The 57,671-nt window shown below is 73.0% G+C and carries 19 protein-coding genes (1 of these 19 running past the window's edge); 15 read left to right on the top strand and 4 right to left on the bottom strand.

What is annotated here, in order from left to right; translation table 11 throughout:
• Positions 1–10,895: the 5' portion of a type I polyketide synthase gene (locus Ahu01nite_RS45990; protein WP_203843073.1), read on the bottom strand. Its footprint begins 3,718 nt before the window's first position; only the first 10,895 of its 14,613 coding nucleotides appear in the window; its start codon is at positions 10,893–10,895; its stop codon lies beyond the left edge, outside the window.
• 230 nt (positions 10,896–11,125) lie between these two features.
• On the opposite strand from Ahu01nite_RS45990, the gene Ahu01nite_RS45985 reads away from it, so the two are divergent.
• From Ahu01nite_RS45985 to Ahu01nite_RS45945, 9 genes are all read left to right on the top strand, one after another.
• Entirely contained in the window at positions 11,126–12,322 is a 1,197-nt protein-coding gene (locus Ahu01nite_RS45985; RefSeq protein ID WP_203843072.1) for a cytochrome P450, read from the top strand.
• 11 nt (positions 12,323–12,333) lie between these two features.
• Positions 12,334–14,010: an AMP-binding protein gene (locus Ahu01nite_RS45980; RefSeq protein WP_203843071.1), complete on the top strand. Its 1,677-nt coding sequence runs from the start codon at positions 12,334–12,336 to the stop codon at positions 14,008–14,010.
• Positions 14,007–14,846 (top strand): ferritin-like domain-containing protein, encoded by an 840-nt coding sequence (locus tag Ahu01nite_RS45975; protein ID WP_203843070.1) that lies wholly within the window; start codon positions 14,007–14,009, stop codon positions 14,844–14,846. Before Ahu01nite_RS45980 ends, Ahu01nite_RS45975 begins: the two co-directional genes overlap by 4 nt.
• A complete protein-coding gene (locus Ahu01nite_RS45970) occupies positions 14,843–15,445 on the top strand; it encodes a PaaI family thioesterase (protein WP_203843069.1) in 603 nt (200 codons plus the stop codon). The genes Ahu01nite_RS45975 and Ahu01nite_RS45970 overlap by 4 nt, the downstream gene beginning before the upstream one ends.
• Positions 15,442–15,726 carry an acyl carrier protein gene (locus tag Ahu01nite_RS45965; protein ID WP_203843068.1) on the top strand — a complete coding sequence of 95 codons (285 nt, stop codon included), beginning with the start codon at positions 15,442–15,444 and terminating at the stop codon, positions 15,724–15,726. The genes Ahu01nite_RS45970 and Ahu01nite_RS45965 overlap by 4 nt, the downstream gene beginning before the upstream one ends.
• A gap of 4 nt (positions 15,727–15,730) precedes the next feature.
• A complete protein-coding gene (locus tag Ahu01nite_RS45960) occupies positions 15,731–16,609 on the top strand; it encodes an SAM-dependent methyltransferase (protein ID WP_239159675.1) in 879 nt (292 codons plus the stop codon).
• Positions 16,606–17,472, top strand: a complete 867-nt coding sequence (locus Ahu01nite_RS45955; protein ID WP_203843067.1) for an acyl-ACP desaturase — start codon at positions 16,606–16,608, stop codon at positions 17,470–17,472. Before Ahu01nite_RS45960 ends, Ahu01nite_RS45955 begins: the two co-directional genes overlap by 4 nt.
• A gap of 325 nt (positions 17,473–17,797) precedes the next feature.
• Positions 17,798–19,837, top strand: coding sequence for an AfsR/SARP family transcriptional regulator (locus Ahu01nite_RS45950; protein ID WP_203843066.1), 2,040 nt, complete (start codon positions 17,798–17,800; stop codon positions 19,835–19,837).
• Positions 19,834–22,314, top strand: coding sequence for an AAA family ATPase (locus Ahu01nite_RS45945; protein ID WP_203843065.1), 2,481 nt, complete (start codon positions 19,834–19,836; stop codon positions 22,312–22,314). The genes Ahu01nite_RS45950 and Ahu01nite_RS45945 overlap by 4 nt, the downstream gene beginning before the upstream one ends.
• On the opposite strand, the gene Ahu01nite_RS45940 is transcribed toward Ahu01nite_RS45945, so the two are convergent.
• Genes Ahu01nite_RS45940 through Ahu01nite_RS45930 form a run of 3 tightly spaced genes read right to left on the bottom strand, consistent with a single transcriptional unit; the run spans position 22,298 to position 26,663 of the window.
• Complete coding sequence (locus Ahu01nite_RS45940; protein WP_203843064.1) at positions 22,298–23,050, bottom strand: thioesterase II family protein; 753 nt, start codon at positions 23,048–23,050, stop codon at positions 22,298–22,300. The genes Ahu01nite_RS45945 and Ahu01nite_RS45940 overlap by 17 nt on opposite strands.
• 23 nt (positions 23,051–23,073) lie before the next feature.
• On the bottom strand, positions 23,074–24,915 hold the full coding sequence (locus Ahu01nite_RS45935; protein ID WP_203843063.1) for an ABC transporter ATP-binding protein: 1,842 nt from the start codon (positions 24,913–24,915) through the stop codon (positions 23,074–23,076).
• Positions 24,912–26,663, bottom strand: coding sequence for an ABC transporter ATP-binding protein (locus Ahu01nite_RS45930; RefSeq protein WP_203843085.1), 1,752 nt, complete (start codon positions 26,661–26,663; stop codon positions 24,912–24,914). Before Ahu01nite_RS45930 ends, Ahu01nite_RS45935 begins: the two co-directional genes overlap by 4 nt.
• A 228-nt stretch (positions 26,664–26,891) precedes the next feature.
• On the opposite strand from Ahu01nite_RS45930, the gene ccrA reads away from it, so the two are divergent.
• The 6 genes from ccrA to Ahu01nite_RS45900 form a co-directional block, all read left to right on the top strand.
• Positions 26,892–28,238, top strand: coding sequence for a crotonyl-CoA carboxylase/reductase (gene ccrA / locus Ahu01nite_RS45925; protein WP_203843062.1), 1,347 nt, complete (start codon positions 26,892–26,894; stop codon positions 28,236–28,238).
• A 1-nt stretch (position 28,239) separates the two neighbouring features.
• Positions 28,240–29,229, top strand: a complete 990-nt coding sequence (locus Ahu01nite_RS45920) for a 3-oxoacyl-ACP synthase III family protein (RefSeq protein WP_203843061.1) — start codon at positions 28,240–28,242, stop codon at positions 29,227–29,229.
• A complete protein-coding gene (locus Ahu01nite_RS45915; protein WP_203843060.1) occupies positions 29,226–30,083 on the top strand; it encodes a 3-hydroxybutyryl-CoA dehydrogenase in 858 nt (285 codons plus the stop codon). The genes Ahu01nite_RS45920 and Ahu01nite_RS45915 overlap by 4 nt, the downstream gene beginning before the upstream one ends.
• A 102-nt stretch (positions 30,084–30,185) precedes the next feature.
• A complete protein-coding gene (locus Ahu01nite_RS45910; protein ID WP_307794767.1) occupies positions 30,186–32,858 on the top strand; it encodes a helix-turn-helix transcriptional regulator in 2,673 nt (890 codons plus the stop codon).
• Between the two features lie 153 nt (positions 32,859–33,011).
• Positions 33,012–51,590, top strand: coding sequence for a type I polyketide synthase (locus tag Ahu01nite_RS45905; protein WP_203843058.1), 18,579 nt, complete (start codon positions 33,012–33,014; stop codon positions 51,588–51,590).
• 50 nt (positions 51,591–51,640) lie between these two features.
• Positions 51,641–57,671, top strand: a 6,031-nt coding sequence (locus Ahu01nite_RS45900; RefSeq protein ID WP_203843057.1) for a type I polyketide synthase, incomplete at its 3' end; no start/stop codon positions are given.

Here is a 57,671-nt window from a genome sequence, read left to right as displayed (position 1 = left end):
GCGTGGACGTTGCGTCCGTCACGGATCGCGTCGCTGAGCCGTTGCACGAGGATCAGCCCGGCGCCCTCGGCCCAGCCGACCCCGTCGGCGTCGGCGCTGAAGGCCTTGCTGCGCCCGTCGGTCGCCAGCCCGCCCTGCGCGGCGAACTGTTCGAACACCATCAGGGACGGCATCACGGTCACACCGCCCGCGACGGCCAGGTCGCACTCGCCGCGGCGGATGGCCTCACAGGCGAGGTGCAGCGCGACGAGCGAGGAGGAGCAGGCGGTGTCGACGCTGAGGGCGGGGCCTTCGAGGCCGAAGACGTACGCGAGCCGGCCGGACATGACGCTGCCCGCGGCGCCGGTGAGCATGTGGCCGTCACTGCCGGGTTCGACGCTGCCCCGGTAGCCGTACCCGGTCCAGTTGCCGCCGATGAAGACACCGGTGCTGGTGCCGCGCAGGTCGGCGGCGTTGATGGCGGAGCGTTCGAACAATTCCCAGCACACCTCGAGCAGATGGCGTTGCTGGGGATCCATGGCGAGGGCCTCGCGCGGGGAGATGCCGAACAGTCCGGCGTCGAAATCGGCGACGTTCTCGAGGAAACCCCCGACCCTCGCGTACGCGGCGGTCGGCGACCAGCCCCGGTCGGTGGGGAACGGCGAGACCACGTCGGTTCCGCTGAGCACGACGTCCCACAGCTCGCCGGGGTTGTCGATGCCGCCCGGCAGCCGGCAGCTCATCCCGACGATGGCGATGGGATCGTCGTCGACAGCCGTGGTCGCCGCCCGCACCGTGGCGGTGGCCGCGACCGGGCCGCCGCCGAGCGCGGTCAGCACGTGCCGTGCCAGGGCGGCGACGGTGGGATGGTCGAAGGCGACCGACACCGGCAGGGCGACCCCGGCGGTAGCGGCGAGCCGGTTGCGGAATTCCACCGCGATCAGCGAATCGAAGCCCAGGTCCCGGAACGGCCGGTTGACGTCGAGGGTGCCCGGGTCGGCGTGCCCGAGGCAGGCGGCGGCCAGGTCGCGGACGACGATCTCCAGTGCCCGCAACCGTTCCCGGGGCGATCCGGCCGGGACCGTCGCGGCCACCGCCGGGCGCACGGACGGGACTGCCATGGGGGTCGTGCCGGGCGGCAGAAGGTCATGCAGCAGCGACGGTACGGGCTCCGCGGCGGCGATCGCGGCGAGCCGTCCGGCGTCGACGTGCATCGGGACCAGGTGGGCGTACGGCGTCGCCAGCGCCGCGTCGAGCAGGGCGAGCGCGTCCCCGGTGGCCAGCGGTGTGCCGAGCCGGCCGGCCCGGGCCCGGTCGACGTCGCCGAGGTGGCCCGTCATGCCGCTGGCGTCGTCCCACAGCCCCCACGCGAGGCTGGTCGCGGGCAGCCCGTGGGCGCTGCGATGCGCGGCCAGCGCGTCCAGGTAGGAGTTGGCGGCGGCGTAGGCGGCCTGCCCCGCGGCACCGAGCGTGCCGGCGGCACCGGAGAACGTCACGAACGCGGCCAGGTCCCGGCCCGCGGTGAGCTCGTGCAGGTGCCCCGCGGAGCCGGCCTTCGCCCGCAGCACCCGGTCGAGCTGCCCGGGGGTGATGGAGTCGAGGATGCCGTCGTCCAGGACCCCGGCCAGGTGCACGACCGCGGTCAGTTCGGGGAGGGTGGACAGCAGCGCGGCCAGTGCTTCCCGGTCGGCGGCGTCGCAGGTGACCACGTCGGCACGGGCGCCGGCGCGGGTCAGTTCGGCGGTGAGGGTGCCGATGCCGGGGGTGCCGGAGCCCCGCCGGCCGGCCAGCACGACATGGCGTACGCCGTGCGCGGTGACCAGGTGCCGGGCGACATGACCGCCGAGGGTGCCGGTGCCGCCGGTGAGCAGGACGGTGCCGGTGCCGGCCCACGGCGTCCGCGCCGCTCCGGCCGGAACCGGGACGGCGGCGAGGCGGGGAACCAGGACCTGCCCGTCCCGGACGGCGGCCTGTCCCGCGGCCGCGGCCAGGGTGAGCAGAGCGGGGTCGTCGGTATCGGTGTCGATGACGGCGAACCGGCCCGGGTTCTCGGTCTGCGCCGAGCGTAGTAGGCCCCAGGCCGCTGCGGCGCCGAGGTCGATGACGTCCTCGCGGGGACGGGTGGCCACCGCGCCGGTCGTGACCACGACGAGCAGGGTGCCGATCGTCGCCGGGTCGGCCAGCCAGTGCCGGACGCGATCGAGCGTGGCGGCGACGGTGGTCCCGGCCGTTCCGCCGCCGGGCACCCGCCAGAACTCGAGCGGCTGATCATCGAGTGTGGACTCCGGGGCGGGCACCCAGTCGATACGGAACAGCGAATCAACGGGCACGGATACGGGTACGGGCTGGGCGTCCGGTGCCGGGCCGTCCCCGCCGAGCCAGTAGCGCTCGTGCTGGAACGCGTACGTGGGCAGGGGAACCGGGTGGTCCGGGGACTCGCCGAGCAGGGGGCGCCAGTTCACGCGTACGCCCGCGTTGTGCGCTTCCGCCAGTGCCGTGAGCATCCGGCGGGGTCCGCCGTCGTCGCGGCGCAGGGTGTGCAGGACGGAACCGGTGGCGCCGGTGGCGGAGATGGTCTCGTGCAGGCCCGCGGTGAGCACGGCGTGCGGGCTCACCTCGAGGAACGTGACCGGCCCGGCGGCGAGCAGATCCCGGACGACGGGGGCGAAACGTACGGTGCCGCGCAGGTTGTCGTACCAGTAGCGGGCGTCGAGGTCGAGCGGGTCCACGCGGTGCCCGGTGACCGTGGAGTGGAACGGGACCGTGGCGCCGGCCGGGCGTACCTCGGCGAGGTCGACGAGGAGCCGGTCCCGCAGCAGTTCGATCTGGGCGGAGTGGGCCGCGTAGTCGACCGGGAGGCGGTTGCTGCGGATGCCCGCCGAGGCACAACCGGCCGCGAGCTCGTCGAGGGCCGCCGGGTGACCCGCGAGGACGGTGGAGGTGTCGCCGTTGAGTGCGGCGACGGAGATCCGGTCGCCCCAGCCGCGGGCCAGCGCGGCGGCCTCGGACTCGTTCAGCGCGACGGCGAGCATGCCACCGTGCCCGGACAGCGAGGTGAGGGCCTGCGAGCGCAGCGCCACGACGCGGGCGCCGTCGTCGAGGGAGAGCGCCCCGGCGACGCAGGCCGCGGCGATCTCGCCCTGCGAGTGGCCGATGACGGCGGCGGGCGTCACGCCGTACGCCTGCCAGAGCCGGGCCAGCGACACCATCATGGCCCAGAGCGCGGGCTGCACCACGTCGACCCGGTTCAGATCGGCGGCACCGGGCGCGTCCCGCAGCAGATCGATGAGCGACCAGTCGACGTACGGCGCGAGCGCGGCGGCGCACTCGTCGAGGGCCTGGCGGAAGACGGGCTCGCTGTCGAGGAGTTCTGCGGCCATGCCCGCCCACTGGGTGCCCTGTCCGGGGAAGACGAACACGACGGTGCCGGCCTGAGCGGTGTCGCCCTGGACCACCGTGGGGCTCGGCCGGCCGCTGGCGAGGGCGTCGAGACCGGCTAGGAGCTCGTCGCGGCCGGCGCCGATGACGGCGGCCCGGTGCGGCAGCACGGTCCGGGTGGTCGCCAGGGCATGGGCGACGTCGTAGGGGTGCTGATCGGTGAGGTGGTCGCGCAGCCGGGCGGCCTGGTCGCGGAGCGCGCCCGGGGTCTGGCCGGACAGCAGCCAGGGCAGGGGGTTCCCGGGGAGTGGCGCCGCGGCGTGGTCCGGGGTGTGGTCCGGGGCCGCGGGCGCTTCGAGGATCAGGTGCGCGTTGGTGCCGCTCATCCCGAAGGCCGACACCGCGGCACGCCGGGGCCGGTCGGTCCCGGGCCAGGGGCGGGCCTCGGTGAGCAGGGTGAGGGCACCGCTCCAGTCGATGTGCGGGCTGGGCCGCCCTGCGTGCAGGGTCGCGGGCAGGACGCCGTGGTTCATGGCCTGGACCATCTTGATGAGCCCGGCGACACCGGCGGCGGCCTGGGTGTGACCGATGTTCGACTTCACCGATCCGAGCCACAGTGGATGGTCGCGGTCCCGGTCGTAGACGGCGCTGAGTGCGGCTGCCTCGATCGGGTCGCCGAGGCTGGTGCCGGTGCCGTGGGCTTCGACGGCGTCGATGTCCGTGGTGCTGAGCCCGGCGTTGGCGAGGGCCTGACGGATGACGCGTTCCTGGGACGGCCCGTTGGGTGCGGTTAGCCCGTTGGAGGCGCCGTCCTGGTTGACGGCGGAGCCTCGGATGATCGCGTGGACGGTACGGCCGTCACGGATCGCGTCGCTGAGCCGCTGGACCAGGACCAGGCCCACTCCTTCGGCCCAGCCGACGCCGTCCGCGTCCGCGGCGAAGGCCTTGCTGCGCCCGTCGGAGGCCAGCCCGCCCTGCACGGCGAACTGGTCGAACACCAGCGGGGACGGCATCACGGTGATACCGCCCGCGACGGCCAGGTCGCATTCGCCACGGCGGACCGCCTCGGCGGCGAGGTGCAGGGCGACGAGCGAGGAGGAGCACGCGGTGTCGACGGTGAGGGCGGGGCCCTCCAGGCCGAAGACGTAGGACAACCGGCCGGACAGGATGCTGCTCGCGGCGCCGGTGAGCAGGTGCCCGTCGGTGGCGGGTCCGGCGCCGGTGCCGTACCCGGTCCAGGAGCCGCCCACGAAGACGCCGACGGCGGTGCCGCGCAGGTCGGCCGCGTCGATGGCGGAGCGTTCGAACAGTTCCCAGCACACCTCGAGCAGGTGGCGTTGCTGGGGATCCATGGCGAGGGCTTCGCGCGGGGAGATGCCGAAGAGCCCCGCGTCGAAGCCGGCGACCGCGTCGAGGAAGCCGCCGGCCTGCGCGTACGGCGTCTGCCGGGGCCAGCCGCGGTCGGCGGGGAAACCGGAGATCACGTCGGCGCCGTCGAGGACGGTCCGCCACAGGTCCTCGGGACCGGCGATCCCGCCCGGCAGGCGGCAGCTCATCCCGACGATGGCGATCGGGTCGCCGGCTGTGGCTGTTGCCGCGGTGGGCGTACGGTCCGGGGTGGCCCCGCCCAACATCTCGCCCACCACGAAGCGGGCCAGGGCGTCCACGGTCGGGTGGTCGAAGACGACCGACACCGGCAGCGCGACCCCCGTGGCGGCGACGGCGCGGGTCCGGAAGTCGACGGCGATCAGCGAGTCGAAGCCCAGGTCCCGGAACGGCCGGTCCGTTCCCACCGCGCCCGGGCCGTCGAGGCCGAGACACGCGGCGACCTCGGCCCGAAGCAATGATGTCACGGTCCCCAGCCGGGCGTCCTCGCCCAGCTCGCGCAGCTGCCGCACCCGCTCGCCCCCGGCTTCCGGCACGGCGGTGACGGGCCGGGCCGCCTGCGGGATCTCGTCGAACAGCCGGCTGGCCCGCTCGGCGGTGAAGCTGCGGGAGAACCGCTCCCAGGCGACGTCGGCGACGGTCAGGGCGGCCTCGCCACCGGTGACCGCGCGGGCGAGCAGCTCGACGGCGAACCCCGGGTCGAGGGCGCTGAGACCACGCCGCCGCAGGTATTCGGCAGCACCGTCCTGGACGGCGAGCCCGGCCTCTGCCCACGGTCCCCAGGCGACCGCGGTGGCGGCCCGGCCCTGCCCGCGCCGGCGCAGGGCGAGCCCGTCGAGGTACGCGTTGGCGGCGGAGTACGCGGCCTGGCCCCCGCTGCCCCAGATCCCGGCGATGGAGGAGAACAGGACGAAGCTGGCGAGCGGCCGGTCGCCGAGCAGCGCGTCGAGGTTGGCGGCCCCGGCGATCTTCGGGCCGGTGACCGCGGCGAAGTCGGCCGGACCGGCGGTGCCGAGCCGGATCTGCTGCTCGATCCCGGCGGTGTGCACGACGTCGGTGACGGGATGCGCGTCCGGTACGGCGTCGAGAACCGCTGCCAGGGCGGCCCGGTCGGCGGCGTCGCAGGCCACGATCGTGACGTCGGCGCCCAGCGCGGTCAGCTCGGCGTGCAGCTCGGCGGCGCCGGGTGCGGCGGTGCCATGCCTGCTCAGCAGCAGCAGCCGGCGGGCTCCGGCGCCCGCCAGGTGCCGGGCGACCGCGCTGCCGAGCGCACCGGTCCCGCCGGTGATCAGCACGGTGCCGGCCGGCACCCAGCCGGCCCGGTCGTCCGGCTGGTCCGGGCAGCGCAGCAGGCGGCGGCCGAGGCGGCCGGTGGCCCGGATCGCGACCTGGTCCTCGCGCTCCTCGCCGGTGGCCGCCAGGGTCGTGGCGAGCAGCGTGGCCGCCCGGGTGTCGAGCGTGCCGGGAAGGTCGACGAGGCCACCCCAGCGGTTCGGATACTCCAGCGCGGCGACCCGGCCGAGCCCCCAGACGGCGGCCTGGGCGGCGGAGATCGCCGGATCGTCCGAGGCCCGGGTGCTGACGGCGCCGCGGGTCAGGCACCACAGGGGCGCGGCCGTCCCGTCGAGGGCGTCGAGCAGTGCCAGGGTGGCGGTCAGGCCGGTCGACATGCCCGGATGCGCCGCGTCGTCGCCGTCGGCCAGGGCCAGCAGCGAGACGACGCCGGCGACGGGGCCGGGCACCGCGGCGATCTCGGCCCGCAGGTCCGTTTCCGGCCCGGCGAGCACCGGCCGGACCTCGGCACCGTGCCGGGCAAGAGCCTCGGCGACCTCATCGCCCGTTTCCGGTGGCATGACCACCAGCCAGGTTCCCGACAGGCCCGCCGGTGTGGCGGGGGCGACCGGCCGCCAGTCGATCCGGTATCGCAGAGAGTCGGCCAGCGCGTCCCGGTCCCGGCCGCGGCGCCATCGGGACAGGGCCGGCAGTACCGTGCTCAGCGCGGTGGCGTCGGTGCCGAGGGTGGCCGCGAGTGTGCCGGCGTCCTGCCGCTCGACGGCTCCCCAGAACCGGGCCTCGGCGGGGGACCGGCGCTGGGCCGCGGGGGTCTGCTCGACGGGGGCGACCCGGGGCTGCGGCGGCATCCAGAAACGGCGGCGCTGGAAGGCGTACGTGGGTAGCGGCACGACCCGGGCGCCGGGGCCGAAGACCGCCGCCCAGTCGAGCGTGCCACCGCCGGTGAACAGTTCGGCGACGGCGGTCATGACCGCGACGGGTTCCGGCCGGTCACCGCGCAGCGACGGCACCACCAGGACGTCGTCGCCGAGGCATTCGCGGGTGAGGGCGGTCAGCGAGCCACCGGGGCCGATCTCGACGAACGTGTCGGCGCCGTCGTCGCGGGCGGCGGCGACGGCATCCCGGAACAGGACCGGTTGCCGGACCTGCCGGATCCAGTAGTCCGGTGTGGACAGCATGGCCGCCCGGTCGGGCTCACCTGTCACCGTGGAGACGACACGGATCCGGGCCGGCCGGTAGGTGAGTCCCCGCGCGACGGCGCCGAAGGCCTCCAGCATCGGGGTCATCCGCTCGGAGTGGAACGCGTGGCTGACCTTCAGGGCGGTGACCCGGCGCCCGCGGTCGCGCCACGAGGCGGCTACCCGGTCGACGGCGTCCGCGTCACCGGTCAGCACGGTGTTGCCCGGCGCATTGTGCGCCGCGACCTCCACCCCGGGCGGCAGCTCGCCGAGCTCGTCCGGCGCGGCCTCGACGGCGGCCATCGCCCCGCCCGGCGGCAGGGCCTGCATGAGCCGGCCCCGCGCGGCGACCAGGGTGCATGCGTCGGCGAGGTCGAGGATGCCCGCGAGGTGTGCCGCGGCGATCTCGCCCACGGAGTGGCCGATGAGCAGGTCGGGGCGGACCCCGAGGGAGATGGTCAGGCGGGCCAGGGCCACCTGGACGGCGAACAGGGCCGGCTGCTGATCGCCCGTCAGGTCGAGCGGGCCGGTGCCCAGCGCGAGTTCGCGGACCGGCCGGTCGAGCAGCGGGTCCAGGGCGGCGGCGACCTCGTCGAAGGCGGCGGCGAAGACCGGGAAACCCTCGTACAGTTCGCGGCCGGCGCCGGGCCGTTGGCTGCCCTGGCCGGAGAAGAGCAGGACCGTACGCCCACGGCGTACGCCCCGCCCGCGGATCAGCCCGGCGGCCGGCTCGTCGGCGGCGAGGGCCGTGAGCGCCGTGAGCAGGGCGCCGGAGTCCTCGGCAACCACGGCTGCGCGATACTCCATCGCCGCGCGGCTGGTGGCGAGCGAGTATCCCAGGTCAGCACGTGCCGGACCCTCCACAGCGGACAACAACCGCGCCGCCTGGGCGCGGAGGGCGGCAGGACTCTGACCCGACAGTACGAACGGCATCGCCCCCACCGACACCTCGCCGGTCCTCGGTGCGACGGGTTGCGGTGCTTCCTCCAGGATCGCGTGGCCGTTGGTGCCGCTGATCCCGAACGCCGACAGGCCCGCCCGGCGCGGCTCGCCGGTCTCCGGCCACGGCGTCGGCTCGGTCACCACCCGGACCTCGCCGGTCCAGTCGACGTGCGGTGACGGGGCGTCGACGTGCAGGGTGGCCGGGACGATGCCGTGCCGCATCGCCATGACCAGCTTGATGATCCCGGCGACGCCCGCGACGATCTGGGTGTGCCCGATGTTCGACTTGATCGACCCGAGCAGCAGTGGCCGGTCCACGGGACGTTCGCCGCGGTGGACGGCGAGCAACGCCTCCGCCTCGATCGGGTCGCCCAGGGAGGTGCCGGTGCCGTGCGCCTCCACCACGTCGATCTGCCCCGCGGTGAGCCCGGCGTCGGCCAGCGCGCGCCGGATGACCCGCTGCTGGGCGAGGCCGCTGGGGGCGGTGAGGCCGTTGCTGGCCCCGTCCTGGTTGAGGGCGGTGCCCCGGACCACGGCGAGCACCGGGTGCCCGAGCCGCCGGGCGTCGCTGAGCCGCTCCACCAGCACCATGCCGGCGCCCTCCGACCAGGCCGTCCCGTCGGCGCCGGCGGCGAACGGCTTGCACCGGCCGTCGGGGGCCAGCGCCCGCTGCCGGCTGAACTCCACGAACGGCAGCGGCGTGGCCATCACGCTCACCCCGCCGACCAGTGCCAGGGTGCAGTCGCCACGGCGCAGGCCCTGGACCGCGAGATGCAGCGCGACCAGCGACGACGAGCAGGCGGTGTCGAGGGTGACGGCGGGTCCCTCGAACCCGAACCGGTAGGCGATCCGCCCGGAGGCGATGCTGACGGTGCCGCCGAGCGCGAGGTGATCGGTCACCCCCTCGACGGGCGGGGTGCCGGGCTCGAACACGGTCGGGACAGGGCCGGCGCTGTCGGAGCTGAAACCGGCGTAGCCCGCGAACATGATGCCGAGGTAGACGCCGGTCGGCGTACCGGTCAGCGAGCTGGGGTCGAGCCCCGCCCGTTCCAGCGTCTCCCAGGTCATCTCCAGCATCAGCCGGTGCTGGGGGTCCATCGCTAGGGCTTCCCGCGGGCTGATGCCGAAAAGCGCGGGGTCGAAGTCGGCGGCGTCGGCCAGGAATCCGCCTCGTTTGACGTACGTGGTGCCGGAGCGGCCCGGCTCGGGGTCGTAGACGCGGTCGAGGTCCCAGCCGCGGTCGGCCGGGAAGTCGCCGATCGCGTCGCGGCCCTCGGCGACGAGCTGCCACAGGTCCTCGGGGCCGGTGACCCCACCGGGGAGGCGGCAGCTCATCGCGACGATGGCGATCGGGTCGTCGTCACCGCCGGCCGGAGGCGTCCAGGTCTCGGCGGTGGGCGCGGTGGCGGAGAGCCGGCCCGCCAGCATCGTGGCGAGCGGGCCGGGTGCGGGGTGGTCGAAGATGGCGGCCGGTGAGAGCCGGAGCCCGGTTCGCGCGCTGAGCCGCCGGGCGAGTTCGACGGCGCCCAGCGAGTCGAGACCCGACTCGAAGAAGGCAAGGTCCGGGTCGGTCCCGCCGGGTATCAGGTCCGCGGCCTCCTGTTTGACGACCCGTTCCAGGATCTCCCGGTGATCGGCCGGGTCGGCGGCGGTCAGTTCGTCCATGATGGAGGGACGGGCCGTCGCGGCCACGGGCACGGGAAGGTCCGGGTTGTCGGCGGCCACGGCGGCCCAGTCGAGCGGGACCCCTCGGGTGCGGAGCTGGTCGAGCATCGTCAGCAGGCTCTCGGCATCGGAGCGGCCGTTGCCCCGGACGGCGGGCAGGACCAGCGCCGCCACGTCGAGGCAGTCCTCGGTGAGGGCGGAGAGCATGCCGTTGGCGCCGAAGTCGATGAACGTGTCGACGCCGTCCGCGGTCAGCCAGCGGATCGCCTCGAACCACCTGGTCGTTCCGCGTACCTGCGCGGCCCAGTGGCCGCCGCCCTGCAGTTCCCCGGCCGAGGCGAGCCGGCCGAGAAGGGTCGAGACCAGCGGGATGCGCGGCGGGTGGGTCCGGCCCTCGACGACGCCGGCGAACTCGGGCATCAGGGTGTCCATGTGCCAGGAGTGGAAGCCACGGCTGACCGGCAGCATCTTGGCCTTGCGGCCCCGGCCGGTCCAGTCGGCGACCAGAGCGCTCACCCCGGCGGGATCGCCGGAGACGACACAGGACGCCGGCCCGTTGTCCGCCGCTATGTCGACGCCGGGAAACTGGGACAGCGAATCGGCGACCTCCGCGGCCGACACCCGCAGGGCCGCCATGGCCCCGTCGATCGGCATCGTCTCCCTGGTCAGCCGGATGCGCTCGGCCATGATGACCGCGATGTCGGGCAGCTCGAAGATTCCCGCGGCGGTGCCGGCGGCGAACTCGCCCACCGAGTGCCCGAGGACGTAGCCGGGGCGTAGTCCCCAGTGGGTGAGCAGGGTGAACAGCGCGTACTGGAACGCGAAGAGCCCGTCCTGGGTCTGCAGTTCCCGGTCGACCGGCGAGGCGGTGGCGCCGTCGTCGGTCTCCAGCAGGAATTCCCGTACGGTCCACGGCCCGTGCTCCGCGAGCCGGGCGCAGGACTCGTCGAGGGCCGCGGCGAACACGGGATAGCGGTCGTAGAGCTCGCGGGCCATCCCGGGGCGCTGGCCGCCTTCGCCGGGGAACAGCAGCGCCACCCGGGGCTCGCGTCCAGAATTCGAAAGAATATCCATGACCACCCGCCGGAACTGTTGATTATCAATAGCCGCACTCCGGCGAAGCCTCTCCTATGATTTCCGCGGATGTCAATGCGTTGCACGCGATTATCGCCGCGGTCGGTCAGGGGATGAATTAATAGGGGTTGACCTAGGGGTAGGGGGGTGCGGCACAGTGCTGGGTGAACCGGTTCTGGCGCGCCCCGTGCCGTGAATCCGCAGGTGAACCCCTTGTAAAAGTGGTGCCCATGGAAACTCTCTTTGACCCCCGTGACCCGACGATGCGCGCGGACCCCTATCCGCACTATCACCGGCTACGCGCTGCGGAGCCCATTCATCGGACACCTTTCGGTTATTGGGTCCTGTCCCGGCACGAGGAGGTGGAACAACTCGTCCGCTCCCCGCATGTGAGCAGCGCCTTTCACCAGGATCCGTCCTGGGTGAAGCACCGTGGCGGAGCCGGCGGCCCGGCCGTCGGCAGCACCCGGCACTGGATGCTGATGCTCGACGGCGCCGCGCACCGGCGGATCCGCGGCCAGGTCAACGCCGCGTTCACCGCCGGAGCGGTGGAACGGCTGCGTCCCCGGATCGTCGAGCTCGTCAAGGAGTTGCTCGATGAGCTGGGCGACGGCGAGGTCGACCTGATCGAGGGGCTCGCCCTGCCGCTGCCGGTCACCGTCATCTGCGAGCTGGTCGGCCTGCCCGCCGAGGACCGGGCGCGCTGCCGGGAGTGGACCGACTCGATCGGCCGCATCGTCGACCCGGCCATCACCCCGGAGGCATCGGCGGCGATGAACCGCTCCGCTGCGGAGTTCACCGAGTACATCCGGGAACAACTGCGGCTGCGCCGCGCCGACCCGCGCGAGGACGTGCTGTCGCTGCTGGCCGCGGCCGACGGCAACGGCGACCGGCTCACGGACGAAGAGATCATCGCCAACGTGCTGCTGCTGTTCAACGCGGGCCACGAGACCACCGTGAACCTGATCGGCAACGGCGTGCTCGCCCTGCTGCGCCACCCCGATCAGCTCCAGCTGCTGCGGGACAGGCCGGAGCTGATGGAGAGCGCCGTCGACGAACTGGCCCGCTACGACTGCCCGGTCCAGGTCGCCGCGCGGGTCACCACCGCCGAGGTCCGCCTCGGCGAGGCCACCCTGCCGGCCGGCGCGAAGGTGATGGTGCTGTTCGGCGCGGCCAGCCGGGACCCGGTCCGCTACCCCGACCCGGACCGGCTGGACATCACCCGCAGCGGCACCCGGACCCTCGCCTTCGGCGGCGGCCCCCACTACTGCATCGGTGCGCTGCTCGGGAAGTTCGAGACCGGCCTCGTGCTCACCGAACTGCTGCGCCGCTACCAGAAGATCGAGCTGGCCACCGACGAGCTCGTCTGGCGGCCGAACTTCAACTTCCGCGGCCTCGATTCCCTGCCGGTAAAACTCGTCATCTGAGGGAGAATCCGTTGCGACCAGGACTGCTCGACGGCGACACGCTCGGAGCGTGCCTGACCCGTCTCGTGGCGCACTCACCCGGCAGCGCCGCCACCTTCCCCGGTTCCGGGGAACGGCTCCCGCCCGCCGACCTGGACGCGTCCGCGACCGCCGCGGCCCACGGGTTACGGGACGCCGGCGTCGTGCCGGGCGAGGTCGTCGGGTTGCTGGTGCCGACCACGAACAGGCTCTTCACCACGATGTTCGGGCTGTGGCGCGCCGGCGCGGCCATCAGTGTGCTGCCCGTGCAGGCCGGGTTCGGTGACGCGGGCACCACCGCCAAGCGCCTGGCCCGGATCGCGGACACCGCGGGGATGCGGCATCTCGTCCTCGATCCGGAGTACGCCGCCATCGGCGACGAGCTGCGCGAGCTGATGCCGGAACTGGTCGTGCTCGAACCCTTCCGGGACGGCGCCGCGGACCCCGGGCCCGGTGCCGGGCCGCTGCCGGTCGTCGACCCCGAGGATCTGGCGGTCGTCCAGTTCACCTCCGGCAGCACCAGCTCGCCCAAGGGCGTCATGCTGCCGCACCGCGCCGTGGTCGCCGGCCTGAAGGCCTGCGTGGTCTCCGGTGCGTTCAGCCCCGACGACGTCTTCGTCCAATGGGTGCCGGTGTTCCACGACATGGGCCTGATCGGCTTGCTGTCGCACTGGCTCAACGGCGCCGACGTGCACATCTTCACCCCGACCGCGTTCCTGCGGCAGCCGGCGAAGTTCCTGGCCTACATCGCCGCCGTCGGCGGGTCGGTGGTCACCGGGCCGAACTTCTCCTACGACTACCTGCTCGACGCGGTCGGCCCCGAGCAGCTCGCCGAGCTGGACCTGTCGCGCTGGCGGCTCGCGTTCAACGGCTCCGAACCGGTCCAGATCGCCACGGTCGACCGCTTCACCACGACCCTCGCTCCGTACGGCCTCGACCCGTCGGTGATGTACCCCGTCTACGGCATGGCCGAGGCGACCCTCTCCGTCAGCTACCCCGTCCCGGGCACGGTGCCCCGGTCGCTGAGCATCGACCGGGACGCACTCGCCACCACCGGCCTGGTCCACGAGGTCGCCGCCGATCATCCGGCTGCCAAGCACGTGGTCTCGGTCGGGCAGGCCGTGCACGGCATCACCCTGCGCATCGTCGCGCCCGACGGCTCCGTGGCAGGCGACGGGCGGCTGGGCGAGATCCAGATCTCCGGGCCGCCGGTCACGACCGGCTACTACCGGGACCCGGCGGCCACCGAACGGCTGTTCGACGGCGGCTGGCTGCGCACCGGCGACCTCGGCTTCCTGCTGGGCGACGACCTCTACGTCGCCGGCCGGCTCAGGGAGATGGTCGTGGTACGCGGCCAGAACTACTTCCCGGACGACGTCGAGGCGGTCGCCCGCGAGGTGCCCGGCGTCTACCGCCGCCGCTGCGTGGCGTTCTCCGACGTGGACGAGGACGGCGCCGAGCACATCGGGGTCATCGTCGAGGCGAAGCCCGAGCTGGCGGATGCGCTGCGCCAGGAGGTCGCCGGCCGGGTCAGCAACGAACTCGACCTGGGCGCCGTCCGGGTCTATGTGGTCAAGCCGCGCTGGCTGCCCCGGACCACCAGCGGCAAGTGGCAGCGCGGTCTCGCCTCCCGGCTGCTGGCCGACGAGTTGAAGGGTGCGTCCCGGTGATTCCGACGATCGATGACGACCAACTGCACAGTGCGGGTGTCTTCACCCGTTATCAGCAGGCCACCTGGGAGCTGAAGGACATCCCCTGGGACGACTTCCGGCCCGACCTGGTCGAACCGGACTACATCACGTTCGCCAAGGGCGCGATCATGGGCGAGTCCAACTCGGTCGCCGCGACCCACGGCCTGCTGAACGAGTTCGCCGACGACTACGACTTCTCCCAGTTCGTCTGCATCTGGGGCTATCAGGAGGTCCAGCACCACCTGGCGTTCCAGACCTGGCTGCAGATGGCCGGTCACAAGGTGAGCTACGACAAGGTCAACGCGATGCGCGAGCCGTACCCGCCGGGCGTCACCAAGGCCGCGAGCATCGCGACCAACGTCATCTGCGAGGTGCTCACCAACCATATGTACAAGTCGGTGAGCCGGGCGGTCCGGGAGCCGGTGATCAGCAGGATCATGGGCCGGGCGAGCGGCGACGAGGCCCGGCACGCCCGCGAGTTCGCCCACTACACGGCGCGCCGGCTGGCGACCCACCCGCAGGAGTGCGCGTCGGTGGTGGAGACCCTGTACGTCTACATGGGCACCACCCGTGACCTTTACCGGCACCCCGTCAGCCGGTTCAAGGGGCACCTGCCCGAACTGCAGGGCCACGAGACGATCGACGAGGTGTTCAGCTACTTCGCCGAGGTGGACCGGGACGGCGTCGAGTGGGAACGCTGCTGCACGCAGCTCTTCGCGTACTTCTCCGAACTGACCGGGCACCGGCTGACCAAGATGGCCGACGTCCGGCGGGCCATCGCCGCGGAGTCGACAAAGGTCTCGATCGCACTATGAGCCAGCTCTCCACCGGCCCGGTGTCCATCGGCCCGGTGTCCATCGGCCCGGTGTCCATCGGCCCGGTGCCCGCCGGGCCGGTGTCCGCCGCCGAGGAGCCGATCGCGCTCCCGTGGCGCGACGAACCGAAATTCCAGTGTTTCGGGTGTTCGCCGCGCAACCCGGTGGGGCTCGCACTCACCCTGACCCGCCGGGCGGACGGGACCATCGCCGCCCGCACCACGCTGGGGGCGGACTACGCGTCGTACCCCGGCACGGTGCACGGCGGCATCCTCAACGTCCTGGTCGACGAGGTGATGGGTGATCTCATCGCGATCGACCTCGGCGTGCTCGCCTTCTGCATGACCCTGCGCACCAAGATGCTCGCGCCGGTGCGCACCGGGCGGGTCACCACGACCGTGGCCCGGCTCGTCGACCACGGCGGGGAGCTGATCAGGGCCGAGGCCGACGTCCTCGACGAGCACGGGGACGTCGCGGTCATGGCCAGCGGCACCTACCAGACCATCCGGGCCGGCACCGCGCGTGAGCTGATGGGCCTCGACGGCGCCGAGTTCGACCGGCTCCAGCACTACTTCGACCATGGATTGGGATCGTCATGACAGCTGCCACGCCTGCCGGCGCCACGCCCGGAACCGTCGACGCCGTCGCCGACGTCGTCCGCGGCTACCTGGCCCAGGAGATGAAGGTCGAACCGGCGACGATCGCCGACGACGAGGTCCTCAAGAACATCCCGGGCGTCGACTCGGTCCACCTGCTGCGGGTGGTGTCCCGGCTGGAACGGCACTGGGACGTCGAGTTCGACGACGAGCAGATCTTCGCCTCGGTCACCCTCACGGACCTGGTCACGCTCGTGACGTCGTACGTGCGGGCGAAGGACTGATCGGATGTCCACCGCGGACGTCGTCGACCCGGACCTGGCCGTCGCGGCCACCAACCAGCACTACGAGCTCCCGGCGCAGGTGTTCGCCGCGTACCTCGACCCGCGGCTCAAGTACAGCTCCGGGATCTATGCCGGTCCGGACACCACGCTGGCCGAGGCGCAGACGGCCAAGCTGCACCTGATCGCCCGCCGCCTCGGCCTCACCGGCGGGGAACGGCTGCTCGACGCGGGGTGCGGGTGGGGCAGCCTGATCCTGTTCATGGCCACCGAGTACGGCTGCCACGCCACCGGGGTCACCCCGTCGCGCACGCAGGCCGCGTACATCGACGATCTGGCCCGGACCATGGGTGTCCGGGACCGGATCGACATCCGGCTCGGCCGGTTCGCGGAGGTGAGCACGGACGGTGACTACGCGGCGGCCACGATGGTCGGCTCGATCATCCACATGCCCGACCGGGAGCAGGTCCTGACCCGGTTGCGCGCGATGCTGGCCCGCGGCGGGCGGCTGTACCTGTCGGAGAGCTGTTTCCGTAACGCCGCCGTCTACCGCGAGTTCAACGACCGGCCCGGCACCCGGCACGTCATGGAGAACATCTTCGGGTTCGCCGACATGGTCCCGCTGTCCGTGCTGGTGGCCGCGGTCGAGACGGCCGGCTTCAGCCTGACCGGGCTCGACGACCTGACCGCGCACTACAAGCGGACCATCGCCGACTGGGAGCGCAACGCCGAGACCAACCGCGACGCCATCGAGCAGGCGCTGCCAGGTGGCTTCGAACCGCTGATCCGCTACCTCCGCACGGCCAACGCGGGCTGGGGTTACACCGCCAAGCACTATGCCCTGACCGCCGCCAACCTGCGGCTCGGCCCGGAGGGTACGCCGTGACGACCCCCCTGCCGAGCAGAGCCGGACTTCTCGACCCCGACCTGATGCGTACGCTCGTCGGCGACGCCACCGACCGCGCCGCGCGCAGCCAGTGGTCGATCGACGAGCTCGACTGGTCGGCGTTGCGGCCCGAGCTGCTCACCGCCGACGACCGGTCCGTGGTCCGCTTCATCACGTTCATCGAGGACCACATCCCCGGCTATCTCAGCTACTTCCTCGACGTCTTCCCGGTGTCCGGGCGTCAGTTGAGCATCGAGGAGTTCTGTTTCAACCGGGAGTACTTCCGGTTCCTGATCGCCTGGGCCAACGACGAGGAGCGGCACGCCTCGGTGCTGACCCGTTACCAGGTCGACGCGGGGATGACCGACTCGAGCAGCCTGATGGTCGAGCTGGCCACGGAGGGGGTCAAGCAGTTCGCCCTGCCGTACGAGCATCCGATCCAGGCGTTCGCCTACACCCTCGTGCAGGAGAAGGCGACCCAGCTGTTCTATCAGCGCTTCAAGAACGTCGTCACCGAGCCGGTGCTGCGTGACCTGCTCAACCGGCTCGCCCGGGACGAGGCGCGGCATTTCGCGTTCTACAGCTCGCTGGTCGGCGAGTATGTCCAGCGCAACGGCGCCGGAGCGACGGTACCCGACCTCAAGGACGTCCTCGGTACCTTCCGGATGCCGCTGGCCGACACGCTCAACGGTTACTGGCGGTGGTCGCTGAAGGTCGCCGATTCGGTCTCCTACGACCACACCGAGGCGTACGAGGCGCTGGTCCGGCTCGTCACCCGGTTCAGCACCAGCCGGGGCGAGGCCACGGTCGACGATCTCGCGACATTCGTCAGCAAGATCCGCGGTATCGATTTCTCCCGCTGATCATCGGAATCGGGGCGGCAGCCATCCGGCTGCCGTCCCGATTCGTTTGCTGTCCGGATTCGGGCATTTTTCAGATGCCGGAATTCACTCTCCGAAACAGGTGCAGGTCACCGCAAATAATTGACGCGCGTCACTGTCGTGCGGGGTGTTCAACTGAATAGTGCTGTTCACCGAACGCTTGGTTGCCTCCGGCAGACTGCGTAACGCGGTCGACGAAGCCGATATCGAAACCGTCCGGGGTAATTCGATATAGGCAAATTCAGCATCAGTACGTTGCCGGCCCGAAGCCACAACCGCCCCGTCGCGGAAACAAGGAGGTTCGGGCTTGCAGTTCCGTGTCCTCGGCCCGCTCGAAATACTGGCGGACGACACCCCGGTCCGGCCCGGCGGCACCCGCCAGCGGATCGTGCTCGGCTGTCTGCTGCTGGAGGCGAACCGGCCGGTGCCCGTCGCGCGCCTCATCGACGCGGTCTACGGCACCGAGGTGCCGCCGACCGCCCGGGTGCAGACCCAGATCTGCATCTCCGCCCTGCGCCGGCTGTTCGCCTCGCACGGCCGGCCGGACGCGATCCGGACCTGCCCGCAGGGTTACGCGTTCGACCTCGGCCCTGCGGAGCTGGACCTGCACCGGCACGACGAGCTGGTCCGGCGGGCCCGCGCCGCGGGCGAGGCGAACCGGCCCGGCGACGCCGCCCGGGATTACCGGGCCGCCCTCGCGCTCTGGCGTGGTCCCGCGTTGCAGGGACTGCCGAGCACGGCGCTGCGGGCCGCGGCCGGCTCCGTCGACGAGCGCCGGATCACCGTCACCGAGGACTGTATCGAGGCCGAACTCGGCCTCGGCCTGCACCGGGACCTGGTCGGCGAGCTCACCGAGCTGGTCGCCGCCCATCCGCTGCGGGAACGGCTGCGCGGTCAGCTCGCGCTGGCGCTCCGCCGCTGCGGACGCCGCGTCGAGGCCCCGGCGCGGAGCTTGCCCGGACCGTCGACGTCGCCCGGGCCGTTGCCGTTGCCGTTGCCCGGACCGTCGACGTTGCCCGCCGATACCGCCGACTTCGTCGGGCGGGCCGAGCAGCTTGCCGCTGTCCGGCGGATCCTCACTGCCACCACAGTGGACGATCCGCACCGGCATCCGGCCCCGGTGGTGGTGGTCGGCCGGCCCGGTGCCGGCAAGACCGCGCTCGTGGTGCACGCCGCGCACCGGCTCGCCGAGTCGTTCCCGGGTGGCCGGTTCTTCGGCAGCCTGCACGGCCTGGCGGCCGTACCCGTCGATCCTGCGGGGTTCGGCATTCCCCGGATCCCCGCCGGGCGAACTCTGCTCGTGCTCGATGACCCCGCCGACGAGGAGCAGGTCCGGGCGCTGCTACCCGGTGTCCCGGCCGCGGCGGTGCTGATCGCCAGCCGGCGCCGGCTGCCCGGGATTCCCGGCGCTGTCCATATCGACATCGACGGGCTCGACCGGGAGCAGTCCACGGAGCTGCTCACCCGGATCGTCGGCGCCGGGCGTGTGCGGGCCGAGCCCGTCGCCGCGGCCGAGCTCGCCGACCGCTGCGGGCACCTGCCCCTCGCGGTACGGATCGCCGGTGCCCGGCTGGCCGCCCGGCCGCAGTGGGCGCTGGTACAGTTCGCCGCCCGGCTCGCGGACGAGACCCGGATCATCGGTGAGCTGACCCACGGCAGCCTCAGTGTGCGGGGCAGTCTCGCCCCGGTGGCCGACGCGCTGCCCGCCCCGGCGCGGCGGTTGTTCCACCTGCTCGGCCTGCTGGACTTCCCGGTCTTCTCGAGCTGGGCCGGTGCCGCGCTGCTGGACGCCGCACCGCGGGAGGCGGCCGGCCTGCTCGACACGCTCGCCGATGCCCGGTTGCTCGACACCGTGGCGGCGAACCCCGGCCCGGACCGCCAGTACCGGTTCCACACCCTGATCCGGGCGTACGCCCGTGAGCGCGGACGCACCCACGAGCCACCCGAGCAGCGCCGGGCCGCGGTGCGGCGGGCGCTCGTCACCCTGTCATCGCTGGCCGCCGAGGCCTACCGGCGGCTGGCCGGCCCCGTGGCGCCACCCGCGCCGGACACCCGTGACGGGCTGCCCGAGGCGCTGGTGCGGCGGCTGGTCGACGTTCCGCTGTCCTGGTTCGAGGGGCAGCGCTCCACGCTCATCGCCGGCATCCGCCAGGCCGCCCGCTCCGGCTACCCGGACCTTAGCCTGAGTCTCGCGATCAGCACCGCCGAGCTCGCCGCCGCCGGGCCGCACCGCGCCACCTGGCGGGAGGCGCACGATGTCGCGCTGGACGCTGCCCGGCGACTGGAGCAGCGCTTCGGGCAGCCCGCCCCGGCCCCCCTCACCTTCCACCAGCTGGAGTGGCGATGACAGAGCCGGCGGACCGGGACGGCGCGATCGGCGTGCTCGACAGGCTGCTCGCGGGGGCGGTGGCCGGACACGGGCGGACAGCCACGGTCGCGGGCACCGTCGGGACCGGCAAGACCGACCTGCTCGACACGTTCGCGGCCCGGGTCGTCGACCACGGTGCGCTGGCCGTCATCGGGTACGGCTCGTACGCGGAACGGGATCTGCCGCTCGGCGTGGTGCACCAGCTGCTGCACGACGCGCCGCTGCCCGCCGATGTCCGGGACCGCGCCCGCCGCATCTGTCTGCCGAGAGCACGGGCGGGCAGGTCCGGGCCGCTCGTGGACGGTGCCGCGCCGGAGCCGCTCGGCGCGGCCCTGCTGCACGAGGTCGGCACCATGCTGCTGGGCCTCAGCGAGCGTTACCCGCTGGCGATCGTGGTCGACGACGCGCACCACGCCGATGCGGCGTCACTGACCTGCCTGTCCTATCTCGCGCGGCGGGTCCGCGGCTCGAACCTGTTGATCCTGATCAGCTGCTCCGAGTTCGACCCGATGCAGGACGACCTGCTGAACGGGCCGCAGAACACCCGGCTCCGGCTGGGCCCGCTCACCATGCACGACGTCTGCGAACTCGTGGCCGCCCGGTTCGGCGCCGCCGCGGGCGAGCGGCACGCCGCCGAGTGGCACGGGCTCACCGGCGGAAATCCGCTGCTGCTCGCCGGCCTGATCGAGGATTTCGTCGCGGAGCCCGGCGACGGCAGCCGGCGTGTCGTGCCCGGCAGCGGTTACGGGCGTGCCGTGCTCCGGGCCGTCAGCCGCGGCGAGCCCGCCGTCCTGCAGGTGGCCCGGGCCCTGGCCATCTCGCCCGGTGAACAGGTGGCGACCCGGCTGCTCGGCCTCGACGCCACGGTCGTCGGCCGGGTCATCCGCTCGCTGACCACCGCGGGGATCCTGCACCGGGGCGGATTCCGGCACCGGGCCGCCCGCGACGCGCTGCTGGCCCAGGTGGACGCCGATGAGCTCGCCGCGCTGCAGGCCCGTACCGCCGAACTCGCCCATCAGCGGGGCGCCCCGCCCGAGGTGGTCGCGGAGCACCTGCGCCAGGCCACCCCGGTCGCCGCGGAATGGGCCGTCACCGCCCTGGAGGACTCGGCCCGCACGGCGTTGCGGGACGGCCGGGTCGATCGCGGCCTGCAATATCTCGACTGCGCCCGGAACCAGTGCGTCACACCGGCGCGCCGGGCCACGGTGACGGCCCTGGCGCTGCGGGCCCGCTGGCGGATCAGCCCGGCGATGTCCGGCACCCTCATCGACGAGCTGGCCGAGAGCCGGCGCCGGGGGGAGTTGTCCGGCGCCGACGCGATCACGCTCGCCAGGACGCTGCTCTGGCACGGCCGTTTCGACGAGGCCCGGGCCGTCCTCGGCCCGCTCGCCGTCGGCTCCGGCCCCGATCCGGCGTTTACGGCCGAGCTGGCCACCTTCCAGCCCTGGCTCCGGGTGACCCACCCGCCGCTGGGGTCAGCGGTGCCCCGGCCCCCGGCCGGTGGCGGACCACTGGCCGCCACGGTCGCCGCCAGCCGCCGGATGACCGCGGTGACCATGCTCGCGGGGGTCCTCGAACGAGGGCCGGGCAGGGGACTGGTGGCCGCCGCCCAGCGCGTCCTGCGCAGCGTCCACCTGGACGAGATGTCGCTCGACACCGTCGAGAGTGCTCTTCTCGCGCTCGTCTACGGCGGGCATGCCGCCGTGGCCGCGCCCTGGTGCGACACGTTCATGCGGGAGGCCCGGGAGCGCAACGCGCCGGCCCGGCAGGCCCGGCTCGCCTCGATCCGCGCCGAGATCGCCGTCCGGCTCGGCGATCCGCGCGGGGCGATCACGTACGCCCGGTCGGCCCTGGACACGATGCCACCGAGCAGCTGGGGCGTCGGCGTCGGCGCCCCACTGTCCAGCCTCATCCTGGCCGCCACAGCGCTGGGCGACTACGCCGAGGCGCAGGTACATCTGGACCATCCCGTGCCCGGCGGCATATTCCAGACCCGTAGCGGCCTGCTCTACCTCCGGGCCCGGGGCCGCTACAGCCTGGCGACCGGGGACCACGAGCTGGCCCTGCGGGACTTCACCAGGTGCGGCGAGCTGATGACCGCCTGGGGGCTGGACGTGCCCGGCCTGGTCGCCTGGCGCGACGACATCGACGAGACCCGCCTGGCGACGGGGGAGCCCGATGCCCCGCCCGCCCAGCTCGCCCAGCTCGCCCCGCTCGCACCGGTAACTGCCGGCCCGCTCCGCCTGCTCAGCGACGCCGAGCGCCGGGTCGCCGAGCTCGCCGCGACCGGCCACGCCAACCGGGAGATCGCCGACAAGCTCTTCGTCACGATGAGCACGGTCGAGCAGCACCTGACCCGCATCTACCGCAAGCTCCACGTGTCCAACCGCGCCGACCTGCCGGCCGCTCTGAACGACGGTTCCGGCGCGGGCGGGTGGTTCAGGCCAGAGTCTTGAGCTCACGCTCGATCTGGTGGTTGACCGCGGCCGACTGCGAGGCCAGGAAGAAGTGACCGCCGGGGAACACCTCCATCCGGAAGCCACCCGTCGTGTGCTTCTCCCAGGCCCGGGCCTCGTCCACCGTCGTCTTCGGGTCGCTCTCCCCGGTCAGGGCCACGATCGGGCAGCTGACCGTGGCGCCGGGCCGGGGGACATACGTCTCGATGGCGCGGTAGTCGTTGCGGATCGCCGGCATCGCCACCGCCAGCATCTCGTCGTCCAGCAGGCGCAGATCGGTGCCGTTGAGCAGTTTCAGCTCGCGGATGATGCCGGCGTCGTCGCGGGTGTGCACCGACTCGGCGCGCAGGGTCGCCGGACCGCGCCGCCCCGACGCCATCAGCACCTCGGGACCACCACCGGTGATCTCGAGCCGCCGGGTGACCTCGAACGCGAGCACCGCGCCCATGCTGTGGCCGAAGAACACGCTGGGCTTGGGGCTCAACTGCCGCAACTGCTCGCTCACCCGATCGGCCAGCTGATCGATCGTGGGCACCAGCGGCTCGCGGTGGCGGTCCTGGCGGCCCGGGTACTGCAGGGACACCACGTCCGCGCCGGGGGAGAAGCGTGCCGAGACCGGGTGGAAGAAGCTGGCCCCGCCTCCGGCGTGCGGGAACAGCACGAGGCGTACGGTGCTGCCGGTGGCGGGATGGTACCGGCGGATCCACTCGGTGGTGGCGTCGTCGGCGAGCGTCACGGGAACGTCCTCTCGTAGCGGGGTCAGGTCAGCTGGGCTGCGTGCAGGCGGGCGTACGGGCCGTCCGCGCGGACGAGGTCGTCGTGGCTGCCGCGTTCGACGATCCGGCCGCCGTCGAGCACGACGATCAGGTCCGCGTCGCGGATGGTGGACAGCCGGTGGGCGATGACGAAGCTGGTCCGGCCGGCGCGCAGCGCACCCATCGCCCGCTGGATCAGCAGTTCGGTACGCGTGTCGACCGCGCTCGTGGCCTCGTCCAGCACGAGCACCGACGGCTGGGCGAGGAACGCGCGCGCCACCGTGATGAGCTGTTTCTCGCCCGCGCTGACACCGGCGCCGTCCTCGTCCAGCACGGTGTCGTAGCCGTCCGGCAGGGTGCGGATCAGCCGGTCGAGATGTGTCGCGCGGGCCGCGGCGACGACGTCCTCACGGGTGGCGCCGCTGCGGCCGTAGGCGATGTTGTCCGCGATGCTGCCCCCGAACAGCCACGTGTCCTGCAGCACCAGGCCGGTGCGGGCGCGGACGTCGGCCCGCGTCATGGTGGCGATGTCGGTGCCGTCGAGCAGGATCCGGCCGGATCGCGGTTCGTAGAAGCGCAGCACCAGGTTCGCCAGGGTCGTCTTGCCGGCACCGGACGGCCCGACGATCGCCACTGTCATACCCGGTTCCGCGACCAGCGACAGCTCCCGCACCACCGGTTCGCCGTCCTGGTACCCGAACGTCACGTCGCGGAATTCCACCCGCCCGGCGGCGGTCGCCGGGCGGGCCGGCGTCCGGGCGTCCGGGCTCTGCTCGTCGGCGTCGAGCAGCTCGAAGACGCGGGCGGCGGACGCGGTACCTGACTGCAGCTGCCCGGCCATGCCGGCGATCTGCGTGAGCGGCTGGCTGAACTGGGAGGAGTACTGCACGACCGCCTGGACGTCACCGATCGACAGCTGACCGGCGAGCACCCGCAGCGCACCGGCGATCGCGACGGCCACATAGGTCAGGTTGGCCACGAACGACAGGGCCGGTGGGATCGCCGCGGACAGGAACTCCGCCTGCCTGCTCGCGCGGTACAGCGTCTCGTTGCGGTCGTCGAAGTCGCGTTCGGCGTCGTCCCGGCGGTGGTACGCCCGCACCAGCGCGTGCCCGGTGTACGTCTCCTCCACGTGCGTGGCCAGCACGCCGGTCGCGGCCCACTGCGCGGCGAAACGTGGCTGGGAGCGCCGGGCGATCAGGAACGCCAGCAGGCCCGAGACCGGCACGCCGAGCAGCACGACCCCGGCCAGCGCGGGCGAGATGACGATCATCAGCACCAGCGCGGCGGTGACGTTCGCCAGCGCCGTGACGAACTGGCCGAGCGCCTGCTGCAACGCCTGCTGCAGGTTGTCGATGTCGTTGGTCGCGCGGCTCAGCAGGTCGCCGCGGCTGGTGCGGTCGAAGTAGCCCACCGGCAGCCGGGACAGTTTGTCCTGCACCGCGCGTCTCAGGTCACGCATCACCCGTTGGACGACGCCCATGGCCATCCGTTCCTGCACGAGCAGCAGCAGCGACCCGGCGAGGAACAGGACGGTGGCCAGCAGCAGCACCCGGCCGATCGCGCCGAAGTCGATGCCGTGACCGGGCACGACGTCGACAGTGGACAGCACATCGGCCCGGGTCTCCTGCCCGTCCGCGCGCAGTTGCCCGACGGCCTGTTCCCGGCTGATCCCGGCGGGCAGGTCCCGGCCGAGCACCCCGGCCAGGACGAGGTCGGTGGCGCGGCCCAGCAGGGCCGGGCCGAACACACCCAGGACGACGCCGGCGACGCCGATCCCGGACATCGCCACGACCGTCGCGCGGTACGGCCGCAGCAGCGCCACGACCCTGCGGAACGTGCTCATCGGCCGACCTGCTCCCTGTCGCTGGGGGCCCTGCCGCTCTGGGACAAGGCGATCTCGCGGTACTCGGCGCTGGTGAGCAGCAGCTCGTCGTGGGTTCCGCCGGCGACGACCCGGCCGGCGTCCAGCACGAGGATGCGGTCGGCGTGCCGGATCGACGCGATGTGCTGCGCCACGATCAGCACCGTGGCGTGCGACGTCTCCACGGCCAGCCCGGCGCGCACGGCGGCGGCGGTGGTGGCGTCCAGCGCCGAGAAGCAGTCGTCGAGCAGCAGGATCTCGGGGCGGCGCAGCAGCGTACGCGCGATCGCCAGCCGTTGCCGTTGCCCGCCCGACAGATCGGTGCCGCCCTGCGCGACCGGTGTGTCCAGGCCCTCGGGCAGCTGCCGCACGAACTCCCGCGCCTGCACCACGTCGAGCATCCGCCACAGGTCCGCGTCGGTGGCGTCCGGGCAGCCGTAGCGCAGCGTCGATGCGACGGTGCCGGAGAACAGGTACGCCCGCTGCGGCACGTAACCCACCGTGCGGGCCAGCACCGCCGGATCCAGGTCGCGCACCGGCACGCCGTTGACGCGTACCTGCCCGGCGGTGGTTTCGAGCAGCCGCATCACGAGGTTGAGCAGCGTCGTCTTGCCACTTCCGGTGCTGCCGACGATCGCGATCGTCTGGCCGGGCCGGGCCGAGAGGGTCACGTCACCGAGCACCGGTTGCTCCGCGCCGGCATACCGGAATCCGGCACCGGTGATGTCGAGACGGCCGGTGGTGGTGCCGGGCCTCGCCGGCCGGGCCGTGGCGGCGATGCTCGACCCGGTGTCCAGCACCTCCAGGATCCGGCCGGCGGACACCTCGGCGCGGGGCGCGGCCATGAACATCAGCATCGCCATGATGACGGACACCAGGATCAGGGTCTGGTAGCCCAGGAACGCGTTCAGCTCGCCGACCTCCAGCTTGCCGCTCTCGACACGGACCGCGCCGAAGGACAGCAGCACGACGCTGAACAGGTTCATCGTGAGCAGCACCGCGGGGAACATGGCGGCGACCAGGCGGCCGACGCGCACCGAGACGACGAACAGGTCGGTGTCGGCGGCGCGGAACCGGGCCCGCTCGTGGTCGTCGCGGACGAACGCGCGCACCACCCGTACGCCGGTGATCTGCTCGCGCAGGATCCGGTTGAGCCGGTCCAGGCCGAGCTGCATGCGGGCGTACAGCGGGCTCATCCGGTGCAGGATCAGGCCGGCCACCACCCCGACCGCCGGCACGAGGGCGACCAGGACACCGGCCGCCGGCACGTCTTGGCGCAGTGCCAGCGCGACACCACCGGCGCACATGATCGGGGCGGACACCGCGATGCCGGACGCGTTCAGCGTCAGCGTCTGCACCTGCCGCACGTCGTTGAGCGTCCGGGTGACCAGTGAGGATGTGCCGAACAGGCCCACCTCGCGGGCGGAGAAGTCCTGCACCCGGCGGAACACCAGCGCGCGCAGGTCCCGGCCCACCGCCATGGCAACGTGTGCGGCGAGCCAGGCCGCGGCGAGGGCGGCGGCGACCTGCACGCACGTCACCAGCACCATGACGGCGCCGGTGCCCGCGAGGCGTCCCGGGTCGGCAGCGACCACGCCGTTGTCGATGATGTCGGCGTTCAGCGTCGGCAGCAGCAACGTCGCCGCGATCTGCACCACCTGCAGCAGTACGAGCGCCGCGAGCCGGCCGCGGTAGGGCCGCAACCGGGCCCGGAGAAGTCTGATCAGCACACCGGAGCCTTTCGTCGCCGTCCAGCTTGCAGGCCCCGCTGTCATGGCATCCCTAGACATTTCCGTCAGCGTCCACGGCGGCCGGGGCGGGGGACCACGGCTGCTGATTAGGGGGTTGAGGTAGGGGGCTCCGTCGTGGCTAGCCTGGCCCGGACCGCACTCTTCGACGGTGTAACGGCCCCTCCTGGAGGCATTCGTGAAACAACTGCTCAAGTCGCGGGGACAGTCATGGACACTCTGACCGAAGCGGTACTTGCGGGAGCCGGGCCGGAGGAACTGAGCCGGCACCCCCTCCCGGCGACCTTCACCGCGGCGCACCTGCTGGCCCGCGACGTCGGCATGTTCGAGGGCGAGGCGGACCGGGACGTCCGGCGGTCGGTGCACGTCGGTCCGGTGCCGATGCCGCGGCTGGCGCCGGACGAGGTCGTGGTGGCCGTGATGGCCAGCTCGATCAACTACAACACCGTGTGGTCGGCGATGCACGAGCCGATCTCCACGTTCACCGCGTTGCGCCGGTTGGCGCGGCAGGGCGGTTACGCGACCCGGCACGACCTTCCGCATCAGGTGGTCGGGTCGGACGCGGCGGGTGTGGTGGTGCGGGTCGGCGACGGGGTACGCCACTGGAACGTCGGGGACCACGCGATGGTCAGCCCGGCGTACGTGGACGACCAGGAGCCGAGCGCGCACGCCGACTCGATGATGGGGTCGGAGGGCCGGGCCTGGGGTTACGAGACGAACTTCGGGGGCCTGGCGCACTACACGGTTGTCCGGGCGAGTCAGCTCGTACCGAAGCCTCCGCATCTGAGCTGGGAGGAGGCGGCGTCGCTGACGTTGTGTGCCGGGACGGCGTACCGGATGCTCGTCAGTGACCGGGGCGCCCAGATCAAGCAGGGCGACACGGTGCTGATCTGGGGGGCCACCGGTGGTCTCGGCGGCTTCGCCCTGCAGATGGTCAAGAACGGTGGCGGCGTCGCGGTCGGCGTGGTGAGCTCCGACCAGAAGGCGCAGATCCTCCGCGAGCAGGGCTGTGACGTCATCATCGACCGCCGAGAGATCGGCATGGGCGACGGCGAGGACAGCGCCGCGGACGCGATCGAGTGCGGCAAACGGCTCGGCCGGCGCATCCGGGCGGAGCTGGGCGAGGACCCGAGGATCGCGTTCGACTACGTGGGCCGGGCGACCTTCGGCACGTCGGTCCACGTGGTGCGGCGCGGCGGCATCGTGGTGACCTGCGGATCCAGCACGGGCTACCAGCACCAGTACGACAACCGTTACCTCTGGATGAACCTCAAACGGGTGATCGGCAGCCACATCGCCAATCTGCAGGAGCAGTGGGAGACGGCCCGGCTGTTCCGCCAGGGCGGGCTGGTGCCGATCCTCACGGACCTGTTCGAGTTGCGGGAGACGGGTGAGGCGCTGCGCCTCGTCCAGCAGAACCGGCACGTCGGCAAGGTCGGCGTGCTCTGTCTCGCGCCCGAGGAAGGCCTGGGGGTGACCGACCCGGAGCTGCGGGAGCGGATCGGCGCCGGCCGGCTCACCTCGTGGCGCCGGTACGCATCGACGGCGAGGGTGTGAGATGAGCTCGATCGGGATTCTGTCCACCGGATCGTACGTCCCCGAGCGGATCGTGAGCGGCGACGAGGTCGCGGGGCCGGCCGGTGTCACCGCGGAGTGGATCGAACGCAAGACGCAGATCGTCGAGCGCCGGTACGCCGCGCCGGACCAGGCGACCTCGGACCTGGCCGCCGAGGCGGGGCGGCGGGCGCTCGACGCTGCGGGAGTAGCGGCCGGCGAGCTCCGCTATCTCATCGTGTCGACGTCCACTCCGGACTCGCCGCAGCCACCCACGTCGTACGTCGTGCAGGACGCGATCGGGGCGACGAACGCCGCCTGCTTCGACATCAACGTCGTCTGCAGCGGCTTCGTCTACGCCCTCGCCCTTGCCCGGGCGCTGATCGCCCAGGAGCCCGGCGCGCTCGTGCTGGTGGTCGCCGCTGACGTGTATTCGCGGATCCTCGACGTCGAGGACAGCAAGACCGTGGTGCTCCTCGGCGACGGCGCGGGCGCGGCGCTGGTGGGGGCCGTGCCCGAGGGTGGTTTTCTCGGCATGGAACTCTCCAGCCACGGATCCGCCCGGCACCTGATCCGGGTCGAGGCCGGCGGCAGCCGCGTGCCCGTCAGCCACGACACCGTGGACGAGGGCGGGCATTTCTTCCGGATGGACGGCCGTGGCGTGCGGGACTTCGTCATGGAGAACGTGCCCGGCGCGGTGCAGGCCCTGGTGGAGCGGGCCGGGCACAAGCTCGACGACGTCCAGCACTTCGTGCCGCATCAGGCCAACGGTGTGCTGCTGACCCAGCTGGTGGCGAAGGCCGGCCTGGACCACGCGCACACCCACCGCACCCTGGAGCTCTACGGCAACACCGGCAGCGCCTCGGTCGCGCTCGCGCTGGACGCGGCCAACCGCGGCGGTCATCTGAAGGGCGGTGACCTGGTCCTGCTCGCGGGCTTCGGCGGCGGCATGTCCCTCGGTGCCACCGTCCTGCGCTGGACGCCGGCCCGATGAAGCGGATCGGACTGGTGGGCTGCGGCACGATGGGCGCCGGCCTGGCGGAACTGTGCGCCCGCGCGGGCCTGGACGTTCGGGTCCTGGTCTCCTCGGAGGGGTCCGCGCACCGCGGCCGCACCCGGATCGCCAGGTCACTCGACCGCGCGGTCGGCAAGGGCCAGCTCGACGAGGCCGGGGCCGGCAGCGCCCTCGCCGCGATCACCTTCACCCGGTCGGCGGCGGAGCTCAGCGACCGGCAGCTGGTGATCGAGTCGGTGCCCGAGGACGAGGCGCTCAAGCGCAAGGTCTTCGCCGAGCTCGACGCCGTCCTCACCGACCCGGACACGGTCCTGGCGACCAACACCTCATCGGTACGCGTCGGTGTCCTCGCGGAGGCGACATCGAACCCGGACCGCGTCGTCGGCATGCACTTCTTCAACCCCGTCCGGGCCATGCCGCTCGTCGAGATCGTGGCCGGCCCGGAGACCGCGGGAAACGTCGTGGCGGCGGTGGCGGCGTTCGCGACGGACGTCCTCGGCAAGCAGGTCGTGCGGTCCGGCGACCGTACGGGCTTCGTGGTGAACGCGCTGCTCGTCCCGTACCTGCTCGCCGCGGTCCGGATGGTCGGTACCGGTCACGCCACGCCCGCCGCCGTCGACCGTGCCATGCGGCTCGGCTGCTCGCATCCACTCGGTCCCCTGGAACTGACCGACCTCATCGGACTCGACGTCATCGCCGCGATCGCCGTCGCGCTGCACACCGAGTTCGGCGAACCCCTCTACGCCCCGCCGGCGCTGCTGGCCCAGATGATCGACGCCGGCCGGCTGGGCCGAAAAACCGGATCGGGATTCTTCGAGTACGCCGCCTCCTAGTTCTAATAATTTCCCGGTTCTCCCGGCGTTACGTTGCACCGGTGGTGTGGCGACACGTGGTTCCGCACCGCAGACCTTCATGCGTACTGAAGGGAGCTGTCGGTGCGGTTGGTGGAACGAAGTCGGGAAATGGCGGCCATCGCGGCGGCCTTCGACCGGTGCCGGACGGCGGGCAGTGAGATCGTCGTGGTCTCCGGCACGGCCGCCTCGGGACGGACCCGGCTGCTGCGCGAGGTCGTGTCGGTCGTCTCCGCCGCGGGTACCCCGGTCCTGACCGCGGCGGGTTCGCCCGCGGAGACCTCCGCCGCGTACGGCGTTGCCCGGCAGTTGTGGCGCAGCGCCGGCGTGGAGGCGGAGTTCGAGGCGTACGTGCGCGGGGCCGGACCCGGGCGCCGGGTGCAGCCCACCGAGCTGATCTGCTCGGAGTTGCTCACCAGCATCGGCGACCGGCCGGTGCTGCTCTGTGTCGACGACATCGAGCACGTCGATCCGCTGTCCCGCGGCATCCTGCTGCACCTGCAGCGCCGCCTCGCCGGCCGGCACGTGCTCGTGCTGCTCACGGCGGGCGACTCGGCCTGGACGACCGTGCCCTCCTTCGACGCCGAGTTGCACCGGCATCTTCCCTGCCGGCGCCTGCGGCTCGGGCCCCTGAGCCAAGCGGCCGTCGCCGAGGTGCTCGGCGAGCCGGGCACCTCGGCCCGTGCGGCGGCGTACCACCTTGCCAGTGGCGGGAATCCGCTGCTGCTGGGCGCACTCATCGCCGACGGTGAACACCTCGCTCCCGCCGGTCCCCGGCTCGTCCACGCCGACGCCATGTTCAAGTCAGCCGTGTCGGCGTGCGTGCACCGTGGCGACGAGGCGTTGCTCGCGGTTGCCCGTGGCCTGGCAGTCCTCGACCGGGCCGGCCCGGCACGCCTGGTGAAGATCCAGCCGGGTCTCGACGCCGGGGAGGCCGCGCGCGGGGTGGCCGAGCTGACCCGGACCGGTCTGCTCGACGACACCGGCGGGTTCCGGTGCCCCGAGGCCCGCGCCGCGCTGATCGAGGCCACCCCGGCCGCCGAGCGTGCCCTGCTCCACCGGCGGGCGGCCGAGCTGCGGTACGCCGAGGGCGCCGAGGTCACCGCGATCGCGCCACATGTCCTGCTCGCCGCCGAGCCGCGCCCGTCCTGGGCTGCCGGGGTCATGGCGGAGGCGGCGGCGGAGGCACTGCGCAACGGCCGGCCGGGTACGGCGGCGGACTACGCGGACTTCGCGCTGAGCACCGGAACCTCCACTGATCCGCAGGTCCTGGCCCTGGTCACGCTGGTTCGCGCCAAGTGGCACACCGCACCGTCGGCCGTCACGGGTCACCTGCCCGGCCTGCGGGCGGCCCTGCGCGCGGGCAGCCTCGACGAGCGTGGTGTCGAGTCGCTGCTCAGCAGCCTGCTCTGGGCCGGCCGGTTCGACGAGGTCGAGCAGATCGCCCGGGACGATCCCGGCGCGCGGACCGGTGGCGCGCGTACCTCATTGGCCTGGCTCGCGTTCCTCCGGCCGCCGGCCGCCGGCGACCCCGCACGCGGTGGCCCCGCGCTCGCCACCCTGGCAGGCGCTTCCGGGCAGGAACCGGCCGGGCAGGCTGCCGCGCGGGCTGAGGCCGTCCTGCAGAACTGCGAGCACACCGACCCGCTCGTGGAGACGGTCCTGGCCACCCTGCTCACGCTCGTGCTGATCGACGAGCTGGACCTGGCCGCGAGCTGGTGCACGCGGCTGGCCGCGGACTTCCGCAGGCGTGGCCTGGTGACGCTCACCGCCGTGGTGGAGATGGTCGGCGCCGACGTGACGCTGCGGCGGGGCATGGTGCCGGCGGCGATCCGGGACGCGGGTGCCGCGCTGGCCATCATGTCGAGGGCGAGCTGGGGGGTGGGCGCCGGCTACGCCCTGGGCACGCTGATCGTGGCGCAGGTGGAGGGCGGCCTGCTCGATGAGGCGGCGGTCCTGTTGCGGACGCCGCTGCAGCCCGGCCTGCTCGACTCCACGCTCGGACTGCCGTACCTGTACGCCCGGGGCTGCCACGCCCTGGCGAGCGGCCGGCCGTACGCCGCCGTCGAGGACTTCCTGCGGTGCGGGGGGATGCTGGCCGGCCGGGGCCCCGAGCTGTCCACCCTGGTGCCCTGGCGGATCGGGCTCGGGCAGGCGTACTGCGCGCTGGATCGCCCGGACGACGCCCGCGCCGTCCTCGAGGAGCAGGTCAGGCGGGTCGCGGACGGTCCCGCGTACCTCGCGGGGGTGGCTCTGCGCCTGCTCGCGGGTCTCGCAGGCGCCGGCCGGCGCCTGCCGACGCTGCAACGCGCCGCGGGTGTCCTGGAGAATTCCGGGCACCATCGCGAGTTCGCGTTGTCCCTGGCGCACCTGAGCAACGAGTACTACTCGCTCGGCGATTCCCGCCGGTCACGCAAGACCGCCCGCCGGGTCCTGGAGGTGGCCCGGCAGTGCGGGTGCGAGGACGAGATCCGTGAGCTGCTGCTGGGTGGCGACGGGTCCGATGTGGCCGATCTTCCCGGCGAGAACGGGGACCGTTATCCGGAGCTGACCGAGGCCGAGGCCAGGGTTGCCCGGCTCGCCGCGAACGGGCTCACCAACCGCGAGATCGGCCAGCGGCTGTATCTGTCCTCCAGCACCGTGGAACAGCACCTGACCAAGATCTTCCGGAAGTTCCGGATCAGTCGCCGCACCGACCTGATCGGGATGGCACGCGACGAACCCGGTCCTCGCGTGTCGGCGCTGCGGGCTTCCTGACGCCACCGGGCCGCAAGACCACGCGAGATCTAGGGGAATCCCGGTCCGTGGCTGCGTTGAATAGACGTGGACGGCCGATGTGGTGCGACACGGTGGCACGGACGAGCAGGGCCGGCCTCCGGTGAACCCGATGACGAGGATGGTGGGGTACCCGTGAGCCAGCAACCGCCGGTGTGGCAGGAACCGATCGCTGTCGTCGGCCTCTCGTGCCGGCTGCCGCAGGCGCCCGACCCGGCGGCCTTCTGGCGGCTGCTGCAGACGGGTACGAACGCCGTGACGGCCGCGCCTGCCGATCGCTGGGACCCCGCGGAGCTGACCGACCTGGAACCCGGGTCCCCGATCCGTACGGGTACCCGGTGGGGCGGATTCCTCGACGACGTGTCCGGCTTCGATCCCGCCTTCTTCGGCATCTCCCCGCGCGAGGCGTCCACCATGGACCCTCAGCAGCGACTGATCCTGGAACTCGCCTGGGAAGCGTTCGAGGATGCCCGTATCGTGCCGGCGACGGTGCGCGGCAGTGCGTGCGGCGTGTTTGTCGGGTCCATGTACAGCGACTACGCGACCGTGCTGCACAGCCACGGGCTGGACGCCGTCGGCGCGTACTCGCTGCCGGGCCTCAACCGGGGCATCATCGCCAACCGGGTCTCCTACCTGCTGGGTGTCAACGGCCCCAGCCTGACCGTCGACTCAGGACAGTCATCGGCGCTGGTGGCCGTGCACCTGGCCGCCGAGAGCCTGCTGCGTGGCGAGAGCACCGTGGCCGTCGCCGGCGGTATCAACCTGAACCTCACGCCGGAGGGCCACGTCGCGGTGGAGCGGTTCGGCGGGCTGTCACCCGACGGCCGGGCCTTCACCTTCGACGCCCGCGCCAACGGAACCGTACGCGGCGAGGGCGGCGGCATCGTCGTTCTCAAGACACTGCACCGCGCGATCGCCGACGACGACCGCGTCTACGCCGTCCTGCGCGGCAGCGCCGTGAACAACGACGGCGGCGGCGCCGGGCTGACCGCGCCGAACCGGCAGGCGCAGGAGGATGTCATCCGGCTCGCCCACGAGCGGGCCGGGGTGCGGGCGAGGGACGTCCAGTACGTCGAGCTGCACGGCACCGGCACCCGGGTCGGCGATCCGATCGAGGCCGCCGCGCTCGCCGCCACCGCGGGATCGGCCTCGGGCCGCGTCCGCCCGCTCGAGGTCGGCTCGGTCAAGACGAACATCGGGCATCTGGAGGGCGCCGCCGGTATCGCGGGGCTGCTCAAGACGGTGCTGTCGGTCTGGCACGGGCAGTTGCCGCCGAGCCTCAACTTCGAGACGCCCAACCCGGACATCCCGTTCGGTGAATGGGGGCTTCGGGTGCGTACCGAGACGGGGTTGTGGCCCGATCCGGACGGCCCGCGCGTCGCCGGTGTCACGGCCGTCGGTATGGGCGGCACGAACTGCCACATGATCGTGGCGGCGGCGCCGGCCCTTCCCGCGGAGGAAGAGGCGACGCCGGCCCTTCCAGCGGAGGAAGAGACGACGCCGGCCCTTCCAGCGGGGGAAGAGGCGGCGCCGGATGTGACGGCGGAGCGGCTGGTGGCATGGCCGTTGTCGGCGCGGTCGGAGCTTGCACTACGTGGCCAGGCACGGCGGTTGCACGACTGGCTCATCGACCGGTCGCCGGAGCGCCCCGCGGACGTCGCTCTGTCCCTGGGCACCACCCGGTCGGTCTTCGAGCACCGCGCCGTGGCGCTGGGCCGGACCCGCGACGAACTGCTCGGCTCGGTCTCGTCCCTCGCGCTGGGCGACGAGGCCCCCGGCCTGGTCCGGGGCGAGGACCGCGGCGCCGGGGTCGTGTTCGTCTTCCCCGGTCAGGGCTCGGAGTGGCTCGGCATGGCCGGTCCGCTGCTGGAGAGCTCCGCGGTGTTCCGGGAGCAGGCGCAGCGGTGCGACGAGGCGCTGCGCGAGTACGTCGACTGGTCCGTCCTCGACGTGCTGCGCCAGGCGCCGGGCGCACCGGAGCTCGCGCCCTACGAGGTGCTGCAACCCACCCTGTTCACGGTCATGGTGTCGCTGGCCGCGCTGTGGCGTTCCTGCGGTGTGGAACCGGCCGCGGTGGTCGGGCACAGCCAGGGCGAGGTGGCCGCGGCCTACGTGGCGGGCGCCCTGTCGCTGACCGACGCCATGCGGATCATGGTCGCGCGCAGCCGGCTCTGGTGGTCGCTGCTCGGCACGGGCGCGGGGGCGTCGGTCCGGCTGTCGGCCGGCGAGGTCCGCGAGCTACTGGCCGGGCGCGGTGACGGACTCGTCGTGACGGTCGACAACGGACCCCGCAGCTGCATCGTGGCCGGCCTGCCCGCCGAGGTGGAAGCGCTCGTGGCGGACCTGACCGGGGCGGGGATCCGGGCCCGGATGGTGCTCCAGGTCGCACCCCACTCGCCGCAGGTGGAGCCGCTGCGCGACCGGCTGCTCGACGAGATCGGCGAGGTCACGCCGTTGCCGGCCACGATCCCGTTCTACTCGACCGTCACCGGCGGCCTGCTCGGCGCCGCGGCCCTGGACTCCGGGTACTGGTACCGCAACGTCCGCGAGCCGGTGTCGTTCGCCGGGACGGTGCAGCGGCTCCTGGAGACCGGGCCGCGATTGTTCCTGGAGGTGAGCGCGCATCCGGTTCTGCGTGGCTCGATCGAGGAGGCCATCGACGCGTACGGGTCCCGGGCGGCCTGCGTCAACTCGCTGCGCCGGGACCGGGGCGACAGCGACCAGATGCTGCTCAGCCTCGCGGAGGCGTACACGCACGGCGCCCGGGTGGACTGGGCCGCCGTGCCCGCGGACACCGATGCCGGCGTGGTCGACCTGCCCACGTACGCGTTCCAGCGGGAGCGGTACTGGATCTCCGGGTCCGCGTCCCGGCCCGTCCGGACCGGGGACGCCACCGCCACGCCGGATCACGCCGGGAGTGCCGGGGAGCAGACCGGCTCCGTGCCCGCGCTGCTGCGGCGCATCGAGGAGGCGAACGAACCCGCGGATCACGTGGTGGCGCGATTCGTGCGGGTGCACACGGCCGCGGCGCTGGGCTACCACGACGTGCTGGCCGTACCGATGGAACGCAATTTCAAGGAACTCGGTTTCGACTCGACCATGGCGGTCGAACTGCGGAACCGCCTCGTCCGGGCGAGCGGGTTCCCGCTGCCGGACTCCCTGCTGTTCGACCATCCCACGCCCGCCGGGGTAGCCCGGCAGATACTCGCACAGGCGGTGGGGGAGACCCCCGCGGTGACGGCCACCGCCGCGGTCACCCTCGACGAGCCGCTGGCGATCGTGGGAATGGGATGCCGTCTGCCGGGCGGCGTGGGTTCGCCGGACGAGCTGTGGCAGCTGGTCGTCGACGGGACCGATGCCCTGTCGGCGTTCCCGGCGGACCGCGGATGGTCCCTGGACGGTCTGGGCGACGGGTTCGCGCCCGAGGCCGGGTTCCTCAGCGACGTCGCCGGGTTCGACGCGGAGTTCTTCGGGATCAGCCCCCGCGAGGCGACAGGGATGGATCCCCAGCAACGGCTGCTGCTGGAGGTCTCCTGGGAGGCGTTCGAACGGGCCGGGATCGACCCGGCACCGCTTCGTGGAAGTAGCACCGGTGTGTTCGTCGGCGCCATGGCCCAGGACTACGGCCCCCGCATGTACGAGGCCGGCCAGGACCTCAACGGATATCTGCTGACCGGCACCTCGACCAGCGTGGCCTCGGGCCGGATCGCGTACACCTACGGGTTCGAGGGCCCGGCCCTGACGGTGGACACCGCCTGCTCGTCGTCGCTGGTGGCACTGCACCTGGCCGGGCAGGCGCTGCGGCGGGGCGAGTGCGACCTGGCGGTGGTGGGCGGGGCCACGGCGCTGGCGTCGCCGGGCATCTTCGTGGAGTTCGCCCGGCAGGGCGGGCTGGCCACCGACGGCCGCTGCAAGGCCTTCGCCGAGGCAGCCGACGGTACGGGCTGGGCCGAGGGCGTGGGCGTACTGCTCGTGGAGCGCCTCTCCGACGCCCGGCGTAACGGCCGGCAGGTTCTCGCCGTGGTCCGCGGTTCCGCGGTCAACCAGGACGGTGCGTCCAACGGGCTGACCGCGCCGAGCGGCCCCGCGCAGCAGAAGGTCATCACCCAGGCACTGGCGAACGCGGGACTGGCCCCGGCCGACGTGGACGCCGTGGAGGCGCACGGCACGGGCACCCGCCTCGGCGACCCGATCGAGGCGCAGGCGATCCTGGCGACGTATGGCCGGCAGCGGGAACCCGGGCAGCCCGTCTGGATCGGCTCGCTGAAGTCGAACATCGGGCACGCGCAGGCCGCGGCCGGCATCGCCGGTGTCATCAAGATGGTGCAGGCGATGCGGCACGGGGTTCTCCCGCGCACCCTGCACGTCGACCAGCCGTCGTCGCGGGTGGACTGGTCGTCCGGTACCGCTGCCCTGCTGACCGAGCAGCAGCCCTGGCCGTCGCTCGACCGCGCCCGTCGTGCGGCGGTGTCATCGTTCGGGATCAGCGGGACCAACGCCCACGTGATCCTGGAGCAGGCCACGGGCTCGGAGGACGCCCCCTCCTCCGAGCCCGGTCCCACCCCCGCCGCCGGAGCGTGGCCGGTGGCGTGGGCGCTGTCGGCGCGTACCCCGGCGGCCCTGGCCGCGCAGGCGGAGCAGTTGCGGTCCCTGCTCGGCGCGGCGGACCCGGTGCCGGTCGAGGCGGTGGCCGCGGGGCTGGCGCGGCGTGCGCGGCTTCCGTACCGGGCCGTGGTCCTCGGCACGGACCGTGAGGAGCTCGGCACCGGCCTCGCCGCACTCTCCGGTGACGTCCCCGCCGCCGGGCTGGTCCGCGGGATCACGCACGAGAGCGCCCGGATGGCGCTGGTCTTTCCCGGGCAGGGCTCGCAGTGGGCAGGCATGGCCGCGCAGCTGTGGGCGGGCGACCCCGCGTTCGCCGGGCGCATGCGGGAATGCCAGGAAGCGCTCGACCCGTACGTCGACTGGACGTTGCGGGAGGTCCTGGACCCTGGCGCCGACCCCGCGCTGCTGCAGCGGGTGGACGTGGTCCAGCCGGCGCTGTTCGCGGTGATGGTCAGCCTGTCCGCCGTGTGGGCCGCCCACGGGGCCGCCCCGCAGGCGGTTGTCGGGCACAGCCAGGGCGAGATCGCCGCGGCGTACGTTGCCGGAGCACTGAGCCTGCCCGACGCGGCCCGGGTCGCCGCGCTGCGCAGCCGGGCCCTGGTGGATCTGGCGGGCACCGGCGGCATGATGTCGATCGCCCTGCCCGCCGACGAGGTCGACCGGCTTATCGAGCCGTGGCAGGGGCAGGTGTCGCTCGCGGCCTACAACGGCCCCGCCAGCAACGTGGTCTCCGGCACAGGTCCGGCACTGCGGGAGGTACGCGCGGAGTGCGAGCGCCGCGGGATCCGCGCCCGGCTGGTGGCGGTGGACTACGCCTCGCACTGCGCCCAGGTCGAACCGCTCCAGGAGCGGCTGCTCGCCGAGCTGGCCCCGATCACGCCCCGCTCCGCCCCGGTGCCGTTCTACTCCACCGTCACCGGCGGGCTCATCGACACCGCGCAGATGGACGCCACCTACTGGTACCGCAACGCGCGCAGCCCCGTCCTGTTCGCACAGACCGTCCGGACCATGCTCGACGACGGGGTGCGGCTGTTCGTGGAGTCCAGCCCGCACCCGGTGCTGGGCATGGCCGTCCAGGACTGCATCGAGCAGGCCGGCGCTTCCGGGGCCGCGGTCCTGGGCAGTCTGCGCCGCGACGACGGTGGCCCGGCCCGGATGCTGACGAGCCTGGCCGAGGGCTTCACGCTCGGCCTGCCGGTCGAGTTGTCCGTCGCCGTCACCACCGCCGCGGCCGAGCTGCCGACCTATCCCTTCCAGCACGAACGCTACTGGCTGGAGCCGGGCCTCGCGGGCCGGGCGGGGACAGCTGGGCTGGGGTTGCGGGCCGCCGGGCACCCGTTCCTGCCGGCCGGCATGGACCTCGCCGCCGGTGGGCAGGTGCTGACCGGGACCCTTTCCCTGCGTACGCACCCGTGGCTGGCCGATCACGCGGTCCGGGGCGTTGCCCTGCTGCCCGGCACCGCGCTTGCGGAGCTGGCCCTGCACGCCGGTGACAACGCCGGGTGCGCGCAGGTCGAGGAGTTGACGCTGCACGCCCCGCTCGTCCTGCCGGCTGACGAACGGTGCCAGCTGCAGGTGGTGATCGGCCCGCCCGGCGAGACCGGCCGCCGCGACATCGAGATCCACTCCCGCCTCGATCCCGGCCCCGGTGAGGCGCCGTGGACGACGAACGCCACCGGGGTTCTCACGCCTGCCGCCCTGGTACCCGCCACGGACCGGTCCGGCGCGTGGCCGCCGGCGCACGCTGCCGCGGTCCCGCTGACCGGTGGGTACGACCTGCTCGCCGGCCTCGGTTACGACTACGGGCCGGCGTTCCAGGGACTTCGCGGGATGTGGACCGCGGCGGACGAGACGTACGTCGACGTGGTCCTCCCGGGGGCCGCCGGCACCGCCGATCCCGCGGGTTTCGGCATCCACCCGGCCCTGTGGGACGCGCTGCTGCACGCGATCGCGTTGCGCGGGGCGGACGACGGCACCGGCCCGGCCCTGTTGCCCTTCACCTGGTCAGGCGTCAGCCTGCACGCCACCGGCGCATCGCGGCTGCGGGCGTCGCTGCGGGCGACCGGAAACGACACGTTCTCCGTCGACGCGTTCGACGAGGGCGGCGAGCCCGTGCTGACCGTCCGGTCGCTGACGATGCGGCCTCTGCCGGCCGGCTCCCTCGATCAGGCGTCCACCGCCGTGCCCGACGGCCTGCACGTCGTCGCATGGGTGCCGGTCGAGCCGGCTGACCGGCCGGGCCCGGAGCCGGATCCGGCGACCTGGGCGACGCTCGGCCCGGTCGACACCGGACTCGCGGCCGTGCTCGCCGCCGCGGGCCGCCCGGCTGCGGAACATCCCGGCCCGGAAGCGCTGACCCGGGCCGTCGCCGAGGGCGCTGAGGCCCCCGGCGTGGTGCTGGTGTCCGTGCACGCGGACCCGGCTCTGACCGCGCCCCAGGCGGCTCACGCCGCGACCCGGCAGATGCTCGAACTGCTGCAGACCTGGCTGTCGGACCCCGACCCCGGCCCGGCCCCGCTGGTGGTGCTCACCCGGCGCGCGGTGGCCACCGAACCCGGCGACGCGATCGGCAGCCCGGCCGACGCCGCCGTGCGGGGACTGGTCCGTACGGCCGTCACCGAACATCCGGGCCGGTTCGTGCTCGTCGACGTCGACGGCACCGAGGCGTCCTGGCACGCGCTCGCCGCGGCGCTGGGCACGGGCGAACCGGAACTGGCGCTGCGGGCCGGCACCGTGCGGGTACCCCGGCTCGCCCGGGTACCCGCCACCGCCACCCTGTCCCCGCCGGACGAGCCCGCCTGGAGGTTGGACACCTCCACCGCCGGCACGCTCGACGCGATGGTGCTCGCGCCCGCCCCGGACGCCCTCCGGGTGCTGGGCGAGGGTGAGGTCCGGGTAGCGGTGCACGCCGCGGGCGTCAACTTCCGTGACGTGCTCGCCGCGCTCGCCTTCGACGACGTGCTCGCCGCGATCGACACGCACGCCGGCGCCGCGACGATGGGCATCGAGGCCGCCGGCACCGTGCTCGACATCGGACCGGGCGTCGTGGGCCTGGCGCCCGGCGACCGGGTGATGGGCATGGTCGACGGCGCTTTCGGCCCGGTCGCCGTCACCGACCAGCGGCTGCTGATCCCCGTGCCCGCGGCCTGGAGCACGATCCACGCGGCAGGTGTCCCGGCAGTCTTCATGACCGCGCTGCACGGGCTCGTGGACCTCGTCGGGCTGAGCGCCGGCGAGCGGGTCCTGATCCACGCCGGCGCGGGCGGCGTGGGCATGGCTGCCATCCAGCTCGCGCGGCACCTCGGCGCCGAGGTCTTCGCCACGGCGAGCCCCGGCAAGTGGGACACCCTGCGCGCGCTCGGCGTCGAGGACGACCACATCGCCTCGTCGCGGACGCTGGACTTCGCCGGTCAGTTCGCCGCGGTCACCGCCGGGTCCGGGATGGATGTCGTCCTCAACTCCCTGGCCGGCGACTTCACCGACGCCTCCCTGCGGCTGCTGCGCCCCGGTGGCCGCTTCATCGAGATGGGCAAGACCGACATCCGCTCCGCCGGGTCGGTCGGGGCCGCCCATCCCGGTGTGCGGTACCAGGCGTTCGACCTGCCCTCGCTCGACCCCGGGCACCTCGGGCGGCTGCTGCGCGACCTCGCCGTACTCTTCGACCGGGAAGCGCTACGCCCGATCCCGGTCCGGCACTGGGACATCCGGCGGGCCCCCGAGGCGTTCCGTCACCTCAGCCAGGCCAGGCACGTCGGCAAGGTGGTGCTCACCCTGCCCGCGCCGCTCGACCCGGACGGCACGGTGCTGGTGACCGGCGGCACCGGCATGATCGGGACCCTGCTCGCCGAGCACCTGGTGACCCGCTACGGCGTCCGGCACCTGCTGCTGACCAGCCGCAGGGGCCCGGACGCACCCGGCGCCGGACAGCTGACGCAGCGGCTCGCCGCTCTGGGGGCCACCGTCTCGGTGCTCGCCTGCGACACCGCCGACCGCGACGCGCTGGCCGCGCTGATGGACGCGATCCCCGATGCGCATCCCCTGACCGCGGTGCTGCACACCGCGGGGGTGCTCGACGACGGCATCGTCGAGACCCTGACACCCCCGCAGGTCGACTCGGTGCTGCGGGCCAAGGCCGACGCCGCCTGGCACCTGCACGAGCTCACCGCGGACCTTCCCCTCACCGCGTTCGTCCTGTTCTCCTCCGTCGCGGGCACCCTGGGCACACCGGGGCAGGGCAACTATGCCGCTGCCAACGCCTTCCTCGACGCGCTGGCGCAGCAGCGACGCTCCGCGGGGCTCCGTGGCACCTCGATGGCGTGGGGCCTCTGGGCCCAGCCGGGCGGGATGACCGGTCATCTCGGCACGGCCGACCGGCAGCGGCTGTCCCGGGCCGGACTGGCGGCGATGGCGCCGCGGGACGGCCTGGCGCTCTTCGACGCCGCCCTCGCCGCCGACCTCCCCTACCTGGTGCCGGCCCGCCTCGACCTGGCGGGACCGGCCGGTGGCACCGCCCCGGTCCCGGCCCTGCTGCGCGGGCTGCTGCGGGCTCCACGCCGGCGCACCACGACGGCGGCGGCGCCGGCCCAGCAGGGCTCCTCGCTCGCGCGGCGCCTCGCCGGGTGCGCGCCCGAGGACCGCGCGGCGCTCGTGCTCGGTACCGTACGGGCCCAGGCCGCCACCGTCCTCGGCCACGACTCGCCCGGCACGATCGCGGCCGACCGGCCGTTCCGGGACCTCGGCTTCGACTCGCTCACGGCGGTCGAGCTGCGCAACCGGCTCGTCGCCGAGACCGGCCTGCGGCTGGGGACGACCGTCGTCTTCGACCACCCGACGCCGGCTGCTCTGGCCGCGCTGATCCTCGGCGAGATCGCCGGCGACACCCCCGGGGCCGGTAGCCCCACTGTGGGCAGCCCCACTGCCCCCGTCACGACCGGCGACGACGAGCCGATCGCCGTCGTGGCGATGAGCTGCCGCCTGCCCGGCGGCGTGCGCAGCCCCGAGGACCTGTGGGAGCTGCTCACCGAGGGCGGCGACGGCCTCGCCGCGTTCCCCGCCGACCGTGGGTGGAACCTGGCGGGCCGCTACGACGAGGACGCCGACCGGCCCGGCACCTACTACCAGCGCGAGGGCGGCTTCCTGCAGGACGTCGACCAGTTCGATCCCGAGTTCTTCGGCATCTCGCCGCGGGAGGCCCTTGCCATGGACCCGCAGCAGCGGCTGCTGCTGGAGATCGCCTGGGAGGGGATGGAGCGCGCGGGCATCGACCCGGCGGCGCTGCGGGGCAGCCAGGCGGGCGTCTTCGTGGGCGCGATGACCATGGACTACGGCCCCGACCCGCTCCAGGCCCCCGCGGATCTCGAGGGATACCTGCTGACCGGGACCACCGGCAGCGTCGCGTCCGGGCGGCTGTCCTACACGTTCGGGCTCGGTGGACCCGCCGTCACCGTCGACACCGCGTGCTCGTCGTCGCTGGTCGCCGTGCACCTGGCCGTGCAGTCACTGCGCCGCGGCGAATGCCCGCTCGCCCTGGCGGCCGGCGTCACCGTCGTACCGTCGCCGGGCATGTTCGTCGGATTCAGCCGGCAGCGCGCGCTCGCCCCCGACGGGCGGTGCAAGGCGTTCTCGGCGGACGCGGACGGGTTCGGCATCGCCGAGGGCGCCACGATGGTGGTGCTGGAGCGGCTGTCCGACGCACAGCGCAACGGGCACCCCGTCCTGGCCCTGATCCGGGGCACCGCGGTCAACCAGGACGGCGCGTCCAACGGGCTCACCGCACCCAACGGGCCGTCGCAGCAGCGGGTGATCCGCCAGGCCCTCGCCGACGCGGGTGTGCCCGCCGCCGAGGTCGACGCCGTCGAGGCGCACGGCACCGGCACCAAGCTGGGCGACCCCATCGAGGCGGAGGCGCTGCTCGCCACGTACGGCCGGGAACACCCGGCGGACCGGCCCCTGCTGCTCGGCTCGGTGAAGTCGAACATCGGCCACACCCAGGCGGCATCCGGCCTCGCCGGTCTGATCAAGATGGTGCTGGCGCTGCGCCACGGCGTGGTGCCCCGCAGCCTGAACATCACCGAGCCCACCCCGCACGTGGACTGGTCGTCGGGCACGGTGGCGCTGGCCACCGAGGCCACGCCGTGGCCGCGGACCGGCCACCCGCGCCGGGCCGGGGTCTCCTCGTTCGGTATCAGCGGCACCAACGCCCACACCGTGCTCGAAGAGGCGCCCGCCGGGGAACCGGCCGGTCAGCCGGCAGCCGGTCAGCCCTCGGCCGGGCCCGCCCCGCTGGTGCTGTCCGCCCGCACCACGGAGGCGCTGCTCGCCCACGCCGCCCGGCTCGCGCCCGCCGTGGCGCGGCTGGAGCCCGCGGACGCGGCCCACGCGCTGCTGTCGCGGGCGGTGTTCGAGCATCGGGCCGTCGTGGTGGACGGAGGTGCGGGGGCCCTGACGGCGCTGGCCGAGGGCAACGAGACCGGCCGTGTGGCCGTCGGCGTCGCCCGGCCCGCGGGCAAGGTGGTCTTCGTGTTCCCCGGCCAGGGTTCGCAGTGGCTCGGGATGGGTGCTGCCCTGGCCGGGTCGTCGCCGGTGTTCCGGGCGTCGCTCGACGAGTGCGCCGCGGCGCTCGCGCCCTACGTCGACTGGTCCCTGCGGGACGTCCTGGCCGACGCCGCAGCCCTGGAACGGGTCGACGTGGTGCAGCCCGCGCTGTGGGCCGTGATGGTGTCGCTGGCCACGCTGTGGCGCTCCTACGGCGTCGAACCGGACGCGGTGGTCGGGCACAGCCAGGGTGAGATCGCCGCCGCCTGTGTCGCGGGGTCGCTCTCCCTCGCCGACGCCGCGAAGGTGGTCGCGCTGCGCAGCAGGGCGATCCTGGCGCTGTCGGGCCGGGGCGGCATGGTGTCGCTGGCCGTGCCCGTCGATCAGGCCACGGAGCGGATCGAGCCCTGGGACGGCCGGATCTGGGTGGCTGCCGTGAACGGTCCCGGTGCCGTCGTCGTCGCCGGCGACACGGACGCGCTGGACGAGCTGATCGAGACGTGCACGGCAGGCGGGGTGCGGGCACGCCGGGTACCGGTGGACTACGCGTCGCACACACCGCACGTCGAGCACATCCGTGACGAACTCGCGACACTGCTCGCCGGGGTGGAGCCCCGGCCCGCGAGCGTGCCGATGCTGTCGACGGTCACCGGTGAATGGCTGACCGGGAGCGAGGTGGGCGCCGGGTACTGGTACGAGAACCTGCGCAACCCGGTGCGTTTCGAGGAGGCGACCCGCGGCCTGCTGGACTGGGGCGCCGGCGCGTTCGTGGAGTGCAGCGCGCATCCGGTGCTGACCATCGGCGTACGCGACACGGTGGAGTCGGCCGCCCGGGACGCGGTCGTCGTGGGCACCCTGCGCCGCGACGACGGCGACCTCGGCCGGTTCCTGCTGTCGTGCGCCGAGGCGTACGTCGAGGGCATGCCGTTCGACTGGCACGCCGTCGTGCCGGCCGGGCGGCGGGTGGATCTGCCGACGTACCCGTTCCAGCGCCGCCGTTTCTGGCTCGAGGAAACACCCGGCAACACCGCGGGCGGCGCCCCCGAGCTGGCGGACTTCTGGGCCGCGGTCGAGCGGGGCGACCTGGCCACGACGCTGGACGTGCCCGCCGACGCGCCCCTGACCGACGTCCTGCCCGCCCTGGCCGGCTGGCGGCGCCGCCAGGAGGACCGGTCCGCCGCCGACTCGTGGCGCTACCGGATCACCTGGCGCCCGCTCGCCGCCACGGAGGAACCCGCCCTGTCCGGCACCTGGCTCGTAGCCGCCTCCGCCACGGTGGCCGAACACCCCTGGTACGCCGCGGCGGTCGGCGCCCTGCGCTCCCACGGCGCCGACGTCCGGCGGGTCGACGGTTCGCCCGAATCGCTGCGTGACCTCGACGTCGTCCCCGGCGGCGTGCTGTCCCTGCTGGCCCTCGACGACCGGCCCGGCCCCGCTGAGCAGGTCGTCCCGATCGGGCTGGCGGGCACGCTGGCGCTGGTACGCGCACTCGGCGACGCCGGCATCGACGCGCCGCTCTGGCTGGCCACGACCGGCGCGGTGTCGGTCGGGCGCTCCGATCCGCTGACCCGTCCGGAGCAGAGCCAGGTGTGGGGCCTCGGCCTCACCGTCGGGCTGGAGCACCCCGGGCGCTGGGGCGGCATCGTCGACCTCCCCGCGACGCCGGACCCCCGTAGCGCGACGCGGCTCATGACCGTGCTGGCCGGGCATTCCGGCGAGGACCAGCTGGCGATCCGGGCCTCCGGCGTGTCGGTGCGACGGTTCACCCGGGCATCCGTACCGGCGCCGGCACCCGCCTGGCGGACCACCGGCACGGCCCTGGTCACCGGTGGCACCGGTGGCATCGGCGGTCACATCGCCCGCTGGCTGGCGACCGCGGGCGCCGGGCACATCGTGCTGGCCGGCCGTCGCGGGCCGGCCGCGCCCGGCGTACCCGAGCTGGAAGCCGAACTGACCGCACTCGACGTCCGGGTCACCGTCGCCTCCTGCGACATCACCGACCGGGATGCCCTGGCCAGGTTGTTCGCCCGGCTAGACGCCGAGGGCTCGCCGGTCCGCTCCGTCTTCCACGCCGCCGGTGCCGCGGTGTCGGCGCCGCTGACCGGGACGGAACCCGGCGACCTCGCGGAGGCGCTCGCGGCGAAAGCCGGTGGCGCGGCCCACCTCGATGAGCTGTGCGCCAGCCGTGACCTGGACGCGTTCGTCCTGTTCTCCTCCGGCTCCGCGGTGTGGGGCAGCGGGGAGCTCGGCGCCTACGGCGCGGCCAACGCGTTCCTCGACGGCCTGGCCCAGCGCCGTCACGCCGAGGGGCTGCCCGCGACCTCCGTCTCCTGGGGCATGTGGGCCGGTGCGGGCATGGCCACCGGCGACATCAACGACCAGCTGCGCCGCCGGGGGATGCGCGCGATGCGACCGGAGCTCGCCATCGGCGCCCTCGCCACGGCCCTCGCCGCGGGCGAGACCACCGTCACGGTCGCGGACATCGACTGGGACCGCTTCACCCCCGGCTTCACCGCGGCCCGCTCCCGCCCGCTGATCTCCGAGATCCCCGACGTCGTCGCGCTGGCCGCACGGGACACCGGGCCGGAGCCCGCCACCGGCGGGGCGATGGCCGGCCGGCTGGCCGCGCTCACCGCCGCCGACCGGCACCGGGTCCTGCTCGATCTGGTCCGCGACCACGTCGCGGCGGTGCTCGGTCACGACGGCCCCGGCTCCGTCACCCCGGACCGGGCGTTCCGCGAACTGGGAGTCGACTCGCTCACCGCCCTCGAGGTCCGCAAGCGACTCACCACCGCCATCGGCACACGGCTGTCCTCGACCGTGGTCTTCGACCACCCGACGCCGGAGGAACTGGCGCGGCACCTGCACTCCGTGGTGCTCGGTAACCGGCCCGGCGCCGCTGACACCGCCACCCCCACTCCCGCCGGCACCGGCGAGCCGATCGCCATCGTCGCCATGAGCTGTCGTTACCCCGGCGGTGTCCGCGGCCCGGAGGACCTCTGGTCGATGGTTCTGGCCGGTCACGACGCGGTCGGCCCGTTCCCGGGGGACCGGGGCTGGGACATCGAGCGGCTCTACCCGGCCGACGCGGAGGTCCAGGGCCGCAGCCGCACCCTGGAAGGCGCCTTCGTCGACGAGGCGGGCGGGTTCGACGCGGGCTTCTTCGGCATCTCCCCGCGTGAGGCCCTGGCGATGGATCCGCAGCAGCGCCAGGTGCTCGAACTGGCCTGGGAAGCGTTCGAACGGGCCGGCATCGACCCCCACTCGGTACGCGAGACCGCCACCGGCGTGTTCATCGGCGCCTCACCGCAGAACTACGCGGGCAACCTGGACCAGACCCAGCCCACCGTGGAGGGATACCGGCTGACCGGGGACGCGCTCAGCGTGGTGTCCGGGCGGATCTCGTACTCGCTGGGCCTGCGCGGACCGGCTGTCACCGTGGACACCGCGTGCTCGTCGTCGCTGGTGGCTCTGCACCTGGCGGCGCAGGCGCTGCGCTCGGGAGAGTGCACGATGGCGCTGGCCGGCGGCACGGCGATCATGGTCACGCCGGCCCCGTTCGCCGAGTTCAGCCGGCAGGACGGCCTCGCCTCCGACGGCCGGTGCAAGCCGTTCGCCGACGCCGCCGACGGTGTCGGCTGGGGTGAGGGCGCCGGCCTGGTCCTGCTGGAACGTCTCGCCGACGCGGAGGCCAACGGTCACGAGGTGCTCGCCGTCGTCCGGGGCTCCGCGATCAACCAGGACGGCGCGTCGAACGGCCTGTCCGCACCCAGCGGACCCGCGCAGCAGCGGGTCATCCGCGCGGCGCTGGCCGGCGCCGGCCTCTCCGCCCCGGACATCGACGCCGTCGAGGCGCACGGAACGGGAACCCGGCTCGGCGACCCCATCGAGGCCCAGGCGCTGCTGGCCACGTACGGTCAGGACCGCCCCGCCGACCGGCCCCTGCTGCTGGGAGCCCTCAAGTCGAACATCGGGCACACCCAGGCGGCGTCGGGCATCGCGGGTGTCATCAAGATGGTGATGGCGCTGCGCAACGGCGTGCTGCCACGCACCCTGCACCTCGACCGCCCCTCCCGGCACGTGGACTGGACGAGCGGTGCCGTGGAACTGCTGGCCGAGCAGCGCCCGTGGCCGCTGACCGGCCGCCCCCGCCGCGCCGCCGTCTCCGCGTTCGGTGTCAGCGGAACCAACGGGCACGTCATCCTCGAACAGGCCGGGACCCCGGACCCCGCACCGGCCGCGGAGCCTGATGGCTCGCCGATCGCCTGGGCGCTGTCCGCTCGTAACACCGAGTCGCTGCGCGGGCAGGCCGTCCGCTTGGCGGCCGCGGTGGACGAGGAGCCCGGGTTGTCACCGGTGGACGTCGCCGCGACGCTCGCCGCCGGCCGGGCCGCGCTCGACAAGCGCGCCGTCGTGCTGGGCACCGACCTCTCCGGGCTGCGTGCCGGCGTCGCCGCGCTGGCAACGGACACCAGCAGCCCGGCGGTGGTGCGGGGCGCTCCCGACGGGGGGCGGTTCGCCGTGCTGTTCTCCGGTCAGGGTTCCCAGCGCATCGGCATGGGCCGCGACCTGTACGAGCAGCACCCGGTGTTCGCCGACGCGCTCGACGAGGTGTCCGCCCACTTCGACCCCCTGCTGGCGATGCCGCTGCGGGACGTGGTGTTCGGCGATGACCAGGCGACCCTGGACCGCACCGAGTACGCGCAACCCGCGCTGTTCGCCGTCGAGGTCGCCCTGTTCCGGCTCTGGGAGTCCTGGGGCCTGCGACCCGACGCGCTCGCCGGCCATTCGATCGGTGAGCTGACCGCCGCGTACGTGGCGGGGGTGTTCTCCCTGCCCGACGCGTGCGCGATCGTGGCAGCGCGCGGCGCGCTGATGCAGGCGCTGCCCGCCGGCGGCGCAATGGTCGCGGTGCAGGCCACCGAGGACGAGATCACCCCGCAGTGCGGCGAATTCGTGGGCATCGCCGCGATCAACGGACCGGACGCGCTTGTCCTGTCCGGCCGGGAGCACGAGGTGCTCGATCTCGCTGCCCGGCTGAAGCAGCGGGGACGCAAGGTGAGCAGGTTGCGGGTCAGCCACGCGTTCCACTCGCCGCTGATGGAGCCGATGCTGGCGGACTTCCGCCGCGTCGTCGCCGGCACCACGGCCCACTCGCCGGCCCTGCCGATCGTGTCGACGCTGACCGGCGCACCGGCCGGCGCGAATGAGATGGCCTCGCCGGATTACTGGGTGCGGCATGTGCTGCGGCCCGTACGTTTCGCTGACGGCCTGGCGGCACTTGTCGCGCAGGGCGTGACGACAATGGTGGAGGCCGGCCCCGGCGGCGTCCTCGCCGCGATGGGTCAGGACAGCGCCCCGGAAGCGGTCTTCGTGCCGTCGCTGCGCTCCGACCGCACCGGACCGGAATCGATCGCGCTGGCCGCGGCGTGGCTCTTCGTCCGCGGTGCACCGCTCGACCTCACCGCCCTCCTGCACGGCCGGGGTGGCCGCGTCGACCTGCCTACCTACCCCTTCCAGCATGAGCGTTACTGGCTCGATGTTCCGGTTGTGGAGCGGTTGTCTCCGGTGGAGGCGCGGTTCTGGGAGGTGGTGGAGGGTGGTGATCTGGGTGGTCTGGCCCGGACGCTGGATGTTGCCTCGGATGACCCGCTGAGTGTGGTGTTGCCTCGTCTGTCGGTGTGGCGTCGTGAGCAGCGGGATCGGTCGGCTGTGGAGGGCTGGCAGTACCGGGTGCGGTGGAGCCCGGTGGGGGTGGGTGCCGGGCGGTTGGACGGTGCTTGGCTGGTGGTGGCGGCGGCGGGTGATGATCGTGCGGAGTGGGTGCGGGAGTCGCTGGCCCGCAATGGTGCCGAGGTGTATGTGCGGGGCGTGGATCTGGCGGGTGTGGATGATCTGCCTGCTCTGCGTGGCGTGGTGTCGTGTGGCGGGGAGCTCGACGCTCTGGTGGACTTGATTCGGGTGCTGGATGTGCCGTTGTGGGTGGTGACCACCGATGCGGTGGCCGCTGATGCCGGTGATGGGGTCTCTGGGTTCGAGCAGGCGATGCTGTGGGGTCTGGGCCGGGTTGCGGCGCTGGAGTTTCCCGGGCGCTGGGGTGGTCTTGTCGACCTTCCCGTGGTCTGCGACGACATGACGGGTGACCTGCTCGCATCGGTGCTCGCTGGGGCGTCGGGTGAGGATCAGGTCGCTGTCCGGGCCGGCCGGGTGCTGGGTCGCAGGCTGGAGCGGGTCGTCCCGGGTGGCTCGTCGGAGGCGGGCTGGTCGCCGCGGGGGACGGTGCTGGTGACCGGTGGTCTGGGCGCGCTGGGTGGGCAGGTGGCGCGCTGGGTCGCGGCACGTGGTGCTGAGCATGTCGTGCTGGTGAGTCGTCGCGGTGGTGCGGCTGAGGGTGCCGGGGCGTTGGAGGCTGAGCTTGCCGGGCTGGGTGCCCGGGTCACGTTCGCCGCCTGTGACGTCGCCGACCGGGAATCCGTCGCGGAACTGCTGGACAGCCTCCCGCCGATCAACGCCGTCGTGCACACCGCCGGTATCGAACGCTCGCGGCCGCTCGCCGAACTCGGACCCGACGAACTCGCCGAGGTGCTGTCGGCGAAGACCGGCGGTGCCCGGAACCTGCACGAACTGCTCGCCGGGACGCCGCTGGACGCGTTCATCATGTTCTCTTCGGCCGCCGGGGTCTGGGGCGGTGGTGCCCAGGGCGCCTACGCCGCCGCGAACGCCTACCTGGACGCGCTGGCTGACCATCGCATCGCGGCGGGCCTGCCCGCGACGGCGGTCGCGTGGGGCCCCTGGGGCGGCGGCGGCATGGCGGCGGAAGCCGGTCACGAGACGACGGAGCGGCTGCGGCGCGGCGGCCTGAGCCTGATGGCACCCGCCATGGCGATCGCCTGCCTGGCCACGATTCTCGACCGGGGTGACGGCAACGCCGTCGTCGCCGATGTGGACTGGGAACGGTTCGCCGGTTCCTTCATGGCACAGCGCCCCAGCCCGTTGCTGGGGGACCTGCCGGAGGTCCGCGCCGCCGCCGGGAAGGCCCCCGGGGGAACGGGTGAATCGGCGCTCGCGCAGAGCCTGGCGGGCCTGGACGAGACCGGGCAGGAACTCCACCTGACCGAGCTCATCCGGCACGAGGCGGCCGCGGTGCTCGGGCATCTGACCACCGAGGCGTTCCCCGCGAACCGGGCCTTCAAGGATCTCGGGTTCGACTCGCTGACCGCCGTGGAGCTGCGCAACCGGCTCACCGTGGTCACCGGTCTGCGACTGCCGTCGACGCTCGTGTTCGACCACCCGTCGGCGGTCGCGATCGCCCGGCACCTGCGCACGCTGCTCCCGCAGGCCGGACCCCGGCCCGGGACAGGCCTGCTCGACCACCTCGAACAGCTGGAGAGCGCCATGCTCGCCGGCACCGACGACCGCACCGCCGCCGTGGTGGACAACCGGTTGCGGGCCCTGCTCGCCAGATGGAGCGACATCCGGGCCGGCGCCGCTGCCCGGGAGGCCGGCTCCGATCTCGCCGACATCAGCGACGACGAGCTCTTCGGTTACCTCGACACCGAGCTCGAGACCTCGTGACCGCGCCGGACCGCGCCGCATCGTCCGCACCGTCTAAGGAGCCACGCCCGATGGAGAACGAGAACAAGCTCCGCGACTATCTCAAGCGGGCGACCAACGACCTGCGTACCGCCCGCCGGCGCCTGCGCGAGGTCGAGGACCGCGAGCAGGAGCCCATCGCCATCATCGGTATGAGCTGCCGTTACCCCGGCGGCGTCGCGTCGCCCGAGGACCTGTGGCGCCTCGTCGCCGACGGGACCGACGCGGTGGTGCCGTTCCCCGCGGACCGCGGCTGGGACCTCGACGCCCTCTACGACCCCGACCCCGATCACGCCGGCACGTCGACCACGAGGAACGGTGGATTCCTGGGCGGCGCGGCGGACTTCGACCCCGAATTCTTCGGTATCAGCCCCCGGGAGGCCCTGGCGACGGACCCCCAGCAGCGGCTGCTGCTGGAGACCTCCTGGGAGGCGTTCGAACACGCGGGCATCGACCCGCAGTCCGTGCGGGACAGCCGCACCGGCGTGTTCACCGGCGTCATGTACAACGACTACGCCTCGCGGCTGCCGCAGGCACCCGAAGGCTTCGAGGGCTACCTCGGCAACGGCAGCGCGGGCAGCATCGCGTCCGGCCGGATCGCCTACACGCTCGGCCTCGTCGGGCCCGCGGTATCGATCGACACGGCGTGCTCGTCGTCGCTGGTCGCGCTGCATCTCGCTATGGTCGCGCTACGCCGCGGCGAGTGCTCGCTGGCCCTCGCGGGCGGCGTCACGTTCATGTCCACACCGCGGTCGTTCGTGGAGTTCAGCAGGCAGCGCGGCCTCGCCGGCGACGGCCGGTGCAAGTCGTTCTCGGACAGCGCGGACGGCACCAGCTGGGGCGAGGGCGCCGGCATGCTGCTCGTGGAGCGGCTGTCGGACGCCCAGCGTCACGGCCACCGCGTGCTGGCCGTGGTACGCGGCTCGGCGGTCAACCAGGACGGCGCGTCCAACGGGCTGACCGCCCCCAACGGACCGGCCCAGCAGGCAGTCATCACGCAGGCCCTGGCGAGCGCCCGCCTCACACCCGCGCAGATCGACGCGGTCGAGGCACACGGCACCGGCACCACTCTCGGCGACCCGATCGAGGCCCACGCCCTCATCGCGACGTACGGCTCGCAGCACCCCGCCGACCGGCCGCTGTGGCTGGGCTCGCTGAAGTCCAACATCGGCCACGCCCAGGCGGCGGCAGGCGTCGCGGGTGTGATCAAGATGGTGATGGCGATGCGGCACGGTGTGCTGCCCCGGACCCTGCACGCCGAGCAGCCCAGCAGCCAGGTGGACTGGTCGGCGGGCACCGTGGCGCTGCTGACCGAGGAGCGGCCCTGGCCCGTGACCGGCGAACCGCGCCGGGCCGGCGTCTCCTCGTTCGGCGTCAGCGGCACGAACGCACACATCATCCTGGAGCAGGCAGACCTTGCGGAGGAGCCCGCGACCGGCACCGGGCCGGCGCTTCCTTCCGCGGTGCCGTGGGTGCTGTCCGGCCGTACGCCCGCCGCGTTGCGAGCACAGGCCGCCCGTCTGCTGTCCGCGGTCGAGGGGTCCACCGGCTTCGACCCGGCCGGGATCGGGTTCTCGCTCGCCACGACGCGGGCCTCGTTCGCGCACCGCGCCGCGCTGGTGGCCTCGGAGCGGGACTCGACACTCGACCTGCTCGCGGCTCTCGCAGAGGGACGGGGCAGCGTCGGCGAGGCGGCCCCGTCGCGGTTGGCTTTCCTGTTCTCGGGTCAGGGTTCGCAGCGTCTGGGTATGGGTCGTGAGCTGGCGGGGCGTTTCCCGGTTTTTGCCGCAGCTCATGACGAGGTGCTGAGCTATTTCGATCCGAGCGTTCGTGAGGTCGCTGATGCGGAGTCGTTGAATGAGACGGCGGTGACGCAGCCTGCTTTGTTCGCGGTTGAGGTGGCGTTGTTCCGGCTTCTGGAGTCGTGGGGCATCAGGCCGGATGTGCTTGCGGGTCATTCGATTGGTGAGTTGGCGGCGGCGTATGTGTCGGGTGTGTGGTCGTTGGAGGACGCAACAAGGGTTGTCTCTGCGCGTGGTCGTTTGATGCAGGCGTTGCCGTCGGGTGGTGCGATGGTGGCGATCCAGGCGTCTGAGGCTGATGTCGTGCCGGATTTGTCGGGCGCGGTGGGTTTGGCTGCGGTGAACGGTCCGACCTCGGTCGTGATCTCTGGTGTCGCTGCTGATGTGGATGCGGTGGCGGATCGGTGGCGTGACGCGGGCCGGAAGGTGACGCGGCTGAAGGTCAGTCATGCGTTCCATTCGTCGTTGATGGAGCCGATGCTGGATGACTTCCGCCGGGTGTTGGACGGTGTGTCGTTTGGGACGCCGACGATTCCGATCGTGTCCGCGGGGGAGGTTACGTCGCCGGAGTATTGGGTGCGGCATGTTCGCGATGTCGTGCGGTTCGGGGACGCGGTTGCCGCTACGGGTGCTGATGTATTCGTCGAAATCGGTCCCGGTGGTGTGCTGTCGGCGATGGGCCAGGAGACGTTGCCCGATGCGGTGTTTGTGCCCGTCCTGCGTACTGACAGGTCTGAGGAACTTGCTGTTGTCTCGGCTGTGGGGCAGTTGCATGTGCGCGGTGTGGCGGTTGACTGGGCCGCTTTCTTCGAGGGGCCGGGCGCCCGGCGGGTGGATCTGCCGACGTATGCGTTCCAGCGCGAGCGTTACTGGCTCGACGTGCCCGCTGCGGCCGGTGACGTCACGGCGGCGGGGTTGGGCGCGGCGGAGCATCCGTTGCTCGGCGCCGCCGTGGTCCTCGGTGGCACCGACGGTCTGCTGCTGACCGGCCGGCTGTCGGTGCGGACCCATCCGTGGCTCGCCGACCACGTGGTCCACGGCTCGATCGTGGTGCCCGGTACGGCGTTCGTCGAGCTGGCGATCCGCGCGGGTGACCAGGTCGGCTGTGACGTCGTGGAGGACCTGACGCTGGAGGCTCCGCTGGTCCTGCCCCCGGACGGCGCGATCGTCGTGCAGGTGTGGGCCGGCGGCGCCGACGAGTCCGGCAGGCGAGAACTGACCTTCCATTCCGACGACAACGGTTCGTGGACGCGGCACGCCACCGGTGTGCTGGGTTCGGGTGGAGACAGCGCCGGTGTTTCGCTGAGCGAGTGGCCGCCGGCCGGCGTGGATGTCGTCGACCTGGACGAGGTCGACGATCAGCTGATCGCCGCCGGTTTCGAGTACGGGCCGGCGTTCCAGGGCCTGCGGTCGGTGTGGCGCCGTGGCGGCGAGGTGTTCGCGGAGGTCGAACTCCCCGACGGATTGGGCGTGGACGGGTTCGGGCTGCATCCCGCGCTGCTGGACGCGGCGTTGCACGGCCTGATGCCGGTTGCCGGGCAACTGCCCTCCGCCTGGTCGGGCGTTCGGCTGTACGCCACCGGCGCGCAAGAGCTGCGGGTGGCGCTGACCCCGGCCGGCCCGGACCGGATGGCTCTGACGGTGGCCGACGGCACGGGTGTCCCCGTCGCGGCTGCACAATCCCTGCTGCTGCGAACCGTTCCCTCGGATCGATCGGCCGGTGACGTACCCGGCGCCCCGATGTTCGGTATCGACTGGTTGCCGGTCCCGGTCGGCGGGGGCGCGGAGGTTTCCGGCTTCTCGGTCCAGGAGTGCCCGGTGACGTCGGGTTCCGATCCGGTGGCGGCGGCGCATGAGGCGGCGCATTGGGCGTTGGCGGCGATGCAGTCCTGGTTGGTGCAGCAGGAGCAGTCCCGCCTGGTGATGGTGACGCGGGGCGCGATGGCGGTCGCGGCCGGCGAGAGGGTTGATGTCGCTCAGGCGGTGGTGTGGGGTCTGGTGCGTTCGGCACAGTCGGAGAATCCGGATCGTTTTGTGCTGGTCGACCTGGATGAGGGTGATGTTTCGGCGGAGCTGCTGGCGTCGGGTGAGCCGCAGTTGGCGGTGCGTTCGGGTGTGGTGAGTGTTCCGCGGCTGGCTCGGGTTGAGCGGCCGGTGGTGCAGGACCCGGGGTTCGGTGCGGGTGCTGTTCTGGTGACGGGTGCGACGGGAACGCTCGGCGGTCTGATCGCCCGGCATCTGGTTGCGGAGCGTGGCGTTCAGAAACTGCTCCTGGTGAGCCGGCGTGGCGCGTACGCTGACGGTGCTGAGGAGTTGCGTGCTGAGCTGGTCGCGCTGGGCGCCGAGGTGGTGCTCGCGGCGTGTGACGTGGCGGATCGTGATGCGCTGGCCGCGCTGCTGGCCGGGTATGAGATTTCGGCCGTGGTTCACACAGCGGGTGTGCTGGATGACGCGACGATCGGGTCGCTGACGCCGGAACGGATCGACACGGTGTTCCGGTCGAAGGTCGACGCCGCCTGGAACCTGCACGACCTCGTGGGTGACGTGACGGCGTTCGTGCTGTACTCCTCGGTGGCCGGCATCATCGGCAGCCCCGGTCAGGGGAACTACGCGGCGGCCAACGCCTTCCTCGACGCGCTCGCGCAGCACCGGCACGCGACGGGACTTCCCGCGACGTCGCTGGCGTGGGGCCTGTGGGCGGACCAGGGCGGCATGGCGGCGACCCTCGACGAGGCCGACCTGCGGCGGATGAACCGCGACGGACTGCTTCCGCTGCGTACCGCCGAGGGCCTGGCGATGTTCGACATGGCAGCCACCACCGGGCGCGCCGTGCTGGCACCGGTCCCGCTCGACCTGGCCGGCCTGCGCAGACAGGCACGCTCCCAGACGGTGGCACCGCTGCTGCGTGGCCTGGTCCGCGGCAAGGCACGCCGTTCCGCCGCGGCCGGTGTCGCCGGGTCCGCGCTGGCTGTGTCCCTGGGCGCCATGACCGTCGCGGAGCGGGACAGGACGCTGCTGGATCTCGTGCTCGGTCACGTTGCCGGGGTGCTCGGACACGGCTCGGCCCTGACCATCGCACCCGAGCGGGCGTTCAAGGACCTCGGCTTCGACTCGCTGACCTCGGTCGAGCTGCGCAACCTGCTCAACGCGGCCACCGAGCTGCGGCTGCCCGCCACGCTGGTCTTCGACTATCCGACGCCGACGGCGCTCGCTGCGTACCTGGGCCGGGAACTGGTCGCGGGAGTGCGCGACGCCGTAGCCGGCGGTCGCGTCGCCGCGGTGAGCGACGAACCCATCGCGATCGTGTCGATGGCGTGCCGGTTCCCGGGCGGGGTGTCGAGCCCGGAGGAACTGTGGGAATTCCTGCTCGCCGGCGGGGATGCGGTGTCGGAGTTCCCCACCGATCGCGGCTGGGACATCGAGACGCTGTACGACCCCGATGGCGACACCCTCGGGACCTCGTACACGCGCATGGGAGCGTTCCTGGACCGGGTGGCGGACTTCGACCCGGCGTTCTTCGGGATCAGCCCGCGCGAGGCCCTGGCGATGGACCCGCAGCAGCGGCTGCTGCTGGAGACCTCCTGGGAGACCCTGGAACGGGCCGGCATCGACCCGGAATCCTTGCGGGGCAGCGGATCCGGCGTGTTCGTCGGCACCAACGGCCAGGACTACGCGACGCTGATGCTGGCCGCACCGGAGGCCGTCGACGGCTATCTCGGCACCGGCGGCGCGGCGAGCGTCATCTCCGGCCGGCTGTCCTACACGTTCGGCCTGGAGGGCCCCGCGGTCACCGTCGACACCGCGTGCTCCTCATCGCTGGTGGCGTTGCATCTCGCCGCGCAGGCACTGCGGTCCGGTGAGTGCTCGCTGGCGCTCGCGGGCGGTGTGACGGTGATGTCCACCCCCACGGCGTTCGTGGAGTTCAGCCGGCAGCGTGGACTGGCATTCGACGGCCGGTGCAAGGCGTTCGGGGCCGGCGCCGACGGTACCGGCTGGGGCGAAGGTGTCGGCATGCTCCTCGTGGAGCGGCTGTCGGACGCCCAGCGCAACGGTCATCCGGTGCTCGCGGTCATGCGTGGCTCCGCGGTGAATCAGGACGGCGCGTCGAACGGTCTGACGGCGCCGAACGGTCCGTCGCAGCAGCGGGTCATCCGGCAGGCCCTCGCCGGCTCGGGTCTCGCACCGAGCGATGTGGACGCGGTAGAAGCTCACGGTACGGGTACGAAGCTCGGTGACCCGATCGAGGCGCAGGCGTTGCTGG

Origin of the sequence: Winogradskya humida, from assembly GCF_016862215.1 — a bacterium.
In the GTDB taxonomy this organism is placed as follows: Bacteria; Actinomycetota; Actinomycetes; order Mycobacteriales; family Micromonosporaceae; genus Actinoplanes; species Actinoplanes humidus.
This window is presented reverse-complemented; position numbering and strand designations above follow the sequence as displayed.

Coding starts and splice junctions, on each gene's coding strand:
- Ahu01nite_RS45985 (WP_203843072.1), top strand. CDS start 11,126: ATGGAAACTCTCTTTGACCCCCGTGACCCGACGATGCGCGCGGACCCC.
- Ahu01nite_RS45915 (WP_203843060.1), top strand. CDS start 29,226: ATGAAGCGGATCGGACTGGTGGGCTGCGGCACGATGGGCGCCGGCCTG.
- Ahu01nite_RS45920 (WP_203843061.1), top strand. CDS start 28,240: ATGAGCTCGATCGGGATTCTGTCCACCGGATCGTACGTCCCCGAGCGG.
- Ahu01nite_RS45970 (WP_203843069.1), top strand. CDS start 14,843: ATGAGCCAGCTCTCCACCGGCCCGGTGTCCATCGGCCCGGTGTCCATC.
- Ahu01nite_RS45935 (WP_203843063.1), bottom strand. CDS start 24,915: ATGAGCACGTTCCGCAGGGTCGTGGCGCTGCTGCGGCCGTACCGCGCG.
- Ahu01nite_RS45945 (WP_203843065.1), top strand. CDS start 19,834: ATGACAGAGCCGGCGGACCGGGACGGCGCGATCGGCGTGCTCGACAGG.
- Ahu01nite_RS45965 (WP_203843068.1), top strand. CDS start 15,442: ATGACAGCTGCCACGCCTGCCGGCGCCACGCCCGGAACCGTCGACGCC.
- ccrA (WP_203843062.1), top strand. CDS start 26,892: ATGGACACTCTGACCGAAGCGGTACTTGCGGGAGCCGGGCCGGAGGAA.
- Ahu01nite_RS45960 (WP_239159675.1), top strand. CDS start 15,731: ATGTCCACCGCGGACGTCGTCGACCCGGACCTGGCCGTCGCGGCCACC.